This window comes from Oscillatoria sp. FACHB-1406, assembly GCF_014698145.1.
GTDB lineage: Bacteria > Cyanobacteriota > Cyanobacteriia > Cyanobacteriales > Spirulinaceae > FACHB-1406.
Genome location: NZ_JACJSM010000002.1, coordinates 173,015 through 230,685 on the forward strand (window position 1 = coordinate 173,015; position 57,671 = coordinate 230,685).

Annotated in this window: 44 protein-coding genes (2 of these 44 running past the window's edge); 31 read left to right on the forward strand and 13 right to left on the reverse strand. The window is 49.9% G+C overall.

The annotated features are described in order from the left end of the window. Nucleotides 1-886, forward strand: the 3' end of a protein-coding gene (locus tag H6G50_RS03400) for a tetratricopeptide repeat protein (protein ID WP_190713302.1). 947 nt of this gene lie to the left of the window's left edge; only the last 886 of its 1,833 coding nucleotides appear in the window; its start codon lies beyond the left edge, outside the window; the stop codon is at nucleotides 884-886. Here the strand turns inward: H6G50_RS03400 and H6G50_RS03405 are convergent. The 3 genes from H6G50_RS03405 to H6G50_RS03415 form a co-directional block, all read right to left on the reverse strand. Then, nucleotides 883-1,968, reverse strand: coding sequence for an alkene reductase (locus tag H6G50_RS03405; RefSeq protein WP_190713304.1), 1,086 nt, complete (start codon nucleotides 1,966-1,968; stop codon nucleotides 883-885). The genes H6G50_RS03400 and H6G50_RS03405 overlap by 4 nt on opposite strands. Nucleotides 1,969-2,073: 105 nt before the next feature. Continuing rightward, nucleotides 2,074-4,758, reverse strand: coding sequence for a glucosidase (locus H6G50_RS03410; RefSeq protein ID WP_347239862.1), 2,685 nt, complete (start codon nucleotides 4,756-4,758; stop codon nucleotides 2,074-2,076). A gap of 11 nt (nucleotides 4,759-4,769) precedes the next feature. After that, nucleotides 4,770-5,045, reverse strand: coding sequence for a hypothetical protein (locus tag H6G50_RS03415; protein ID WP_190713306.1), 276 nt, complete (start codon nucleotides 5,043-5,045; stop codon nucleotides 4,770-4,772). A 362-nt stretch (nucleotides 5,046-5,407) separates the two neighbouring features. Here H6G50_RS03415 and H6G50_RS03420 point away from each other — a divergent pair, with 362 nt between their 5' ends. The 4 genes from H6G50_RS03420 (at nucleotide 5,408) to H6G50_RS03435 (ending at nucleotide 9,570) form a co-directional block, all read left to right on the forward strand. Then, complete coding sequence (locus H6G50_RS03420; RefSeq protein WP_190713308.1) at nucleotides 5,408-6,178, forward strand: glucose 1-dehydrogenase; 771 nt, start codon at nucleotides 5,408-5,410, stop codon at nucleotides 6,176-6,178. A 63-nt stretch (nucleotides 6,179-6,241) separates the two neighbouring features. Next, nucleotides 6,242-7,147, forward strand: a complete 906-nt coding sequence (locus H6G50_RS03425; RefSeq protein ID WP_190713311.1) for a cytochrome c oxidase subunit II — start codon at nucleotides 6,242-6,244, stop codon at nucleotides 7,145-7,147. Nucleotides 7,148-7,200: 53 nt separating this feature from the next. After that, entirely contained in the window at nucleotides 7,201-8,874 is a 1,674-nt protein-coding gene (locus H6G50_RS03430; protein ID WP_190713313.1) for a cbb3-type cytochrome c oxidase subunit I, read from the forward strand. Between the two features lie 18 nt (nucleotides 8,875-8,892). Next, on the forward strand, nucleotides 8,893-9,570 hold the full coding sequence (locus H6G50_RS03435; RefSeq protein ID WP_190713315.1) for a heme-copper oxidase subunit III: 678 nt from the start codon (nucleotides 8,893-8,895) through the stop codon (nucleotides 9,568-9,570). A 119-nt stretch (nucleotides 9,571-9,689) separates the two neighbouring features. Here H6G50_RS03435 and H6G50_RS03440 read toward each other — a convergent pair whose 3' ends face one another. Genes H6G50_RS03440 through H6G50_RS03450 form a run of 3 tightly spaced genes read right to left on the reverse strand, consistent with a single transcriptional unit; the run spans nucleotide 9,690 to nucleotide 12,267 of the window. After that, a complete protein-coding gene (locus H6G50_RS03440; protein ID WP_190713317.1) occupies nucleotides 9,690-10,307 on the reverse strand; it encodes a DUF2231 domain-containing protein in 618 nt (205 codons plus the stop codon). Further along, nucleotides 10,304-10,798, reverse strand: coding sequence for a DUF2231 domain-containing protein (locus H6G50_RS03445; RefSeq protein WP_347239863.1), 495 nt, complete (start codon nucleotides 10,796-10,798; stop codon nucleotides 10,304-10,306). Before H6G50_RS03445 ends, H6G50_RS03440 begins: the two co-directional genes overlap by 4 nt. Before the next feature lie 14 nt (nucleotides 10,799-10,812). Further along, nucleotides 10,813-12,267 carry an NAD(P)/FAD-dependent oxidoreductase gene (locus tag H6G50_RS03450; protein ID WP_190713318.1) on the reverse strand — a complete coding sequence of 485 codons (1,455 nt, stop codon included), beginning with the start codon at nucleotides 12,265-12,267 and terminating at the stop codon, nucleotides 10,813-10,815. A gap of 262 nt (nucleotides 12,268-12,529) precedes the next feature. Here H6G50_RS03450 and H6G50_RS03455 point away from each other — a divergent pair, with 262 nt between their 5' ends. Together H6G50_RS03455 and H6G50_RS03460 are read left to right on the forward strand one after the other, a co-directional pair. Further along, nucleotides 12,530-13,891 carry an NAD(P)/FAD-dependent oxidoreductase gene (locus tag H6G50_RS03455; protein WP_190713320.1) on the forward strand — a complete coding sequence of 454 codons (1,362 nt, stop codon included), beginning with the start codon at nucleotides 12,530-12,532 and terminating at the stop codon, nucleotides 13,889-13,891. A gap of 322 nt (nucleotides 13,892-14,213) precedes the next feature. Continuing rightward, complete coding sequence (locus tag H6G50_RS03460; protein ID WP_190713322.1) at nucleotides 14,214-16,316, forward strand: TIGR00300 family protein; 2,103 nt, start codon at nucleotides 14,214-14,216, stop codon at nucleotides 16,314-16,316. A gap of 196 nt (nucleotides 16,317-16,512) precedes the next feature. Here H6G50_RS03460 and H6G50_RS03465 read toward each other — a convergent pair whose 3' ends face one another. Beyond that, on the reverse strand, nucleotides 16,513-17,007 hold the full coding sequence (locus tag H6G50_RS03465; protein ID WP_190713324.1) for a cytochrome: 495 nt from the start codon (nucleotides 17,005-17,007) through the stop codon (nucleotides 16,513-16,515). A gap of 269 nt (nucleotides 17,008-17,276) precedes the next feature. Here H6G50_RS03465 and H6G50_RS03470 point away from each other — a divergent pair, with 269 nt between their 5' ends. The 3 genes from H6G50_RS03470 to H6G50_RS03480 all read left to right on the forward strand — a co-directional run bounded on the left by H6G50_RS03470 (nucleotide 17,277) and on the right by H6G50_RS03480 (nucleotide 23,385). Beyond that, entirely contained in the window at nucleotides 17,277-21,104 is a 3,828-nt protein-coding gene (locus tag H6G50_RS03470) for a tetratricopeptide repeat protein (RefSeq protein WP_190713326.1), read from the forward strand. A 496-nt stretch (nucleotides 21,105-21,600) separates the two neighbouring features. After that, on the forward strand, nucleotides 21,601-21,951 hold the full coding sequence (locus H6G50_RS03475) for a hypothetical protein (protein WP_190713328.1): 351 nt from the start codon (nucleotides 21,601-21,603) through the stop codon (nucleotides 21,949-21,951). A gap of 81 nt (nucleotides 21,952-22,032) precedes the next feature. Continuing rightward, a complete protein-coding gene (locus H6G50_RS03480) occupies nucleotides 22,033-23,385 on the forward strand; it encodes a hypothetical protein (protein ID WP_190713330.1) in 1,353 nt (450 codons plus the stop codon). A 202-nt stretch (nucleotides 23,386-23,587) separates the two neighbouring features. Here the strand turns inward: H6G50_RS03480 and H6G50_RS03485 are convergent, their stop codons facing one another. Continuing rightward, a complete protein-coding gene (locus H6G50_RS03485; RefSeq protein ID WP_190713332.1) occupies nucleotides 23,588-23,827 on the reverse strand; it encodes a NifU family protein in 240 nt (79 codons plus the stop codon). 172 nt (nucleotides 23,828-23,999) lie between these two features. Here H6G50_RS03485 and H6G50_RS03490 point away from each other — a divergent pair, with 172 nt between their 5' ends. From H6G50_RS03490 to H6G50_RS03570, 17 genes are all read left to right on the forward strand, one after another. Next, nucleotides 24,000-24,905, forward strand: a complete 906-nt coding sequence (locus H6G50_RS03490) for a Sll0314/Alr1548 family TPR repeat-containing protein (RefSeq protein ID WP_242032697.1) — start codon at nucleotides 24,000-24,002, stop codon at nucleotides 24,903-24,905. 168 nt (nucleotides 24,906-25,073) lie between these two features. Further along, nucleotides 25,074-26,018, forward strand: coding sequence for an N-acetylmuramoyl-L-alanine amidase (locus H6G50_RS03495; RefSeq protein ID WP_190713334.1), 945 nt, complete (start codon nucleotides 25,074-25,076; stop codon nucleotides 26,016-26,018). A gap of 132 nt (nucleotides 26,019-26,150) precedes the next feature. Continuing rightward, nucleotides 26,151-27,137 carry an N-acetylmuramoyl-L-alanine amidase gene (locus H6G50_RS03500; RefSeq protein WP_190713336.1) on the forward strand — a complete coding sequence of 329 codons (987 nt, stop codon included), beginning with the start codon at nucleotides 26,151-26,153 and terminating at the stop codon, nucleotides 27,135-27,137. A 129-nt stretch (nucleotides 27,138-27,266) separates the two neighbouring features. Beyond that, the gene (locus tag H6G50_RS03505; protein WP_190713338.1) at nucleotides 27,267-28,910 is read left to right on the forward strand and encodes an N-acetylmuramoyl-L-alanine amidase; all 1,644 of its coding nucleotides are present in this window, start codon (nucleotides 27,267-27,269) and stop codon (nucleotides 28,908-28,910) included. Nucleotides 28,911-29,005: 95 nt separating this feature from the next. After that, a complete protein-coding gene (locus H6G50_RS03510) occupies nucleotides 29,006-29,371 on the forward strand; it encodes a four helix bundle protein (RefSeq protein WP_190713340.1) in 366 nt (121 codons plus the stop codon). A gap of 280 nt (nucleotides 29,372-29,651) precedes the next feature. Then, on the forward strand, nucleotides 29,652-30,704 hold the full coding sequence (gene cobW, locus H6G50_RS03515) for a cobalamin biosynthesis protein CobW (RefSeq protein ID WP_190713342.1): 1,053 nt from the start codon (nucleotides 29,652-29,654) through the stop codon (nucleotides 30,702-30,704). A 510-nt stretch (nucleotides 30,705-31,214) separates the two neighbouring features. After that, complete coding sequence (locus tag H6G50_RS03520; protein WP_190713344.1) at nucleotides 31,215-36,632, forward strand: CHAT domain-containing protein; 5,418 nt, start codon at nucleotides 31,215-31,217, stop codon at nucleotides 36,630-36,632. 79 nt (nucleotides 36,633-36,711) lie between these two features. After that, nucleotides 36,712-36,909, forward strand: a complete 198-nt coding sequence (locus tag H6G50_RS03525) for a hypothetical protein (protein WP_190713346.1) — start codon at nucleotides 36,712-36,714, stop codon at nucleotides 36,907-36,909. After that, a complete protein-coding gene (locus tag H6G50_RS03530) occupies nucleotides 36,906-37,961 on the forward strand; it encodes a DUF3326 domain-containing protein (RefSeq protein ID WP_190713348.1) in 1,056 nt (351 codons plus the stop codon). Before H6G50_RS03525 ends, H6G50_RS03530 begins: the two co-directional genes overlap by 4 nt. 65 nt (nucleotides 37,962-38,026) lie before the next feature. Next, entirely contained in the window at nucleotides 38,027-38,548 is a 522-nt protein-coding gene (locus H6G50_RS03535; protein WP_190713607.1) for a CPBP family intramembrane glutamic endopeptidase, read from the forward strand. 147 nt (nucleotides 38,549-38,695) lie between these two features. Further along, on the forward strand, nucleotides 38,696-39,067 hold the full coding sequence (locus H6G50_RS03540) for a gamma-glutamylcyclotransferase family protein (RefSeq protein WP_190713350.1): 372 nt from the start codon (nucleotides 38,696-38,698) through the stop codon (nucleotides 39,065-39,067). A 158-nt stretch (nucleotides 39,068-39,225) separates the two neighbouring features. Then, nucleotides 39,226-40,092: a hypothetical protein gene (locus H6G50_RS03545; protein ID WP_190713351.1), complete on the forward strand. Its 867-nt coding sequence runs from the start codon at nucleotides 39,226-39,228 to the stop codon at nucleotides 40,090-40,092. A 151-nt stretch (nucleotides 40,093-40,243) separates the two neighbouring features. Then, entirely contained in the window at nucleotides 40,244-41,608 is a 1,365-nt protein-coding gene (locus H6G50_RS03550) for an NAD-dependent succinate-semialdehyde dehydrogenase (RefSeq protein WP_190713353.1), read from the forward strand. A 230-nt stretch (nucleotides 41,609-41,838) separates the two neighbouring features. Continuing rightward, nucleotides 41,839-43,485 (forward strand): acetolactate synthase large subunit, encoded by a 1,647-nt coding sequence (locus tag H6G50_RS03555; protein WP_190713355.1) that lies wholly within the window; start codon nucleotides 41,839-41,841, stop codon nucleotides 43,483-43,485. A 13-nt stretch (nucleotides 43,486-43,498) separates the two neighbouring features. Then, the gene (locus tag H6G50_RS03560; RefSeq protein WP_190713357.1) at nucleotides 43,499-47,470 is read left to right on the forward strand and encodes an adenylate/guanylate cyclase domain-containing protein; all 3,972 of its coding nucleotides are present in this window, start codon (nucleotides 43,499-43,501) and stop codon (nucleotides 47,468-47,470) included. 113 nt (nucleotides 47,471-47,583) lie between these two features. Further along, nucleotides 47,584-48,444, forward strand: a complete 861-nt coding sequence (locus H6G50_RS03565; RefSeq protein ID WP_190713358.1) for an Npun_R2479 family HD domain-containing metalloprotein — start codon at nucleotides 47,584-47,586, stop codon at nucleotides 48,442-48,444. Between the two features lie 18 nt (nucleotides 48,445-48,462). Continuing rightward, nucleotides 48,463-49,275: a Uma2 family endonuclease gene (locus tag H6G50_RS03570; protein WP_190713360.1), complete on the forward strand. Its 813-nt coding sequence runs from the start codon at nucleotides 48,463-48,465 to the stop codon at nucleotides 49,273-49,275. A 264-nt stretch (nucleotides 49,276-49,539) separates the two neighbouring features. Here the strand turns inward: H6G50_RS03570 and H6G50_RS03575 are convergent, their stop codons facing one another. From H6G50_RS03575 to H6G50_RS03585, 3 genes are all read right to left on the reverse strand, one after another. Beyond that, nucleotides 49,540-52,020, reverse strand: a complete 2,481-nt coding sequence (locus tag H6G50_RS03575) for a U32 family peptidase (RefSeq protein WP_190713362.1) — start codon at nucleotides 52,018-52,020, stop codon at nucleotides 49,540-49,542. Between the two features lie 204 nt (nucleotides 52,021-52,224). After that, nucleotides 52,225-52,713 carry a DUF3368 domain-containing protein gene (locus H6G50_RS03580; RefSeq protein ID WP_190713364.1) on the reverse strand — a complete coding sequence of 163 codons (489 nt, stop codon included), beginning with the start codon at nucleotides 52,711-52,713 and terminating at the stop codon, nucleotides 52,225-52,227. Next, nucleotides 52,710-52,955 carry a UPF0175 family protein gene (locus tag H6G50_RS03585; RefSeq protein ID WP_190713365.1) on the reverse strand — a complete coding sequence of 82 codons (246 nt, stop codon included), beginning with the start codon at nucleotides 52,953-52,955 and terminating at the stop codon, nucleotides 52,710-52,712. Before H6G50_RS03585 ends, H6G50_RS03580 begins: the two co-directional genes overlap by 4 nt. 304 nt (nucleotides 52,956-53,259) lie before the next feature. Here H6G50_RS03585 and H6G50_RS03590 point away from each other — a divergent pair, with 304 nt between their 5' ends. Continuing rightward, nucleotides 53,260-53,907, forward strand: coding sequence for a Uma2 family endonuclease (locus H6G50_RS03590; RefSeq protein ID WP_190713367.1), 648 nt, complete (start codon nucleotides 53,260-53,262; stop codon nucleotides 53,905-53,907). 42 nt (nucleotides 53,908-53,949) lie between these two features. Here the strand turns inward: H6G50_RS03590 and H6G50_RS03595 are convergent, their stop codons facing one another. Both H6G50_RS03595 and zds read right to left on the reverse strand, forming a co-directional pair. Next, nucleotides 53,950-54,408 carry an SRPBCC family protein gene (locus tag H6G50_RS03595; protein ID WP_190713369.1) on the reverse strand — a complete coding sequence of 153 codons (459 nt, stop codon included), beginning with the start codon at nucleotides 54,406-54,408 and terminating at the stop codon, nucleotides 53,950-53,952. A gap of 151 nt (nucleotides 54,409-54,559) precedes the next feature. Further along, nucleotides 54,560-56,017 (reverse strand): 9,9'-di-cis-zeta-carotene desaturase, encoded by a 1,458-nt coding sequence (gene zds, locus H6G50_RS03600; protein ID WP_190713609.1) that lies wholly within the window; start codon nucleotides 56,015-56,017, stop codon nucleotides 54,560-54,562. Nucleotides 56,018-56,243: 226 nt separating this feature from the next. Between zds and H6G50_RS03605 the strand changes: the two genes are divergently transcribed. The 3 genes from H6G50_RS03605 to H6G50_RS03615 form a co-directional block, all read left to right on the forward strand. Then, nucleotides 56,244-56,531 (forward strand): hypothetical protein, encoded by a 288-nt coding sequence (locus H6G50_RS03605; protein WP_190713371.1) that lies wholly within the window; start codon nucleotides 56,244-56,246, stop codon nucleotides 56,529-56,531. Next, nucleotides 56,531-56,827: a type II toxin-antitoxin system RelE/ParE family toxin gene (locus H6G50_RS03610; RefSeq protein ID WP_190713373.1), complete on the forward strand. Its 297-nt coding sequence runs from the start codon at nucleotides 56,531-56,533 to the stop codon at nucleotides 56,825-56,827. The genes H6G50_RS03605 and H6G50_RS03610 overlap by 1 nt, the downstream gene beginning before the upstream one ends. 141 nt (nucleotides 56,828-56,968) lie before the next feature. Next, on the forward strand, nucleotides 56,969-57,671 hold the 5' portion of the coding sequence (locus H6G50_RS03615; RefSeq protein WP_190713375.1) for an MFS transporter. The gene runs 515 nt beyond the window's last position; the window shows 703 of its 1,218 coding nt (coding positions 1-703); it begins with the start codon at nucleotides 56,969-56,971; the stop codon falls past the right edge of the window.

Consider the following 57,671-nt stretch of genomic DNA (forward strand, 5'->3'; position numbering starts at 1 on the left):
CTACGGCGGCGTTTTTGCCTCCTTTGGCGGTAAAGCCCTCAACGACGCGCTCAACTACTTTGACGAACCCCTCGGACGCTTGGAAGCAACGCCCGAAAAAGCCAGAATTCTCACCCTGTTCGGTTACTCGCAACAAGCCCTCGGGCAATACGATGCTGCGACGAACTTTCACGAACAAGCGCTCGATATCGCCCGCAGCAGCAACGATAAAGCCTGCGAAGTCGCGAATTTAAACCATTTAAGCCGGATTTGCGTAGCGATTAAGAATTACGCCGAAGCAATCCGCCTCGGACAGCGCGCCCTAATACTGGCACGCACCGAAGGCGATCGCCCCGGAGAAGCCAACGCCTTGGTCAACTTAGGCTACGGCGAAGTTCTTTCGGCTAGACAGCGCGATCGCTTAGAAGCAGAAGCTTACGAAATGGCGATGAATTACCTCGAACAAGGGTTAAACTTAGCGCAGAAACTCGGCGATCGCCAAACCCAAGCCCTCGCCTACAATAGTTTAGGTATCGCTTGCGTCGTGCTAGAACGAGCAGAAGAAGCCCTGCAATTTTTAGCCCCAGGATTAGAAGCCGCGCAGATATCCGGCGATCGCTACCTCTATGCCTTAAACTACGCCTATATCGCCGAAGCTTACCGCCAAACCGGAGCCACCCCTAAAGCCATCGCCAGCGCTGCCTTGGGAATGTACCTGCTCGAACAGATGGGGGCGAACGAATGGCGACAACCGGCGGGATTATTGTTGGTATTGCAAGGAGAAGTCGGCAAAGAAAGCGTTAAAACAGCGCTGCAAGACTATCGTACTGCAATTATCGGCGCGATCGGAGTCGATGGGTACGATTATCTACCCGTATTGTTAGAGCGCTATCGACAAGATCATTAAACATTAGCCTCAGCCAAGTAAGGATAATCCGTATATCCCTCCGCTCCAGGTGAATAAAACTTGCTCGGAACTGGATCGTTGAGCGGCGCATTTTGAGCAAAGCGAGTCGGGAGATCGGGATTTGCTAAAAACAAGGTTCCAAAAGCGATCGCATCCAATTGACCGTTAGCGATCGCGTTTTCCGCCTCTTCTGCGGTATAGCCGGTATTGCCAATTAAGACACCATTATAGGCTTCGCGAATTGGAGTCAGCACGTCGCCTTGCTGTTCGCCCAGAAAATCAGCCCGCATCACGTGCAGATAGGCAAGATTGTAATCGTTGAGACGAGCAGCTAGCCAAGCGAACGTACCGATGGGATCGCTATCTTTCATACTATTGTAACTATTGAGCGGCGAGAGTCTTAAACCCACGCGATCGCTCCCCCAAACATCGATTGTCGCCTCCAATACTTCCAGCATCAAACGCGCGCGATTCTCTACCGAACCGCCATAAGCACCACTGCGTTGATTGCTACCGTCCCGCAGAAATTCATCGAGTAAATAACCGTTTGCGCCGTGAATTTCAATGCCATCGAATCCAGCAGTTTTTGCATTTTCTGCCGCCGATTTGAACCCAGCAATAATCGTCGGAATTTCATCATCCTCTAACGTGCGAGGAGTGACATAAGGAACTTTACCCTGCGGCCCGTGGAATTCGTCGTTTGTAATCGGAATTGCACTCGGAGCCACCGGAATTGCACCATCATTTAATAACGGGTGACAAGCTCGACCCCCATGCCATAGTTGAAGAACAATCCGACCTTCTTTAGCATGAACCGCATCGGTGACTTCCTTCCAGCCCGCAACCTGAGCATCATTATGAATTCCGGGATCGGCACCAAATGCAGAACAACCCGGCATAACCGCCGTCGCTTCTGCAATAATCGCTCCAGCACTAGCGCGTTGACTGTAATATTCTGCCATTAATGAAGTCGGAACATGGTCTCGATCGGCACGGCAGCGGGTGAGAGGAGCCATGAGGATTCGGTTAGGAAGCTTTAAAGCACCGACTTGCAGCGTGGAAAAGAGATGAGGTAGTGACATGAAACGACAACTAAAGTTGATAATGCGATTAGTCTAGCTTACTGTGTCAGTTAAGCAAGATTGGCTAATATTCTCATTGGGATCGCACCCTGCTAGGCGACGATCTCAGTTTTCAGTGAAAAAATTGCGATCGCTTAATGGGGGCATCAACATCGCCACTAGCCCCGTCCAACCCGTTTGGTGAGAAGCACCTAACCCAGCACCATTATCCCCGTGAAAGTATTCATAAAATAGGATTAAATCTCGCCAGTAGCGATCGCTTTGAAGCTGCGCGGTTCTCCCATAAACCGGTCGCTTTCCCGCAGAATCTTGCTGAAAAATTCTCCTTAAGCGATTCCCTAATTCGACAGCAACTTGTTTCAAGGTCATCATTTGCCCGGAACCCGTCGGACATTCCACTTTAAAATCGTCGCCTAGATAGCTATCAAATTTCTGCAAAGCTTCAATAATTAAGTAGTTAATCGGAAACCAAATCGGACCGCGCCAGTTGGAGTTTCCCCCAAATAAACCTGTTGTCGATTCGGCGGGTTCGTAGTCGAGGCAATAGTCTTGCCCATCGAAAGAAAGTGAAAAAGGATGTTCGGTATGGTAGCGAGATAAAGAACGAATTCCCCACGGACTGAGGAACTCATTTTCATCGAGCAACCTTTGTAGAATCCGCCTCAGTCGATCTAGCGGTAATAGGGATAAGATGCTGATCCCTTCTGTCCCCGTCGCTTCTAAATAAGCGATATTCATAGCTAAACCCGGACGATTTTCTAGAAACCAAGTCGCTCGCCGCTTAAACTCTGGTAAGCGATGTAATGTTTCGTGAGAAATTGTTGCGATCGCGAATAAAGCCACGATTCCCACTAAAGAATGAACCTTTAAGCGAATGGGTTCTCGCCCCGGTATATTGAGAACATCGTAATAAAATCCGTCGATATCATCCCACAACTCTGTTGAGGCACAACCCAAACTATTCATCGCATCGGCAATGTAAATAAAATGCTCGAAAAACTTGCTGGCAATATCTTCGTAAACTGGATTGTATTGAGTTAACTCTAAGGCAATTTCTAGCATATTTAAGGAATACATCGCCATCCAAGCTGTTCCGTCAGATTGTTGGATGTAACTGCCTCCTGGGAACGGTTTGCTGCGATCGAAAATACTGATATTATCTAAGCCTAAAAAACCGCCCTCAAATACATTTTTTCCTTTTAAATCTTGCCGATTTACCCACCAAGTAAAATTTAGTAAGAGTTTTTGAAAAACCCTCTCTAAAAACTTGATATCCGATCGCCCGTAAAGTTGTCGTTCGATTTGATAAACTTGCATTGCCGCCCAAGCATGAACGGGGGGATTAACATCATCAAACGACCATTCGTAGGCGGGCAACTGACCGTTAGGGTGCATATACCATTCGCGGGTCAATCGATGTAATTGGTGCTTGGCGTAATCGGGATCGATCGCCGCAAAAGGTAGGGTATGAAAGGCTAAATCCCAAGCCGCAAACCAGGGATATTCCCACTTATCGGGCATTGAAAGCACGTCATCGCTATAAAAATGCTGCCAGCGACTATTTCGTCCTTCTTGTCTTTGCGCTGGGGGCGGGGATTGTCCGGGAGCGCCCTCGAGCCATTCGGTAACAACGTAATGGTAGAATTGCTTGTTCCATAACATCCCAGCAAACGCTTGTCGTTGAATGTTGCGCTTGTCTGGGGAGAGTTCGGGGGAACAGAAGCGATCGTAAAAGTCATTGGCTTCTTGAATGCGACTGGCGAAGATTTGCTCGAATTCGCGACCAAACGGCTCGGTTAAATCTGCCTTATTGCTCAGTCGCAACTGAATGATTTGCGTCTGACCGGGAGGAATTAAAACTTGATAGCGAGCGGCAACTTTAGTGCCGATACCGACAGGATTTACTGCCTCTTTTTGACCGTTGACGACATAATTATTAATGCCATCTTTGACGTAGGGCGATGGATTGGGAACCCCAAAAAGTCGCTGGAGGTTGGTTTCATTTTCCACGAAAAGCAGTTCGGGATTCTTTGCACAGTAAAGCCAGCGCGAACCGAGATTCTGTTCTTTTGCTTCAATACATCGCCATTCCGCACCGTCCTGAAGGGCTTTAAGCGACGGCTTCTCAACATTTTTCCCCCAAGACCAAGTATTGCGAAACCATAAGGTCGGCAAAAGGTGTAAGACTTTCGCCTCGCTGCCGCGATTGCTAGCGGAAATCTGAATTAAAATATCTTCCGGCGATCGCTTGGCATACTCGATCGCTACGTCAAAATAACGATTTTCAGCAAATATCCCCGTATCGAGTAGTTCGTATTCCTGGTTTTGGCGATCGCGGCGGCGATTTTCAGCAACTAAATCGTCATAAGGAAAGGCAACATGAGGATATTTATACAAATATTTCATGTAGGAATGAGTTGGCGTATTGTCAAGATAGAAGTAATATTCCTTAACATCTTCCCCGTGGTTTCCTTGCGATCCCGTCAGACCGAACAATCGTTCCTTCAAAATCGCATCTGCACCGTTCCAGAGGGAGAGAGAAAAACAGAGGCGCTGATGGTTATCAGAAATCCCCGCGATCCCATCTTCTCCCCAACGATAAGCGCGCGATCGGGCGATATCGTGCGGAAAATAGTCCCAAGCCTCTCCATTGGGGCTGTAATCCTCCCTAACGGTTCCCCACTGGCGCTCGCTGAGGTAGGGACCCCAGCGCTTCCAGTATTCGACGCGATCGCGATCGCGCTTTAACCTTACCTCTTCTTCCGTCATAAGCCAATTTTCAAGTTTCACAGTTGCTTTTCTTAAAATAAAAAGCCGAAGGCCATAAAACCTAAGCTCAAGATTAAACTGAAAACGATCGCGTATTCCAGCTTGCGACTGAATAAACCGATCGCGAGAATGATTAAGATGACCAACACGCCGATGCCGATATACTGTTCTCTTTGCAAACTATTCGCGATCGGCGGATTGGTGGGATTCGCATCTTGTTGCTCGGTCGCGTTCAATTGCATTACCATCTTTGGGAGCATTTTCCCGAGTTCTGGTGAGTTAAGCGCAATACAAGGTTGAGCAAGCATAATTCCTTTCCATCTTTTTGGATAGATCTCGCTCCCAGACCTCTACCGACCTTAATTCTAGAATTGTATTGAATCACTCTCCGACCGAAAAAGACGGAGGCTCAATCGCATCGCTGCGCGTAACTTTCTCTTTCACTGAGTTTCCTAACGGATCAGACTACCACCCTGTTGAGGGATTGTCTCTCTAACTATAGATTGATGTTTGCCCCTGAATTTAGAGTTAGGAATGTTTTATAGAATACGAAAAAGCCTTTGTTTACATTGTCATTATGCTACTGCTGACGATCCTTGGGCAGGGTTCTTATTCCCTCAATGCCCTCTTGTTTCCCAATTTAACCTTTTAGGAGAACATCTTAAAGATTGTGAAAAAGTTAGAAAATAAAGTTGCAATTGTAACCGGCGGCAGCGGCGGAATCGGACAAAGTATTTGTCAGTTTCTAGCGCGAGAAGGAGCCAAAGTGGTCATTAATTATCACTCTGATGCCCAAGAAGCGCAAGAGACTCAAGAAAAGATCCAAGAAGTGGGTTCGGAAAGTCACATCGTTCAGACTAATCTCGCTAAAGTAGACCAGATTGAAAACTTAGTTCGAGAAAGCATCGAGCGCTTTGGCAAAGTCGATGTTCTGGTGAACAATGCGGGAATCGAAAAACGCGCTGATTTTTGGGATGTTACAGAAGAAGACTACGATTTAGTCTTAAATATCAATCTCAAAGCCGTCTTTTTTGCGACCCAAGCTGTAGTTAAGCATTTTAGAGCCACCAACAATCCCGGCAAAATCATCAATATCAGTTCCGTTCACGAAGAACTCCCTTTTCCTCACTTTACGTCTTACTGTGCCAGTAAAGGCGGACTCAAAATGATAACTCGCAATCTAGCTGTAGAATTAGGTTCGATGGGCATTACGATTAATAATGTCTCTCCCGGCGCGATCGCTACGCCCATTAATCAGAACTTACTCAACAATCCCGAACTGCTCCAAAAAGTCACGAAAAATATTCCCCTCGGACATTTGGGAGAACCCGAAGATGTTGCCGCACTCGTCGCGTTTTTAGCGTCCGATGAAGCGAAATATATCACGGGTTCGACTTTTTACGTCGATGGCGGTCTGTTGTGGAATTATCAAGAGCAGTAATTAAGATGGATACGATTTCTATCTCTACTTCTCTAAAAGTTGTTGTCACCAAATTCGAGAATTATGAGTAGAACTTTTGAATATATCGCGATCGCGCTTGGCGTAGTAGCGATCGTTGTAACGAGCTATGGGTTGGGAAAACTTTCCTATTCCTGGATGCCCCTAGAAGCCTCAACTGATGCCCGAGAAATCGACCATTTATTTAGCTTCCTCGTCACGATGGGGTCGGTCATTTTTTTGGTAGTGATGGGAATGCTAATCTATTCCCTAATTTTTAATCGAGCCGCTCCTGGCGACTACACCGAAGGACACGCTTTTAGACATAACTGGAAATTAGAAGTTGTTTGGTTGGTCGTCCCTACCTTACTGGTCTTGTGGATTGGCATTTATAGCTTTAATATTTATGTTCGTATGGATGTGGCAGGCCCCAAAGAACTATTAGCTTCTGCTAGCCAACCCAAGGATTTAGAAGTAGCGGCTACAAATACGAACCAAGCGTTAGTAACGATTGGCGTAGTTGCCAAACAATGGGCTTGGGATTTCCATTACCCCGATGGAAAGATCGATCGCGAGCTACATCTACCTGTCGATCGACGGGTTCGTTTGATGTTACAGTCAGAAGACGTACTGCACGGCTTTTACGTCCCCGAATTTCGGATCAAACAAGATATTATTCCCACTCGCGATATTGCCTTTCAATTTATTCCGAATCGCGTCGGAAAATACAAGCTACACGATTCCCAATTAAGCGGCACTTACTTCGCACTGATGGAAGCCGATGTCTATGTAGAGACACAAGAAGACTATCAACAATGGTTGGCACGAGAGAGCGATAACGCCGCTAGGAATTTGGCAGCTTTGGAATATACTAATCCGCACGAAAGAGTTTTTGATAGTCATTATCCCACTGTCGTTCCGGCTCGTTCTGAAGAAATTACTGCAAGCAATGACGCGATCGCGAAAAATTAGCCCAGAAACTTCCCAACCCAGCCTATATTAATTTTCAATTTTCTAGACCGAATATGCCCAATAATCTCGTACATGGTGTCACTCTACCTGAATCGGAATCGAAGCATACGCTTGCCGAATCGGAAAAAAACTGGCGACGCTATTTTACCTTCAATACCGACCATAAAGTTATCGGCGTTCAATATTTGGTGACGGCATTTACCTTCTTTTTAATCGGAGGTTTGCTGGCGATGATCGTCCGCGCCGAGCTAATCACGCCCGCTTCGGATTTGGTCGATCGCCCGTTCTACAATTCCTTATTTACCATTCACGGCACGGTCATGATTTTTTTATGGATTATACCCTCGATCGCGGGTTTATCCAATTATGTCGTTCCCCTGGCGATCGGAGCCAAGGATATGGCCTTTCCCAAACTGAACGCGATCGGTTTTTGGCTGGTTCCCGTCGGCGGTATCGTGCTAATCTCTAGTTTTTTTCTGCCCGGTGGCGCGGCGCAAGCAGGATGGTGGAATTACCCGCCGCTAAGCCTACAAAATCCTTCTGGAAACATTATTAATGGCGAATTATTTTGGATTCTCAGCATTGTTATTCTGGGGATTTCTTCAATTATGACCGCCGTTAACTTTGTGACAACAATCGTTTGGCTGCGCGCGCCGGGAATGACTTATTTTCGGCTACCGATTCTAGTTTGGGCGACTTTAACGGCTCAGCTAATGCAATTAATTTACTTACCCGCTTTAACCGGAGTAGCCCTCATGCTTCTAGCCGATCTGACCCTAGGGGCTAACTTTTTTAGACCGACTGCACAAGGCGATCCTGTTCTGTATCAACATCTATTTTGGTTTTACTCTCACCCTACAGTTTATGTGTGGGTATTGCCGATATTTGGGATTTTTTCGGAAATCATACCCGCCTTCACTCGCAACCCCTTATTTGGCTATCGTTCGGTGGCTTTGGCAACGATTAGTTTTGTCCCGATTACGGGTTTTGTTTGGGCGCATCATATGTTTGCGAGCGGTACTCCCGAATGGCTCAGAATCTTATTTATGTTTAGTACCGAACTCGTTGCCATTCCCACAGGAATTAAAGTTTTTGCTTGGACGGCGACAATTTGGAAAAGCAAACTTCATTTAGAAACGCCAATGTTGTTTGCTATGGGTGGGGTGATGATGTTTTTATTTGCAGGAATTACGGGAGTAATGCTAGGCGCGATGCCTTTCGATCTGCACGTTAACAATACTTATTTTATCGTCGGTCACTTCCACTATATCGTTTACAACACCATTACAATGGCTCTATTTGGAGGCATTTACTACTGGTTTCCCAAAATTTCAGGGAGGATGTACTTAGAAGGGTTGGGTAAGCTCCATTTTTGGCTAACTTTTATCGGCGCTAACCTTTGTTTTTTTCCGATGTTTCCTTTAGGTTTGCAGGGGATGGTTCGCCGTATCTCTTCTTACGATCCTCAATATGTAGATTGGAATATCTTAGCGAGTTTGGGGTCTTTTCTCCTGGGCGTTTCGATACTGCCTTTCATTGCTAACATTGCTTTTTCCTGGCTGCAAGGAAAAAAAGCAACAAAGAACCCTTGGTTGGCGACAGGACTAGAATGGACGACGAGTTCTCCGCCTCCTAAAGAAAATTTTGAAGAGATTCCGGTCGTTGACTTTCCTCCTTACGATTACGGTCGAGATAAATACTCGCATCCACACTTGGCGAATCGATAGGAGAAATTGATTACAGCTATGGAAAATTCGACTCCCGATATTCAAAGAATCAAAGATGAAAGCCCATTTAATCTTCCTAAACTGCGAAAGTATTTTCCCGCGTGGCTGCGCAACTTTTTGCCAATCGGTGGCGGACATCACCATCGCGAAGAAGAAAAAACGCTGTTCGGTTTTTTAGCTTTCTTAATTTCTGAAAGCTTTATTTTTGCTGTCTTTATTATTAGCTACATTGCTCTGCGCGCGACAGCCGAAACCTGGATTCCTCCTGGAGTTAAAGGGCCGGAAATGTCGGCGCAAACTCTTCTTAGCTCTATCATTTTGCTTTCTAGCAGTATCGTTATTTATTTTGCCGAACGCGCCCTCAAAAAAAGAAAAATAGCGCGGTTTCGCTTGCTGTGGTTGATGACGGTGCTGATGGGTGCGTTTTTTCTCTACGCCGAAGTGAAAGAATGGCTTGGGAATGATTTTAGTCCCTCTACGGGATTGTTAGGCTCGACTTACTATTTACTCACGGGCTTTCACGGATTGCACGTTGCGGTTGGTATTATTTTACTCACCGCGATGTTAATTCGTTCTTTTATTCCTCGTATTTATCAAAAGGGTCATTATGGGGTCACGGCAATTTCTCTGTTTTGGCATTTTGTAGATGTGCTGTGGATTGTGTTGTTTTCATTGATTTATCTTTGGAGAGGCTAATACCCGATTGATGTGAAGCTGTATAGAATGAAAAGTAGGGTGTGTTAGCGAAGCGTAACGCACCGTTATCCTGAAAATTTAGGAAAATTAATTCTATGCAAAGTCATCTTAGAATTAGTCTAATAAGGCTTTAAAACTTCTCCTGGGTTTTCTCCCAAATGAATTAACTGGGCGGCGGTATTGTGAACGCCGAATTCTGCTCCGAGGTGCGCTCCAAGGGTTCCATGAACGAACATAAACCCAAGCAAAAAAACGCCCGCGATTAAGTAACTCCACTGCACTTGTCGGGGGCTATTTTTTCGCCAATCGAAACGCTGATATCCCCGCCATACGGTCATGGCAACGATCGCGCCCAGCAAGACAACGCCTCCGACACCGTGTAATAGCAAGGTCGATCCCGCTCCCAATCCCCAACTTTTGACCTGGGAATCGGGTTGGGCTAAGAGAATCTCAAAAAATCCCGTTCCGACGGTGAAAAAAGAGATTGCTGCCCCGGCGACGGCGTTGTACCAACCAACATCAAATAAGTGAGTGCGACTGACGGGAAGGGCTAAAAACTTGAGGATCGGTCGTTCGAGGGGAAACAGCGTCCCGGCAAAATCAAACACGATCGCGATAATAAACAAACCTAACGTCAAATGGACGAAGTTGGGATGCAGGGGAAAACGGTAGGGCAAGCCATTCGCCCCAACTTCAATCCCGATTTGTTTTAACTGTTCGATGAGTTGTGGATTCATTTTAAAGTGCCTTCTCGGATTGCTTTGACGACAAAAGGCGAATGCAAGCCATAAACCCAAGCTAACAAGTCGCCGAGATACATTTGAAAGAAAACGAGAACGACCAAAAGGGTGGCAACACCGAGATAAACGACAGGAATTTTACCCGGATTTTGCCGCCGCAGAACGCCCCGCCAAGCCGTAATACCGACCAAAATAGCTGAAAGCGACCAGCCGGTAATTGTATGCCAATCTAAGGCGGTTTGGGCTGCGGTATAGGGTTCGGCTAACCCAGCTTCAAATTCTCCGAAGATAACAGCAAAAAAGATTGCAACCGAAGCCACGAGGAGATTCCACCAACTGACTTCTAACCAGGTGGGTTTGCGGCTGAGATATCCCACCAGATCGCAAAAATAGGCGAAAAAAACCATTGCGATGACAAAGTGAACGATAATCGGGTGTAGGGGGTCGGGGTAGGGTAGATTTTTGTCATTTAAGGTGAGTAGCAGCACGATGGTTTTTCCTTTTAAGGATCCGTTTGAGTGGGGGAGGTTGAGGGACGGGGGCTGAGTTTTTCGGAGGGGGGCGTTCGCAATGCGAGGTAGGCTGCCCCAAGGAGGGCAAGCGGCGCTAAGATTGCTAAAGCTTTAACCAGCGATCGCGCTTTTTCTTCTTTTGGGGTGAGAATGTGTCGTTTACCCGCGCGATCGGTATAAACTTCAGGTTGGTAATAGCGGTGGAAAACTTCTTCCTTAATCCATTCGCTCGTTGCTTTAAAGTTATGCCAAGGAGTCGGCAGGAGTTCTAAATAAGTCAAACTGCGGAGAATGTCGCCGCTTTTGCCGTCAATTTGAACCTTATCAAACAGATTGGCAATGCTATTGTTGAGGCCTAATTTTAACAAGGTTCCGCGTAAATTAACCTCGCTGGTTTGAAGCGGTTTCCCTTGACTGAGCGCGATGAGATTACTAGCAATTGTTTCTCCTTGTTGGTAAGCAACTTGAGCTAGCGGCGGTTCGGAATGCTCGGCAACAATTGCGCAATCTCCGGCAGCAAAGACATCGGGAAAATCGAGCAGTTGTAAGGTGGGATTAACGAGGGGAAGACCGTGTTTGTCTAAATGCTCTTTGGGAATTTGCGAACTCAGGCTTTTAATGAGGGGATTGAGGTCGGTTCCTGCCGTCCAAATCGTCGTTTGGGTTGCTAAAGTTTCGGTGCGATCGCTCTCGGCGGGTTGATACTCCACGCGATCGCGATAAACAGCCTTCACGCCCACGCCTAACAGCAATTCTACCGGCACAGTTCTCGCTTGCAAAGCTTTCAGCGCCGGTTCTTGGAGTGCTTCGTTCGCATCCCCCGAAAGAATTTCCTGACTGTGATTGGCTAAAACAATGCGAATCTTCCCAACCTTGCCGCCCATTTTTCCGTACCAACTGGGCAGCAAATCGGCGAGGGTGGCTGCCATTTCTATACCCGCCGGCCCCGCACCGACAACGGCAAAGGTTAGTCGCGATTGTCGCTGTTGGTCGTCCTCAGTCTGAAGGGACTGCTGCAAACAGTCTTGCAAGTGGGATTTCAACGCGATCGCATCTTCTCGCGTCCGGAACGCAAAAGCGTTTTCCTGCGCCCCTTCCGTTCCCAGATATCCCTGCACGCTGCCCGCCGTCAGTACCAAGCGGTGGTAGCAATATTGCGTACCAGACGCTAAAGTGACTTGCTTTTTCGCTAAATCTAACGACTTTACTTCATCCCGAACCCAATCGATTCCGCTTCCGTCTAGCAACTCGGCATAAGTCGGACAAACTGCGTTTTCCTCGAGTTCTCCGGTTAACATTTCGTAGAGCATGGGTTTGAAAACAAATCGCTCCTGCGGGTCGATCGCCACAACCGAACCCGGATAGTCGCGATCGCGCAAATGCAGAGCCGTAAAGAGTCCGGCAAAACCTGCCCCGATAATTACTGTTGGATTCGATCGATTCATACTACACGAGTTAGTGCCGATAAAATTCAATTAAAAAAAATAAAGGTTAAAAACTCGAAAAGATCGAAGAAAAATCTTTTCGGGTCTTTGAGTAACCGTTTCGCAATCGCTATGAGAGAGGAAGCATAAATTTTAAGTCCAACGAGTCATCTGTTTGATAGAAGTTAAGTTACTTTTGCTTTGCAATCGTTGGGTTTCTGGCGATGCCTGCCAAAATCGAGTATAACGATTTGTAACCTTCTTCCCCTTGGAATCAATTCCCATGCTCGAGCAAAACTCCTCTCAGCGACATCGCGTAGTTATCGTCGGTGGCGGTTTCGGCGGACTCTACGCAGCCCAAGCCTTTCGGAATGCTCCCGTTGAAGTAACGCTCATCGATAAGCGCAACTTTCACCTCTTTCAACCCTTACTGTATCAAGTTGCAACCGGAAGCATTTCCCCTGCCGATATTTCCTCGCCGTTACGCCTCGTGCTGCGGAATCATCGTAACGTCCGCGTCGTTCTCGATAAAGTCGTCGATATCGATCCGGTTCAAAAACTCGTCATTCTCCCCGACGGAACCCTGCCTTACGATACGCTCGTGGTTGCCACCGGAGTCAGCCACCACTACTTTGGTAACGACGAATGGAAAACGCACGCTCCCGGCTTAAAAACGATTGAAGATGCCTTAGAAATGCGCCGTCGCATCTATACCGCTTTTGAGGAAGCTGAGAAGGAAGCCGATCCCGAGCAACGCCGCGCTTGGCTGACCTTTGCCATTGTCGGCGGCGGGCCAACGGGGGTAGAATTGGCTGGCGCGATCGCGGAAATCGCTCACGGCGCGCTCAAGCACGATTTCCACCATATCGATCCCGGCACGACAAAAATTTTATTAATCGAAGGGTTGGATCGCGTTCTGCCGCCCTACCCGCCCGAACTCTCAGCCAAAGCCGCCGAAGACTTAAACCGCCTGGGCGTAACCGTTTGCACGCAAACGATGGTCACGAATATCGCCGATGGCGCGATCGCGGTTCGTGCGGGCGAGAGTGAAGAAACCATCGCCGCTAAAACCATCCTTTGGGCGGCGGGCGTAAAAGCTTCCGCAATGGGCAAAGTGCTGCACGATCGCACCGAAGTCGAACTCGATCGCGCCGGACGAGTCATCGTCGCCCCCGATCTCAGCATTCCTAACTATCCCGATATCTTCGTTATCGGCGACCTCGCCAACTACCCCCACCAAGGCGATCGCCCGCTTCCCGGGGTTGCCCCCGTCGCCATGCAAGAAGGGCAGTACGTCGCCAAACTCGTTAAAAAACGCCTAGCTGGGGAAGTTTTACCGCCGTTTCGTTACTCCGATTACGGCAGTCTCGCCGTCATCGGACAAAACTCCGCCGTTGTCGATCTCGGTTTCGTTAAACTTTCCGGCATCATCGCCTGGTTTATTTGGGTATTCGCCCACATTTACTACTTAATTGAATTCGATAATAAAGCGATCGTCATGATGCAGTGGGCTTGGAACTACTTCACTCGCGGACGCGGCGCGCGCCTAATTACTGGGGAAGGTTCCCCCAAAGGATTGCGAGCCGAAGTCCCCGCCGCAGATGTCCAAAAGCAAGACGTGCCAACCACTCAAGCCGTTAGCTAAAACCCGAACGCCAGGGATTAACAATCGCGATCGCGCCTTAACCCCTTTCAACGGGTAGGGACATTCGAGCAAACGTCCCTACCCCCTTAGCCCCTAAATATCGATCGCGAACGGCAGCCTTAGTGTTAAGATATCCAACTGGCTTTAAAGAGTTAAGTCTCTCGCTCTTCTAAAATCAACATTCGTTGACAATCGCTGAAATACTCGTTATCTATTGCTTTCAATGCTTGTAATCTAGTAGTTTCGCGCGGGAAGAGCGAGGCTAAAATCGCATTTCTATGCTTACAACTCTAGTAAATTTCGTGCCTTACATCATCAAATTATGACAGAATCCATCCGCTTTTTAATGTGCGCTCCCGACCACTACGATGTCGATTATGTAATTAATCCTTGGATGGAAGGGAACATACACAAATCCTCGCAAGAACGGGCCACCGAGCAATGGCACCAACTACACCACGCCCTTAAAGATCGCGCGATCGTCGATTTGGTCGAACCCGCCAAAGGTTGGCCCGATATGGTCTTCACCGCTAACGCCGGACTCGTTCTCGGCAAAACCGCCATCCTCAGCCGCTTCCTTCACAAAGAACGCCAAGGCGAAGAACCCTACTTCAAACAATGGTTTGAAAACCACGGCTTCACCGTCTGCGAACTCCCCAAAGACCTCCCCTTTGAAGGCGCGGGCGACGCACTGTTCGATCGCGAAGGCCGTTGGTTGTGGGCGGGTTACGGCTTCCGTTCCGAACTCGACGCGCACCCCTACCTCGCCAAATGGCTCGATATCGAAGTCCTCTCCCTGCGCCTGATTGACGAGCGCTTCTATCACCTCGATACCTGCTTCTGTCCCCTGACGGGCGGCTACCTCCTGTACTATCCTCCCGCCTTCGACTCCTACTCCAACCGCCTGATTGAAATGCGCGTTCCCGCCGAAAAGCGCATTGCGATTGAAGAAGCCGATGCCGTTAACTTCGCCTGCAACGCCGTCAATATCGATCGCGTTGTCGTCATGAATAAAATTAGCGAATCGCTCGAACAACGCCTCAGCGATTGCGGGTTTGAAGTCGTACAAACGCCCCTCTCCGAATTTTTAAAAGCGGGCGGTGCGGCGAAATGTTTAACCCTGCGCGTCACCGAACCGATCCTCGAAGATGTCCACGCCAACGAACCGGTAGAAAGCCGCACCGTGCGCCTCGAAGGTCACTTGTTAGATGCCGGAATTATGAACCGCGCCCTCGATACGATCGCCGAACAGGGCGGCAGTTTCAAAGTTCTCAACTTTAACCTCGGAATCGAACGGCAAAGCACCTCCGCAGCCGAAGTTCGCGTTTCTGCACCTTCTCATGGTGTCATGGAAGATATCATGACCCAACTGATCGATTTAGGCGCATTTGCACCGCAGAAAGCCGGAGATGCGTTACTGGAAACCGTCGAACAAGATGGCGTAGCACCGGGCGATTTCTACGTGACGACGATTTATCCCACAGAAGTCTGCGTTGGTGGCGAGTGGGTGCGAGTGCAAAAGCAACGCATGGATGCAGCCATTGTCGTGGAAATGGGGAAAGCTGGCACGGTGGCGCGTTGTGCGTTATTGCGCGACCTCAAGGCAAACGAACGAATTATCGTCGGCGTAGAAGGAATTCGCACCGTCCGCGATCCCGAATCGCGGGAACAGCGCAACAAACAAGAGTTTAGCTTTATGGGTGCAGGCGTTTCCAGCGAACGCCGCGTCGAATTAGTCGTCGAACAGATTGCTTGGGAATTGCGACAAATCCGCGATCGCGGCGGTAAAGTGGTCGTTACCGCAGGCCCGGTTGCCATCCACACCGGCGGCGCGCAACACCTCTCCCGCTTGATTCGCGATGGCTACGTGCAAGCGCTACTGGGCGGCAACGCGATCGCGGTTCACGACATCGAACAAGCGACAATGGGAACCTCCCTCGGAGTCGATATGCAGCGCGGCGTTCCCGTGCGCGGCGGACATCGCCACCACCTCAAAGTCATCAACACCGTTCGACACTACGGCAGCATCGCTAAAGCCGTCGAAGCCGGTTTCTTGACAAAAGGCATCATGTATGAATGCGTCAAAAATAATGTTCCCTTCTGCCTCGCCGGTTCCATCCGCGACGACGGCCCGCTGCCCGATACCGAGATGGACTTAATCGAAGCCCAACGCGAGTATTCGCGCCTGCTTGAAGGAACGGACATGATTCTGATGCTGTCTACCATGCTGCATTCGATTGGCGTGGGCAACATGACCCCTGCTGGCGTAAAAATGGTATGCGTGGATATCAACCCCGCCGTCGTCACCAAATTAAGCGATCGCGGTTCGGTAGAATCCGTCGGCGTTGTCACCGATGTTGGCTTATTCCTAAGCTTGTTAGTGCAACAACTCGACAAATTAACCCATCCCTATTCCGTCGCCTAACCCTTTCCTTTCCAATAGAATCTCGGGGCGTTATTTGCAACGCCCCGACACGAGTAAACGTAGGGTGCGTTAGCGAAGCGTAACGCACCATTAAAACATTGGATAGAAAGTAGGGTGTGTTAGCGAAGCGTAACGCACCATTATTGTTAAAACTCATCTTCTCGTTGAGCTTGTATAGCGCTACGCAACAACGTTATCAATTATCAATTATCATCGATCGCAGCATCGCGATCGCATCCTCAACATCTCGAGCAACCTTCACCCGTTCCCCCGCTAAACCCTGCCAAAACGCCACGCTTTGAGCCTCATTTCCCAACAAAATCGCAACTTTGCCATTTTTCAGCGCCAAGGCAACTTCTGAAGCCGTCCCCAGCCCCATCCCGCAAGCAACCACAACATCGGAAGATAGCACATTAATATTATTGCGGCCATTGCCCGTATCCGTCGCGATCGCGATATCCACCGCCTCAGAAATACCCCACTGATCCGCCCCCGGCAGAATGCCCACCGTTAAACCCCCAGCCGCTTTTGCGCCGCGACTCGCAGCATCCATAACGCCCGCCTTGCGCCCCCCCGTCAGCACCACCCAACCCAACTGCGCGATCGCATTTCCGAGGCGATAAGCAAGGTCTAACTCGCTCGCAGTCGCCTTTTCACCCGGCCCCATAATCCCGATAATAACTTTTCTCATCCGCCGAAACCCCCCAACCATTACCCCATCCCCTCTAGCTTGACACGCGATCGCTCAATATTACCTCCGATCCCAATTCCAGAGCGCAATGCCCTAAATTATTCGCGGTAGGGGCATAACACTGTTATGCCCTCTTGGGACTGTTATGCTCTCTTAAGGAATCGTGCAACATCAATGAGAATTGGCATGAATCTGGATGGGTTCGCGATCGAGATAGAACAAGGCTAAACTAAAAAAAAGAAACCCCGTAACTCCCTCCAGGAAAGCTGATGAGTTGGAAGTTTTGGCCACGGCAGCGCAAAGATACCCCGGAACCGACTCCCGCACCCCAAAGGCAAAATTTTGGGCGGGCATTGCACTCGGTGTCTTATTGGGTGGCGCAGGGACACGAAGCACATACGGTTTGGCGAGATTTGCCCCGGTGGGGGGTGACGGAAGCGGAATTGCTCGACGGGTTGCGGGCGGGGAAGGGGCGCGAAGTGTTGAGTTTGGCGCGGTGGCAGCAGTTAGCGGCGGCGGGGTTGGGGGATTTGAGCGCGGTAGCGGGGGCGATTGTGGGGGAGTTGGGGGGAGAAGTTGAAGAGGTTGCTCGGGTTGAGCTTGGGGAGCAAGATCCCACACCTCAACCGTCTCAATCCTCAAGCAGTGGCTCGTCTTATCAGCCCGATTTGTCCAATATCGAGCCGGAAGCAAAAGAACTTTGGAGTCGAGGCGTTGAACGGTATGAAGCAGGGGATTTAATGGGGGCAATTGACCTCTGGAGCCAAGCGATAGACCTCGACCCCAACTATGCCTATGCCTACAACAGTCGTGGCTCATTGTATTGCGATTGCTTAAAAGATTACCAAAAAGCGGTCAATGATTTCACTGAAGCCATTAGGATTCAAAAAGATGAAAGCATTTTTTGGGCAAATCGCGGTAATGCCTACTCTGGTCTGAAACAGTACGAAGAAGCACTCTCTGACTACACCGAAGCCATCCGTCTCAACCCCAACTATGCGTCGGCATACAACGGTCGTGGTAATGTCTACAATAATCTGAAATATTACCAAGATGCTCTCGCTGACTGCACTGAAGCTCTTCACATTCACCCTAACTTTAACCTTGCTTATAACAATCGCGGCAATGCCTACTCTGGTCTGAAACAGTACCAAGAGGCTCTCTCTGACTACAACCGCGCCATTGAACTCGACCCTCGCTTTCCCCTTGCCTACAACAATCGCGGCATTGCCTACTATGCCCTAAAACAGTATCAAGATGCCATTCGCGATTACACCGAAGCGATACGCCTCGACCCCAACTATGCCAATGCCTACAACGGTCGCGGCAATGCCTACAAAAACCTAAAACAGTATCAAGATGCCATTCGCGATTATGACCGCGCCATCGAACTCGACTCTGAATATGACTCGGCTTACAACGGTCGTGGCAATGCCTACTATGACCTAAAACAGTATCAAGATGCCATTCGCGATTATGACCGCGCCATTGAACTCTACCCCAACTATGCCTATGCCTACAACGGTCGTGGCAATGCCTACTATGACCTAAAACAGTATCAAGATGCGCTCGCCGATTACAACCGCGCCATCGAACTCGACTCTGAATGTGCCTCTGCTTACACCGGTCGCGGCAACGTCTCCTATGACCTAAAGCAGTACCAAGATGCCATTCGCGATTATGACCGCGCCATTGAACTCTACCCCAACTATGCCTATGCCTACAACGGTCGCGGCAATGCCTACAAAAACCTAAAGCAGTACCAAGATGCCATTCGTGATTATAACCGCGCCATTGAACTCTACCCCAACTATGCCATTGCTTACACCAATCGCGGCAATACCTATAAGGAGATCAAACGGTATCAAGACGCTATTGCCAATTACAACGAAGCAATTCGGCACGATCCCAGCTATGTCTCTGCTTACAACGGTCGCGGTAATGCTTACTATGACCTAAAACAGCACCAAGATGCCATTCGCGATTACACCGAAGCGATATGCCTCGACCCCAACTATGTCTATGCCTACAACAATCGTGGCATTACCTACAAAGACCTGAAACAGTACCAAAATGCGCTCGCCGATTACAGCCAAGCGATACGCCTCGACCTCAACTATGCTATGGCATACAACAATCGCGGCGTTGCCTACAAAGATATAAAACAGTACCAAGATGCGATTCGCGATTACGACAAAGCCATCGAACTCGATCCTAAAAGCTATCGCCCGTGGTGGAATCGAGGTTTGGCGCTCTACGACACATCGGGCTATCAAGCTGCCCTGGAAAACTGGGATCTAGCTCTCAGGGAACACATCCACCCAGATATTGAGCCGTTGGGCTGCGCCATTTTGCACTACCAGAAAGGACTTGCTCATTCTTACCAAGCCAAGCGGAATTTCTCACGCAGCCTCAACTTCTGGGCAAAAGCAACGAATTGCTACAACGCAGCCTATAATCTCATTGAAACCAACCCCCTCTACACTACCGATACCCTAAAAATCCTCCGAAATTGGATTGTTGCCCTCCGAGCCGCTGGAGCCACCGAGGACGCAAACCTTGCCACCCTCAACGCCATCCAACGCCTCGACAATGCCCTCAAAATTGCCACCCCCGAATACCGCAAAATCCTGCGCGTAGAATTCGACGACTTCTACTATTTAAACGTCGATCGCCTCCTCAGCGAAAATCAACCTTGGAAAGCCCTCGCCGCCGCCGAAGCGTGGAAAACCCTCGCCTTGGACTGGCTGAGCGAACCCAACGCCGAACCCCAAACCCTCACCCCCGCAAGCCTGCAAGCCAAAATCGATCGCGCCCCCGCCGACACTGCCTTCCTTTACTGGCATCTCAGCCCCGCCCAAATTACCACTTTCCTGCTCCGTCCCCACCAAGAACCGCACGTTTTCGCCGTTCCCAGCGACCCGCCCTACGACACCGCCCCCAAAACCCAAACCAACTTCACCGAATGGCTGAAACGGTATAAAAAACTGTACGAAGCCAACCGCAAAAAAGAAGAAATCGAACCGATCTTTAGCCGCGAAGGGCGAAGGTCATTCGCCCCTACCGACTCGCCAACGAATGGGCAAGAATTCCCCGATAACATCACCTGGACAGAAGCACTGCCCCAACTCCTCGCCCACCTCGCCCAAATCCTGCAAATCGACGACATCCTGCCCCACCTCAAAGGCGTTGACTCTCTCGTTCTCATCCCCCACCGCGACTTGCACCTGCTGCCCCTCCACGCGCTGTTCCAGTCCCCGTCTCCAACTCCCTCCTTTCCAGTCCCCACCTTAGCAAGGGGGGTTAGGGGGGATCGTTCGGACTCAAACAGTAAGCACAAAATCGCCATTTCCTACCGCCCCAACCTCACCTTCTCCACCGCAACGCCACCCACAACCCCCGAACCCGCGCTCCTCGCCATCCAAAACCCCAAAAGTAGCATTGCTACCGGCTCCTTACCCTGGGCAGAAACAGAAGTAGACTGCCTCGCCACCTTTTACGCCAGCACCCCCATTAATCGCGACAAAGCCACCCTCGAAACTATCTCCCGCGAAATCGTCCAACCGCGAGCCTTCTTTCACTTCGCCGGACACGGTAGCAGCGATGCTAGCCATCCTCGCCAATCCTGCCTTTACCTCAACGGCGAAGAAGTCCTCAGCGTTGGCGATTTGCTCGAACTGAAGCTGTCGCCCTACGAATTAGTCAGTCTTGCCGCTTGCGAAACCGCACTCAGCGGTACGAGCGAGTTCATCGACGAATATGTCGGCTTACCGAGCGCATTCCTGAAAAGCGGCGTGCAACAGGTTCTCAGCAGTCAGTGGGAAGTCGAATCGTTTGCGACTTTGCTAACGATGCTGGAATTTCACCGTCGCTATCGTCAAGGAATCCCCGCCCAGCGCGCGCTCCTTGAAGTGCAGGCGTGGCTGCGAAATTTAACCAAGGAAAGGTTGATTCAATGGCTGCTACAGGCACAAAACCTATGGCGTAATGAACCACTCTGGGGCGACAAACTCATCGAAGTCCGAGCTTGGCCGCCGGGACATCAACCCTATTGCAATCCAGTATATTGGGCGGCTTTCGTCCTCACAACCCGATAGCCAGACGTAGGGTGCGTTAGCGACAGCGTAACGCACCGTCATCCACCCAACATTTGTAGGGACGTTATATATAACGTCCCTACGCAGGGTTAGGAATTTGGTGGAGCGAATGAATAGCCGGTAGGGTGTGTTAGCGAAGCGTAACGCACCGTCAACTCTCATGCACCCAACCGAATATTTGTAGGGACGTTGTATACAACGTCCCTACGCAGGGTTAGGAATTTAGTGGAGCGAATGAATAGCCGGTAGGGTGTGTTAGCGAAGCGTAACGCACCGTCACCTCTCATGCACTTGATAATGTCCCCAAGCGGTGCGTTACGGCGTGCCGAAAAACCTATTCTTTAGCCCGAAATCTAGCCGCCTAACGCACCCTACAGACATTCGGTAGGGACGTTATATATAACGTCCCTACGCAGGGCGAGGAATTTGGTGGAGCGATATAGCATTTGCCCCTGTACTACAATAAAAATAGCGTTCCTCAGTATTCAGACCCTCTATGTTAGACGATCGCGCTTTACTTACGCTCAAAGCCTTTCTTGCTGCCTACACAGCCCAAAATTCGCCGCCCCTTCCCGAACTTTCAGCGATTGATGCCGATCTCGATAACCGAGTCAACGAACTCGATTCTGTTGCCCGCAACAATCCCCAACTCAGCGAAAATTATCAACAAGCCAGAACGTTACTATCGTCAGCAGCGAGTAAACGTAAAGCGGGACTTTATGCAACGCCTAAGCCGCCGGAACCGAGGCGGGATGATAGTAAAGATGTTGAGAATATTATCCGAATTGTAGACCAGATGACGGAAGAGGAACTCCGAGCGCGGCTGCGGCAATCTGATAATCGATAACCCATCTCGGCGCGAGTCTTTGTCCCTCATTTATTGATTTGAAAAACCTCGATATTCATTCTTCACTCTCCACGATTCACTGTGAACGATCTGCCCAAAATCGGCTATCTTAATCTCGATATTTTCTGCTACGATTACCGCGAGGGATTGGGACAGCGCCCTGAAGAGTTGGAAGCCAATCGATCGCATTTTTTAAATCGTTTAGCGGATGCACCCCTCACGTCGCAGCAAACACAAGAGTTGAGGGAGCGCGAGCAAAGTAATAACAGGTTTATGCCGTTGTTGACTGCGCCTTACGTTCAGCCGTTGCGGGAACCAATCGATGGTTATTTTTATCCGGTAAAATTGGGCGATAGCTATGGGTTACAAATCAATTGTGCGGGTTATCGAAACTGGCAAAATAGGGCTTGCACGCCGGAAGATTTAAAGGAAATTTATCGGCTGCTTGCAGAACGCCACAGAACGCCGGGACAGTTGGGAGAAACTTGGTTGGTTTGGGGAAAGTTGGCGGAAGAATGTCGAGAGGAGGATTTATCTAAGTTAGCGATCGAGCTAATGAGAAGTCTCGGTCGAACGGTCGATTCGAGTTGGAATAAGGAGGGGGAAAATCAATGTTTTTGGCAGGGCGCGACGCTGTTTGAATTTTCAGAGTTGCCGGGACAAGCGCATTCAATCCATCAACAAAAGCCTCAAGTTTTAATCTGTTTATTTCCGCATAATGTCCCCGATGAAACTGTAGTGCAGTTGGTGACGACCGAGCTTTATCCAAACTTGATGGAACTTTGTTATTACCGCAGCAAAATCCTCTGGATTTATGGGGAAACTCGTAAAATAAAGCAAAGTTTGAAGGCACAAGCGCCGGAAGTTCGCAGCATTGTTACGGCAACGCAATCGAGTTCTCTTACCCTCGCGAATACCCTCGATCGCTTACAAGAAAATCTTGAAGGCGGCTTGACAACTTACCAAAAATATGCACAGTGGATAAGTTATTTAGAAGAATATCGCTATGCTTTACAGGTCAATTGCGATAACTACGAAAAGCGATTTTTGCGGTTATTAAAGAGCGATGCGCCGCAGGGGGGAAGTTTTTTCTTGGACTTTCACGATTACATTACCGAGCAGTTTATTCCCCAAGTGACAAACGATTATAATACGCTATTTGCGAGCTTAAAATTAATCGACAATCAGCTTAAAACAACGGAAGGTCAAATCCGCTTAGAACAAACGCGGGTGGAGTCAGTCCAAGGAGAGCGCGATCGCAACATCGAAAACCTCATCGGCGCGGCGAGTGTGGGTTTGGGCGTATCTTCAACGGCGGCGAGCGCTTGGGCGGGGCAAATCCCAAAACCGCTTTATGTATTTGGATTTAGTCTGGGATTGGGGATTATATCGGCGATTTTAACTTACGCGATCGCGCGTTGGATTCGGCGGTGAAGAAAAGCTTGTAATTCGTAATTCATTGCTGACTTGAAATTTAAGACAATCGCTACGGATTAGTGGGTAGGGTGCGTTAGGCGCGGGCTAAGATCGGGTGAAAAAAGAGCAGATTTTGTTTGCGCCGTAACGCACCAATAATGTTCGTTCGGTGCGTTACGCTTCGCGCTCCGCACCCTACGGGTTGACGGATTTGTAAGCTTTAGAAGGCTTGCTCGACTTCAGAAATTTCGGGGATGAGTTCCCGCAAGCGGCGTTCGATGCCCATTTTGAGCGTCATTGTGGAACTGGGGCAGGAACCGCACGCGCCTTGCAAGCGCAATTTTACGATCGGTCCGTCAATTTCGACTAATTCGACGTTACCGCCATCGGCCATTAGGTAAGGGCGCAGTTCATCTAAAACTTGTTCGACGTTATCGGGAGTGAGGGTTAAAGTTGCCATTTTTTTTTGCTCTGTGCTGACATTTAAGTCTCTTTACTCTATCGAAAAACTGGGGACAGAAAACTCATCCGGTGGAACCTCGCGATCGCCGATCGCGTCATCGGCGATGATTCTACTTACGGTTTGGCTATCTTCGTTTGCCATCCGTTAGAGCGCAGAACCTATATTTTTAATGATGAAAAACAAGTTATACCAACCTCAATCGGCAGCGATCGCGTTTAGTTCGGCGATCGCGCTATTCTGGAGCTTAGCGGGCAACCCCGCTTTTGCTGGCGATTTCTTCCGCACCCAAAACCAACGCGATATCGGCCCTCAAACCGAAGCGGCGTTTGAAGCGGTATTCGTTGAAGGAAACTACCCCAAAGCCGAAGGCTACCTCAAACAAGCCCTCGCTACCGAAAAAGACGATCCCTTAGTCTATGCAATGCAGGCTTCCTTAGCCTACGGCAACCAAGACTCGAGCGCGATCGCGCCCGCCGCCGCCAACACCCTCGCCGCCGCCCAGCGCTTACTCCCCAGCGATCCTTTGCGCGGCAACCTCTACCTCGCGATCGGTCATTTTATCGAAGGGGCGAGTCTGATTCAAACTCAAGGACCGATCGGCGCGCTGCCTAAGTTACAGGAAGTGTTGAAGTATCTCGATGAAGCCGAAAAAATCGATGCTAACGATCCCGAATTAAACCTGTTTAAAGGATTCATGGAACTGATGCTGGCGGTGAACTTACCCCTCGCCAGTCCCGAAGTTGCGATCGCGAACTTCCAACGCAACGCCGCCCCCGAATACCTCGTCAACCGAGGCATTGCCGTTGCTTACCGCGACCAGAAAAAATACGATAAAGGCCTTGAATTTGTCAACAAAGCGCTGCAAGAAACCCCCGATAACCCCGAACTGAAATACCTCAAAGCGCAACTCCTCTACCAACAAGGCAAAAAACTTAACGATCGCGCCATTGTCCAGGAAGCGATCGCACTTTTTGATGCCGCGATCGCGCAGCAAAATCAACTCCCCGCCTACCTCCGCTCCCCCCTACAATTCGAGCGCACCGTCGCCCAAAATTGGCTCGACGGCAAGCGCTAAGCGAAGCTTTTGCCTGAGTAGGGCAGTTTCAGCGCGTCCTGCCCTACTTAATTTCTTAACTCGCGATCGCGGCTCCATATCGAACATCGAAACCCTCCTCATCCCCCTCCCGCAAGCAGAGTATGGCAAGATTGATTGAGCAGTAGATTTTAAATAAGGTTTTTTAATATGGGAAAATTTGGAATCGATATGGGACACAACGCTCCCCCCGATACCGGAGCGGTTGGCATTGCCAAAGAAGATAACCTCACCCTTGCCGTTGGCACTCGCGTTATCGCTAAACTCACAACTCTCGGTCATATCCCCATCAACTGTACCCCGAAGTGGGCGAGTAGCGTGGTCGGTTCTCTCAACACGCGCTGCCAAATCGCTAACGCCAATAACGTCGATTACTACGTCTCCATTCACTTCAATTCTTTCAACAGTAGCGCTAACGGCACGGAAGTCTACGCAATTAGTTCCGGAGCGAGAAGAATCGCTCAACCCGTCCTCGACAATATCGTGCGTTTGGGCTTTTACAATCGCGGCGTAAAAGATGGTTCGCACCTCTACGTGCTTAAAAACACCAATATGTCCGCCATCTTAATCGAATGCTGTTTTATCGACTCGCGGCGAGATATGAATCTCTTCGATGCCGAAAAAATGGCGAATGCGATCGTCCGGGGCTTAACCGGACAGAATCCCACCACACCCCCGGATTCGAGCCAAAATCCCCCGCCCACCGCAGATCCGCAAGTTCTCAAGCTGCAAAAATCGCTCAATCGCCTCAATATCCGAGACAGCAACGGTAATGTTTTAGACGAAGACGGTTTAATCGGTTCGGCGACGGAATCCGCAACCCGCAAGTTTCATTCTGCGATGGGGATTAGCTTGCCGGGACGAGCGGGGGCCGAAACTTGGAAAGCGATCGACGAAATTATCGCTAAACCGATTTTACGCCCCAACCACGCCACGGGTAAAGCCGTTCGCTACGTGCAATACCGCCTTGGTGCATTCATCGATGGCGTTTACGGTCCGATAACCGCCCGGATTGTCTCTCAATTCCAAGACCGTTACAATTTGACAGTCGATGGCATCATTGGCTCTCAAAGCTGGTCAAAACTCATCGGATAGAACAGTCGGGAGGGGAAAAATTCCGCTCGACTCGTCCTTGCCGTTTGAGGGTTGAGAATCCCGCTCTCTTTCAGGATCGGAGTATGCCAAAATTGACCCAGCAACCCTAAATTTCACTTAATATTTTGACCTATGGGAAAATTTGGAATCGATATGGGACACAACGCTCCCCCCGATACCGGAGCGGTTGGCATTGCTAAAGAAGATAACTTAACGCTTGCCGTTGGCACTCGCGTCATCGCCAAACTCACCAGCCTGGGTCACATTGCGATTAACTGTACCCCGAAGTGGGCGAGCAGCGTTGTCGATTCCCTCGACAAACGCTGTCAAGTTGCCAATGCTAATCGCGTTGATTACTACGTCTCTATTCACTTTAACTCCTTCAACCGGAGCGCTAACGGTACAGAAGTCTTTGCAATTAGTTCCGGAGCGAGAAGAATCGCTCAACCCGTCCTCGACAATATCGTGCGTCTGGGCTTTTACAATCGCGGCGTAAAGGATGGTTCCCACCTCTACGTGCTTAAAAACAGCAATATGCCCGCCATCTTAATCGAATGCTGCTTCATCGACTCGCAGCGAGATATGGCGCTCTTCGATGCCGAAAAAATGGCGAATGCGATCGTTCGGGGATTAACCGGACAAGACCCGACTGCAAGTTCTGGTTCGTCAGGCGGAACGAGTTCCGGTAATGTTACGCCTCCCCCCCCTCCTGCGCCTCCCGCTCCCAAGGCAGATCCGCAAGTCCTCAAGCTGCAAAAAGCGCTTAACCGCCTTCAAGTCAAGGATAGCAACGGCAAAGCCCTGGTTGAAGATGGCACGATAGATGCAGCAACGGAATCGGCAACCAGCAAATTTCATTCTGCAATGGCGATTAGTCTACCAGGACGAGCGGGAGCCGAAACTTGGAAAGCGATCGATGAAATCTTTTTAAAGCCGATTTTACGCCCCAATCACGCCACCGGAAAAGCCGTTCGCTACGTGCAATTTCGTCTGGGAACTTCGATTGACGGCGTTTACGGAGATATGACCGCTCGCGCCGTGTCTCAATTCCAGAGTCGCTATAACTTGACCGCAGATGGCATCATCGGCTCTCAAAGTTGGTCAAAATTAATTGGATAATGGGAGTTGGACGGAGCCTAAAATCTGCTGCTTTCGCAAGTTGAAAGCCTTACTCTTTCGTTGCAAAGCTCAAAACTGAGGTTTTGTCATCGGACTCACATGGGATAGAAATCATTAGGAGTGAATCGCATGAAATTTGGCATTGACATGGGACATAATGCTCCGCCCGATACCGGAGCATCTTCTAAGTTTGGTAAAGAAGACGACCTGACTAAGCAAGTCGGTACGCTAGTGAGCAGTCAATTACAAGCCCTCGGTCATGAAGTTGTTAACTGCAACCCTACCAGTGCCAGTAGTGTCATGGATTCACTTCGACAGCGAGTCCAAAAAGCGAATTCTGCCCGCGTCGATCTCTATGTTTCCATTCACTTTAACGCCTATAACAATTCGGCGAATGGTACGGAAGTTTATGCAGTCAGCGATGCCGGTCGCCGCATCGCCCAACCTGTTTTAGAGAACATTATTGCCCTTGGATTTACCAATCGCGGCGTGAAAGATGGTTCCCATTTGTACGTCGTTAAAAATACATCGATGGCTGGGATTTTAATTGAATGTTGCTTCATTGATTCAGAGAAAGATATGAAGCTATTCAATACAACGGCGATGGCGAATGCGATTGTCAAGGGATTGACCGGAAAACTGCCAACGGAAGAAAAGCCAAAGGAAGATAATTTGGTCTTGGAATTGCAGCAAGCTTTGAATCGCTTGCAGATTCGCGATGCGCAAAGTAAAGCGCTGGTTGAAGATGGTAAAATAAGCCCCGCAACCGAAGCAGCAACCCTCAAATTTCATGAAATTATGGGGGTTAATTTAGGCAACCGAGCAACGGCACTAACCTGGAATTTATTAGACGAAATTTTAGCGCTTCCTACCTTGCGCCCCAACCACGCTCAGGGAGCGGCAGTTCGCTACGTTCAATTTCGCTTCAGCACTACAATTGACGGCGATTACGGTGCGAAAACGGCAGAAGCGGCGAAAGTTTATCAGCGCCAGCAAAATTTGGACGTAGATGGCTTAGTCGGGCAGACAACTTGGGGGCGTTTGACGGGTGCATCGCAAAGCAATTTAGTGCTGAAAGTGCTTAAAGATACGATCCTAAAACAACAACCGCTCCCCAGTGACGATATTAAGGACGATAATCTCAAACAGCCGATTCCGGCGGGTTCTGAATTGACGCTGTACAGTTGGGAGGAGCAAGGAAATCATATTAAAGTTTCGTTGCGCGATCGCACCTTTAAGGGGTTTAATATTTGGTATGTTTTCACCGAACATATTGCAATTTGGCAAGATGGTAAGCCCTTAGAAATTGAAGCAGACGACGAGAAACCTCAAGTTAACGATCGCGCTAACGCCTTCAACCTGCCCGGATTTGCCAGCATCTTTTATCTCAATAATCCTATCGTTCCTAACGGACATTTCTACTGGCGCGATGCTCTCCAAAATGGCGAACGCATCCCTAAAACTAAGGCTGAAGTCGATAGTATTATCGCGCTAGCTACCCGTCTCGAGCAAGTCCGCGATCGCTTGGGCGGGTTTCCGCTTGTCGTCACGAGTTGGTATCGCCCGGAACCCTGGAATTCTCAAGCGGGTGGCGCGCCTAATTCTCGCCACAAAGTCGGGCAAGCCGTGGATATTTTGCGATCGGGAATGAGCGGAAAACAAATGGCAGCCGTTCTAGAAGATTGGCCGGGAGGAATGGGAATTTACGAACATTATCCCAATCTTTTACACCTCGATATTCGACCTTTTCGCGCGCGCTGGGGTGGTGCGTAATTGATAATGGATAATTGATAATGGATAACGAAGCGGGAATAATGGACAATGGATAATGAATGGGGCGAACTATAGGGAGGAGTGAGAGCTAGGGAATGGGGAAAAGTGTTGTAAAAGAGAAGTCTTTTGCCTTTGCGATGAGAAGTGTTAAGCTTTACCAGTATTTAACTGAAGAAAAGAAGGAGTACGTTTTAAGCAAACAAGTTCTTAAAAGCGGCACGGCTATCGGTGCTTTGGTGCGAGAAGCCGAACAAGCCGAAAGTAAAGCGGACTTTATTCACAAGTTTGCGATCGCTCTGAAAGAAGCTCATGAAACTGAGTATTGGTTAGAACTTCTCCATCAATCGAGTTACATGAACGATCGAAGCTTTCAATCCATTTCCTCTGACCTTACTGAACTGCTCAAACTGATAACATCGATTGTCAAAAAAGCTAAAGAAAATAGGGCTATGGAGTCTTAGAACATTCCATAGGAACCATAATCAACTTCGTTATCCATTGTCAATGACACTAAAAATTCCAGCAAATTCGACATCAATTATCTATTGTCATATGGCACTGAATTAAAGCTGGTGGGCGCTGCCCACCCTACTGGGCTGGCTGAATTAAAGCTGGTGGGCGCTGCCCACCCTACGATAGAGCTAAGCTTCTTCGCGATCGATTAATTCCCTTTTCGTTGTCCATTGTCCATTATCAATTACCCCCTCTTCGTTATCAATTATCCCTTGTCCATTATCTATTATGTTCAAAATTCCTGTTACTGTTATTACCGGCTTTCTCGGTGCTGGTAAAACAACTCTCATTCGCCATCTTTTACAAAACAATCGCGGCAGAAAAGTTGCCGTTCTCGTCAATGAATTTGGCGAAGTTGGAATCGATGGCGATTTGTTACGGTCTTGTCAGGTGTGCGACGAGGAAGACAGTCCGACGAGTAATATTGTCGAACTCACTAATGGTTGTTTGTGCTGCACGGTTCAAGAAGAGTTTTTTCCGACGATGCAAACGCTGTTGGAGCGCCGCGATAAACTCGATTGTATTGTTATTGAAACTTCGGGTTTGGCACTGCCCAAGCCTTTAGTACAGGCGTTTCGCTGGCCGGAAATTCGCAATGGGGCAACGGTAGATGGCGTGGTGACGGTGGTGGATGCTTGCGCGCTTGCGGAGGGGACGTTTACAAGCGATGTGGCGGCGTTGGAGGCGCAACGTCAAGCTGATGAGAGTTTGGAACACGAAACGCCGTTGGAGGAGTTATTTGAGGATCAGTTGGCTTGTGCGGATTTGGTACTGTTGACGAAGATGGATTTGTTAGATGAGGAGGCGATCGCGCGGGTTAAACTCAAATTACAACAAGAGTTGCGCCCGGGAGTGAAAGTTGTAACCTGCAAGGACGGCGAAATTAATCCCGAAGTTCTCCTCGGTTTTAATGCAGCGGTGGAAGATAATCTCGACAGTCGCCCTTCTCATCACGATACCGAAGAGGAACACGACCACGACGACGGGATTAACTCCGTTCAGTTTAGCTGCGATCGCGCGATCGATCCTAAAACTTTAATCGCTACCCTCGAGCATCTCGTCCGAGACTGCGAAATCTATCGCATTAAAGGCTTTGTGAATGTTGCCAATAAGCCCATGCGCTTAGTGGTGCAAGGAGTCGGAACCCGGTTCGATTCATTTTACGATCGCTTGTGGGCAGAAGGCGAGCCGCGACAAACTCGGTTGGTATTGATTGGACGAGAACTCGACGCAGACAACATTGAAAACCGATTATTAGAGGGGACAAGCGTACTGCGTTAAGCGGGCAATTGAAACTTAGAGCGTTCGTCCCTCCGAGCGGCGCGCGATCGGGTCTAAACTTTTCTTAAAGGTCGTTGGTAAGAAAGTAAATCCGATCGAGCGAGTTAGGCAAAGCCTTAGCGAAAGATTGCTCGTGCTTAGGAGCGACGAACCGTGAAAACCACAGCACATTTAACCGAAAATACGGTTTATTAGGCTTTCCACGGATAATTCCTGTAGTCATTTTATTTTTTAAGTAGCAAATGATACTTATAGTTGCGCTCCTCGGAGGGCAAGACTTAAATATTTGGTTAAACTAACTCCATAACAAGCAGAAATTTAGCGATCGCTGACAGCGATTTATATAGGGGGCTTAGATAACTCTAAATTTCTGTCCGCAGGATTATTTCGTTGGGGGTAGTCTGCCAGCACTTAAGTATTGGGGAATAGCTAGGTAATCCCTCGGGCGGTGCGCGCTATTCCTACAAGACATGATTATTCTTAAATGACTACGGCTCACCTTTTCGACCCATGACATCCGCACAAGAAGGAAAAACGATTTCCCCACCCTCCACTTCTGCCTGCGGTGCTTCCCAGCCCGGAGTGCTAGTTGGGCTTGCGATCGCAACTTTTGCTCTAGGTTCCTCGACTTTACTGGCTCCTAGAGCGATCGCGCAATCCATTGTACCCGCTACGGATGGAGTGAATACCCAAGTTAATGTGAATGGCGATCGCATCGACATTAGCGGCGGTACGCTTTCCGGCGACGGCGCGAACCTCTTCCAAAGTTTCCAGAAATTCGGCTTAGATGCCAACCAAACCGCCAACTTCCTCTCCAACCCCCAAATCCAAAATATCTTAGGTCGCGTGGTGGGCGGCGACGCTTCTATTATTAACGGTTTAATTCAAGTCACCGGCGGTAATTCTAACCTCTACTTAATGAATCCCGCTGGCATTATCTTCGGCCAAGGTGCAAGCTTAAATGTTCCCGCTGACTTTTTCGCCACAACCGCATCGGGAATTGGCTTTGGTAACAACGCTTGGTTTAACGCCACCGGCAGCAACAACTATCAAACCCTCAACGGCAACCCCGGACAATTCGCCTTCGACTTAGCACAACCGGGCGCAATTGTCAACGCCGGTAACTTAGCCGTTGCCGACGGAAAAAACCTAACCTTATTAGGGGGAACCGCCGTCAATACCGGCACGATGACCGCACCGGGAGGAAGCATTACCCTAACCGCCGTTCCCGGCAGCAGCACCGTCAAACTCTCCCAAACCGGCAGCTTATTGAGCCTAGAAATTCAACCAGCGCGGGACAATAACGGCAATATTTTACCCTTCACTGCCCTCGATTTGCCGCAACTGCTCGCCGGAAGCAACGTTGAAACAGGTTTAGTTGTGGGGAATGACGGCAGCGTCAAATTACAAGCATCGGGAACCGATATTCCCACAACGGCGGGAACAACGGTTGTATCGGGGAATTTAAATGTCGCCTCTGCTGCGGGAACGGGCGGCACGATTAATGCCTTTGGCGATAAAGTTGGGGTAATTTCCGGCAACCTCAACGCCTCCGGACTCAACGGCGGTAACATTCGGATTGGCGGCGACTACCAAGGACGCGGAACCGTCCCGAATGCGTCGCGAACCCTCGTGAGTGCCGATTCAACTCTAACCGCGAATCCTGCGGTTGATGGCAACGGCGGGCGTATTATCGTCTGGGGGAACGAACTGACGGGATTTTATGGAACCCTGCAAGCCTTGGGAGGATTTGCGGAAATTTCCGGGAAAGATAGCTTGGTTTTCCAAGGGAATGCCGATGTCGGGACAACTGGGACGCTGCTGTTCGACCCGGAGAATATTTTAATTCAAGCTGGAGCCGGTGCTGACGACGTGCAACTCTCAGATCGGGAAATTTTAGCAGGAGATGGCTTACCGGGAAGTTTTACGATCGGTACATCAACGCTGACGAATATCAGTGGAAACATTCTTTTAGAAGCGCAGAATAATATTACCGTCGATTCAGGGGTATCGCTCAATTTCGCCTCTAGCAACCAAGTACGGAGGATTACCTTCACGGCGGATGCGGATAGTTCGGGCGCGGGCGATTTTTCGATGGATACCACCCAATCGATTACAGCCCCAGGCGACACTCTGATAATTAGCGGTGCGAATGTTACCGTCGGCAGTATTTATTTGGGAAATACTGGAAATAATCAGGATGGGGGAAGTCTCAGCTTAACGGCAGCGAACGGCAATATTTTAACCGGAGACATTTCGACGAATACTGTAGCAGCCCAGAATTCCGGCTCTGCGGGAACGGTAGACTTATCCGCAAGCGGTACAATAACGACGGGAAAAATAGCGACCAATGCTGGATATTTTAACAATAATAGTGGGGGCGCGACGGGGGGAGCAATTACGATCGCGGCAGGAGGCAATGTCAGCACTCAGTCCCTCAATTCGAGTACGGATTCTGCCAGTAACTCGGGTTCGGCGGGTGCAGTCTCAGTTTCAAGTGCGAACGGCTCGATCGCGACAGGAAATATTACCGCAACGGGAAGAGATAATGGCGGCAACGTCACATTAAACGGCGCGACAGTTATCTCCGGGAATACCACCATCGATACAACGGGAACAACGGGGAGTGGTGCAGTTGCATTTAACGGAACGATTAACGGAACTGCGGCGGGTGCAGATAGCCTTACCGTCAATGCGGGGAACGGCGACGTAACCTTAAGCGGTGCGGTGGGAAGCAATGCGGCTTTAAAAGCGATCGCAATTAACAGTACGGGAACGACGCAACTGGGGGGCGACGTTACCGCAAGCAGTCAAACGTATGGCGGGAATGTCGCCATTACCAATAGTTTAAAGTTAAGCGGCAACGCGATCGCGTTTGGAGGAACAGTATCCGGTTCCGGGCAAAATCTGACCTTTAGTTCGCTCTCGCCGGGAGGCGAAATCGGGCTAGGCACTTTTGTCACGGCAACGGGACTGAATTTATCAGCCAGTACGTTAGGGGCATTGAATGGTTTCAATCAGATCGCGATCGGAGACAGCAGCAACATAATCTGGCTGGCCGGTGATGTCAAGTTTTTAGATCCCGTATTGTTGCAAGGCAGCAGCATTAACACCATCCTAGGAACATTAACGGGTAGCGATAACGCAACGATAAAGCTGACGGGTTCCGATATTACGACGGGAAATATCACGAATGCCGGTCGGGATATTACGATGATTAGTAGCGGCGCGATCGACACGACAGGGGGCATTCTCGATACCCGTTCGAGCAGTAGCGGCGGCAACATCACCCTGCAAGCCGCAACAGATATTAGCACCAGCGACATTCAAACCAGCAGCGCCGCGGGACAAGGCGGCAAGATCGATGCTACCAGCACGGGAGGCAGCATTGCTACCGGAAATCTTACCGCAACAGGTCAAACCGGGGGCGGTGTAGTAACCTTAAATGCAGCCAGCAATATCCAGACGAGCAATGTGGATACCAGCAGCGCGGCAGGAAGCGGCGGAGACATTACGACGATCGCGGCGGGAAGCATTACCAGCAACGGTAACATAACTGCAACGGGGCAAACCGGAGGCGGTGCAGTCACCCTAAATGCAGCCAGCGACCTAAATACGGCGAATATTGATACCAGTAGTGCGGGCGGGAATGCGGGCAAGATTGAAGCCACGAGTACGGGAGGCACTGTTAATAGCAGCGACTTAACCGCAACAGGGCAAACCGGCGGCGGTGCAGTCACCCTCAATGCAGCCAGCGACCTGAATACGGGCAATGTTGATACCAGCAGTGCGGCGGGACAAGGGGGCAAGATTGAAGCCACGAGTACGGGAGGCACTGTTAATAGCAGCGACTTAACCGCAACAGGGCAAACCGGAGGCGGTGCAGTCGCCCTAAATGCAGCCAGCGACATTAATACGGGCAATGTTGACACCAGCAGTGCAGCGGCAGATGGCGGCGCACTCTCATTAAAAAGTAGTAATGGAGCGATTAACGCGGGCAATTTGATCGGTACGGGCGGTAATAATGGAGGGGATGTTACGGTTCATGCTCGCACCAGTATTACGACCGGACAGATCGACAGCAGCGGGACGGCAGGAAAAGGCGGTAACGTCAGCTTGGATCCGCTCGGCGATATTCAGGTGAGTTGGATTAACGCTGCGGGCGGCACTAACGGCGGTACGGTGAGGATTGCGACGGAGAGTAACTTCCGCGCGACAGACAGCTTTACGGCGCGCGATGGTACAATCGCCAGCATTTCCACCTTTGGCGGTCAAGGTGACGGCGCGATCGCGCTTCGCCACGGCGGACAAGGGATAACTCCTTTTAAAGTTGGCGATGCAGGCGTTAATGGTACTGCGGGTGCGATCGGTAGCGTGAATAACCGCATTGACTCGGGACAAGAGTTTTTGTATACCCTCGAGCAGGGAAACATCGGCATTTTTAGCGTACCGGAACCTCCGCCTACGCCACCTACACCACCCACGCCACCTACACCACCCGATCCGGTAGGCACTCCTCAAGGAACACCGCTTCAAATGGTGGATAAGCCGACAAGCGACAGTCCGATCCAAGATGCTATCGTCCAAGACAAGCTCGACCCGAGTCCAGACACACCCGTCATCGACGAACCGGATAAACCGGCTGTTGAGGAAGCTACATTGGACGGGGCGAAACTCGTCGCGATCGACCCGCAAATCGCCGCGCAAGATAGTGTAGAAAAGATCGATCGCGCCTTGAGCGAGGAATACGTTAATTATCTCGGACTGAGCGAGGTTCCCAAAACGAACCTCAGACAGATACAAAGCGTTCTGCAACAAGCCAACACGACAACGGGATCCCATTCTTCTGTTATGTATGCGGTTTTTGTCCCCGCCGAAGACGGAACGCCAGATCGCAACAGCGATCGCTTAGAACTGTTACTGGTCAACGCTTCGGGGCAACCGTTCCGTTACAACGTTGGGGTAACGCGAGGGCAAGTTCTCGCCACCACGCGAGAGTTAAACCGTGCTATCACTAACCCTCAGCGCCGCACCGCTTATCTCGCGCCCGCCCAGCAACTCTTTCAATGGATTATTGCCCCCGTGCAGGAGAAGTTGCGCGCCAGCAACGCCGATAATATTGTCTTTATCGTCGATTCGGGTTTGCGATCGCTCCCGATTGCAGCCTTACACGACGGTCAACAGTTCCTCATCGAACGCTATAGCATTGCTTTGATGCCCAGTTTTGCCCTCACCGATACGCGCTATAACGATCCTAGAAGCTTATCGGTTGTCTCGATGGGAGCCTCGAAATTCCAGGATAAATCAGCGCTTCCTGCGGTTCCAGCCGAATTAAAAGCGATCGCGTCGAACTTTAACACGACTAAATCCTACCTCAACAGCGATTTTACCCTCAGCAACTTACAGACCGCGCGCCAGAACTCGCCCTCCGGCATTATGCACCTCGCAACTCACGGCGAGTTTAAATCCGGTCGAGCGAAGGATTCTTATATTCAGTTGTGGGATACCAAACTCAGCCTCGATCGCTTGCGAACCTTGGGATGGAACGATCCGCCCGTCGATTTATTGGTCTTAAGTGCCTGTCGAACCGCCTTGGGCGACTCATCTGCGGAATTAGGTTTTGCCGGTCTTGCCGTCGCTGCGGGGGTAAAATCCGCCCTGGGCAGTCTGTGGTCGGTCAGCGATCTCGGAACCCTCGGTTTAATGACGGCTTTCTACGAGCAATTAAGGGTCGTACCGACGAAAGCCGAAGCCTTGCGACAAGCCCAACTCGCGATGCTGCGGGGCGAAGTCCGCTTGGAGGGCGGGCAACTCGTCACGCCGAAAGAAACATTATCGCTCGCACCCGAGCTAGCCGGTCAAAATGTCCCCGATTTGCGCCATCCCTATTACTGGAGCGCATTTACCGCGATCGGCAGTCCGTGGTAATCTGCATTAAGAAGGCGACAAAAACGACAAAGAGTCAGAGAAAACCGCCAACCCCAGTTCGGATCCCCTACTAATTGTTATGACAACGCACTTTATTACCGCTGAAATCGACCTGCAAGAAAATCCCCTCGCCCTGCAACAAGAAATAGAAGCTGAATTGCAAAAGCGCGGCGAACCCTTGCGTTGGGCTGTTACGAATGTTGACAGCGACGCTCAAAAAGTACGAGTTGAAGCTATCGTGACAAAAGAAGATTCTCCATCAACTCTGCCCGCGTGAATTCGCGTCCGTTTACTGCCCTTTTAATCGTGCCGACGGGGATTGGTGCTGCCCTTGGCGGTTATGCTGGCGATGCCATCCCGATCGCGCGCGCGATCGCGTCGGTGTGCGATCGCCTCATTACCCATCCCAACGTTCTCAACGGCGCGCAACTGTATTGGAATGCGCCTAACTTGTATTACGTGGAAGGCTACGGCATCGATCGCTTCGCCGCCGGAACTTGGGGACTGCAACCCGTCCATCAAAATCGAGTGGGACTGATTTTAGACCGCGCGATCGAACCCGAATTGCGCCAACGCCACCTCCAAGCCGCAGATGCCGCCAGAGCCACGTTAGGAATCCATTTGACCGATTTTGTCCTAACCGACGCTCCCCTAGGCGTAGAGTTGCGAAATTCGCCCTCTGGTGCAAGCTGGGGAACCCTATCCAACCCCGACAGTTTGCTGCGCGCCGCCGAAACCTTAATCGAGAAAGCCGGGGCCAACGCGATCGCCGTTGTCGCGCGATTCCCCGACGAAGACGTAGATAGTCCCGCCCTGCAAAACTACCGCCACGGTTCGGGTGTCGATCCGATCGCGGGCGCAGAAGCCGTCATCTCTCACCTCATCGTTCGCGAATTTCGCGTTCCCTGCGCCCACGCCCCCGCCCTCGCGCCCCTCCCCCTCGATCCCCAACTTTCCCCCCGTGCTGCCGCCGAAGAACTCGGCTACACCTTCTTGCCCTGCGTCCTCGTGGGGCTTTCGCGCGCGCCGCAATTCCTTGCCGACAAAAACGCGCGATCGCCCGACAGCATTTGGGCAGAAAGCGTCGATGCTGTTATCGTTCCCGCCGAAGCCTGCGGCAGTAGTGCCGTTCTCAGCCTCAGCCGCAGCCGCATTATCGCCGTTGAAGAAAATGTTACGCGAATGCAGGTTCCCCCCGAACCCCTCGCTATCAAAGCCACTCGCGTTCGATCCTACCTCGAAGCGATCGGCGTTTTAGTCGCCCAGCGCGCCGGAATTCAACCCGAAATCCTGCGCCCTGACATCTACCCCTTGCATTGTTTATCTTAAAAACCGTGGAAAACTCCGATCGCCCCGATATCGAACCGCTAACGCGCCCCCAAGTTTTGATTGCAATGGCAGCAACAGCCTTATTGCTATTAACGGTGGCGAAAGTGTGGCAATATCTCGGCTCGATTTCAATCTTATCGCTGCAATTTTCCCCGAAAGCTTTTTTAATCGGTGTCGGACTCGCCCTCGCCATTACGATCTCGAGCGGTTTGCTTTATCAGTTTTGGGCGGACTACCGCCGCAGCGCTAATTATTATTTAGAATTAGTCCTCAAACCGCTGGTTTTACCCGATTATATTTGGCTGGGATTGTTACCGGGAATGAGCGAAGAACTATTATTTCGCGGCGTGATGCTGCCAGCACTAGGTGCGAATACAGTAGCCGTGGTTCTTTCTAGTGTTTTATTCGGTATCCTGCACCTGAGTGGGACGAAACAATGGCCCTATGCAGTTTGGGCAACCGCGATCGGTTTAACTTTAGGGTTTAGCGCTATCCTGACCGGCAATTTACTCGTTCCGATTATCGCTCACGTTCTCACTAACTTTCTCTCGGGTTGTTTGTGGAAATTGAATAACAAAGCAGCCTAGAAAAAAGTAAATCCCAAATTACAAACCCCGAGGTTCTAATTACGAATTACGAATTACGAATTACGAATTACGAATTACGAACTACGAATTACGAATTACGAACTACGCATTACGAATTACGAATTACGAATTACGAATTATTAAATCATGCAAGGTGAAGCCGGAGAGAGCGAAACAATCGATATTTTCGTCTACGGGACGCTCCTGCCGGGAGAATGCAATCATTTTTATTTAGCCCGTTCTAGCTTAATTGCCGACGATGCGATCGATAATGCAGAACTGTTTAATTGCGGAGCATATCCGATGTTGCGTCCCGGTAGCGGTAAGGTGTACGGGAAATGCTATCGAGTTCCGCTGACTGATTTGGGCGCGATTGATGAATTAGAAGAACATCCCAACTTTTATTATCGCCAGTGGGTACAGTTAGCGAGCGGGCGAGAAACCTGGACTTACTTTGGGCCGGAAAAAGAAGCCCAACAATACCCAAAAATTCCAAGCGGTTCTTGGCAAGATCGTTAGAGGAACTTAGCCTTAAGCCAGAGAGTCTTAATTAAAATTGGAGTCGCCCCGTCTCGAAATTAAACGCCGCCCCGTAGGGGCGAATGGGATTCGCCCGCTGGGTATACCTCATCCAATTGAAAATTGCTATATCCCAATTAAAGATTGAGAAAAGCACGATGAAAAAAAACGGAAATTATTTTTTGACTAATGCTCGTCTGGTCAACAGGGTGAGTGCGATCTTAGGTTTAATTTTACTCGGATGTGCGCCGAGCGTGCAGTCAATAACCCCAGAAAAGTCGGAGCTAAATCGTGAAACTGCTGGGGGAGTTGAAGAGGTCAGTCAAGTGCAAGCACCCCGCCGAAATTCCGAGCCAGAAAGTTCTTCTTCGCGGCAAATTGCTGAAGGTTTATATTGGATTGGCACGACGGGACTGGGCTTAGAAGTTTCGAGAGATCGCTTCCGCTATTACGATGAAGAAGGTTATAAGGAATGGCGGGATGTCAGGGGGTTAACTTCGATTAAAGAAGGCGTAATCTTTGATGGAGAAAATTATTGGTGTTGGTCGCAATTAGTCCCGCAAGGTAGGGTTGGAAGTTGTACGGCGCAAGGGTGGAAAATTGCGACGGTTAAGGCTGAGGAAGAAGCTAAAGAGATAGGGATTGAGGAATTATCGCTAGGCGGTATTCGGTTGGGGGACAATGAAGCAACCATTCGCCGCAAACTTGGCGCGCCCGATCGCATTTCTGAAGATCCTTACGATGGCCCTCGGTTTGAATATTCCGGTTTGGAATTCAATATGGGGAAAGTGGGGGCATTTAATATCAAGAGTACGAGCGATCGCTATTGCACTCCCGCCGGTGTTTGTCCGGGGATGGCGTTGTCTGAGGTTCGTCAAATTTACGGGGCTTCGGAAATTTTCGATCGCGGCGAAGAGGGACGTTTTATTGAATATTACGGCCCTCGGGGGGAAACGTGCTGGCTGAAAATAGCTTTAGGTGCAGCCGATAGAGTCGAGTCCGTTGCGGTTGCTTGCCAGCCTTAAAATTCATCGGCCTTTTTCGGGCGAAACTTTCCCCGCGTCCGACCGACTTCCTGTATTAAACTTAAAGATAGAGAGAAGCGAGTCGCTACAGACAGAAATTGAAGCTCGCTTTCAAATTGCATTCCGCTTAGCGAAGAGGGAGAGCTAAGGTATGGCGATCGCCACCATCAATCCGGCAACGGGGGAAACGATTAAAACTTTTGAGGCATTAACTGAGGCAGAAGTCAAGGAAAAAATTGCCTTAGCGCAAGCGACTTTTGAGAACTATCGCAAAATTCCTTTAGCGCAGCGCAGCGAATGGTTGCGAACCGCCGCCGAGATTTTGGAACGCGATCGCCGTCAATATGCCGAACTGATGGTACTGGAGATGGGCAAACCGATAAAAGGCGCGATCGCAGAAGTCGAAAAATGCGCCCTCGTTTGCCGCTACTACGCCGACAACGCCGCCGAATTCCTCGCCGATACGCCCGTTCCCAGCGACGGAAACAGTTTTATCCGCTACCAACCCTTGGGCATTATCCTCGCGGTTATGCCCTGGAACTTTCCCTTCTGGCAAGTGTGTCGCTTTGCCGCGCCCGCGCTGATGGCGGGGAACGTCGGTTTGTTGAAACACGCTTCTAATGTTCCTCAATGCGCGATCGCCTTAGAAACGATCTTCAAAGAAGCCGGTTTCCCAGAAGGGGCCTTTCAAACCCTATTAGTCGGCGGCGATCGCGTTGAAGCGATCGTTAACGACGATCGCGTTATGGCCGCCACCCTCACCGGAAGCGAACCCGCAGGTGCTAGTTTAGCCGCCGCCGCCGGAAAACAAATCAAAAAAACCGTCCTCGAATTGGGCGGTAGCGATCCCTTCATCGTCTTAGAAAGCGCCGATCTCGAAAAGGCAGCCACCACCGCCACCGCCGCCCGAATGCTCAATAACGGTCAATCTTGCATCGCCGCCAAACGCTTCATCGTTGTCGAAAGTATTGCCGATGCGTTTGAAGCCAAAATTATTGAAAAATTCAACGCCTTAAAAATCGGCGATCCGATGGCAGAAGACACCGATATCGGGCCGCTAGCCACGCCTTCAATTTTGCAGGAAATTGACGAAAATGTGCAAAAAAGCGTGGCAATGGGTGCAAAAGTGCTAACTGGGGGCGAACGACTGCAAGATCGTCCCGGTAACTACTACCCGCCTACGATTCTGGCTGAAATTCCCGAAGGTTCCCCAGCGGAAAAAGAAGAATTTTTCGGCCCGGTTGCTTCGGTGTTTCGGGTGAAAAATCTTGCGGAGGCGATCGCGCGGGCGAATGCCATTCCTTTTGGCTTGGGGGCGAGCGTGTGGACGAACGTTGCCGAAGAACGCGATCGCGCGATCGAAGAAATTGAAGCCGGAGCCGTCTTTGTCAACGGTATGGTTAAATCCGATCCCCGATTGCCCTTTGGCGGCATCAAACGTTCCGGTTACGGACGAGAACTCGGTCAACCAGGGATTCGCGAATTTGTTAACATTAAAACTATCTGGATCGCTTAATCGATTCTCCTGGCTTAAGCCACCAATTCTTGCTGTTCTATGTCATTATTTCTTGACAGAGAGCGAGATCGATCGAGTTAAGATTTAAGGAATTACCGAATTTAAAGCATCAGGAAAATCGAAATTTATCTTGCTCTCGGATTGCATTTCAAGGCTTATTGAATTGCGAGCAGATAATTCTTTTCAGAGATTTCAAGGCATAATTGTGTATTTCAGGTTCTCTAAACAATATGGGTGAATTTAATACAGCCGAGTTACTCGTTCAATGCTTAGAAAATGAAGGTGTTGAATATGTTTTTGGACTTCCCGGAGAAGAAAATCTCCACGTTCTCGAAGCCCTAAAAGAATCTTCCATCCAATTCATCACCACCCGTCACGAACAAGGGGCGGCTTTTATGGCTGATGTTTACGGACGCTTAACGGGCAAAGCGGGGGTTTGTTTGTCCACCCTCGGCCCCGGCGCGACTAACTTAATGACTGGGGTAGCTGATGCGAATTTAGACGGCGCGCCCTTAGTGGCGATTACCGGGCAGGTTGGAACCGACCGAATGCACATTGAATCCCACCAATATTTAGATTTAGTGGCGATGTTCGCTCCCGTCACCAAATGGAACGCGCAAATCGTCCGTCCCAGCAATACGCCCGAAATCGTGCGAAAAGCCTTTAAACTCGCTCAAGCCGAAAAACCCGGGGCCGTGCATATCGATTTGCCCGAGAATATTGCGGCGATGCCAGTAATTGGGAAAAGTTTGCTCAAAAATCCCCGCGAAAAAAGCTATGCTTCATTTCGCAGTTGCAATGCGGCTGCCGAACTGATCTCTAAAGCCAAAAATCCCATTATTTTAGTCGGGAATGGGGCGATTCGAGCCGAAGCGAGCGAAGCGTTGACTGAATTTGCAACGACCTTGCACCTGCCCGTTGTCAATACATTTATGGGGAAAGGGGTAATTCCGTACACGCATCCGCTGTCGTTGTGGACGGTGGGGTTACAGCAGCGAGATCTCGTAACTTGTGCGTTTGAGGAAGCCGATCTCGTTATCGCAGTCGGCTACGATTTAATTGAATATTCCCCGAAAAAATGGAATCCCGGGGGTCAAATTCAGATCGTGCATATTGGGGTCACTCCAGCAGAGATTGACAGCAGTTACATTCCAGCGGTGGAAGTCATCGGCGACATTGCCGACTCCCTGGATGAAATTTTAAGGCGGAGCGATCGCCAGGGCAAACCGAGTCCTCACGCCGTCGAACTGCGTGCCGAAATTCGTGAAGAATACGAACGGTACGCCAACGACCCAGAATTTCCGATTAAACCGCAGAAAATTATTTACGACTTGCGGCAAGTGATGGGGCCGGAGGATATTGTCATTTCCGATGTCGGCGCGCATAAAATGTGGATGGCGCGTCACTATCACTGCGATCGCCCCAATACCTGTATTATTTCTAACGGGTTTGCGGCGATGGGTATTGCCATTCCCGGCGCGCTAGCGGCAAAATTGGTGAATCGCGATCGCAAAGTCGTCGCTGTAACGGGCGATGGTGGATTTATGATGAATGCCCAGGAATTAGAAACAGCGTTGCGCGTCGGTACGCCCTTTGTAACGCTAATTTTTAACGATAATGCCTATGGATTGATCGAATGGAAACAAATCAATCAATTCGGCAAAACTTCGTTCTGCGGCTTCAGCAATCCCGACTTTGTAAAATTTGCCGAAAGCATGGGGTTAAAAGGCTACCGCGTCGAGTCGGCAGCAGATTTAATCCCCGTCTTGAAAGAAGCGTTAGCTCAAGAAGTTCCAGCGGTCATCGACTGTCCCGTCGATTATCGCGAAAACTTGCGCTTCTCCCAAAAGGCAGGAGAATTGAGTTGCCGGATCTAAGTGCAGCCCGATAATGAAGCAAGATCGAGTGGACGAACCGAGAGTAGATATTATCGCAGTTGACGATAACCCCGTCAATCTGCGCGTTTTAGATGGAATGCTCGTCCAGCGCGGTTATAAAGTTCGCAGCGTCACCAACGGCGCGATCGCGATTCAAGCAGCCAAAGCCAAACCGCCGGACTTGATCTTGCTCGACATTATGATGCCAGAGCTAGATGGCTACGAAGTTTGCAAGCAACTGCAAGCCGACGAACGCACCCGCGAAATCCCGGTGATTTTCATCAGCGCCCTCAATGATGCGGTCGATAAAGTCAAAGCCTTTCAAGTGGGAGGGGCCGACTATATTTCCAAACCCTTCCAGATGGAAGAAGTCATCGCCCGCATCGACAACCAACTCAAGTTGCGATCGCTCTCCAAACAACTAAGCGAACAAAACGCCCAACTCCAGCAGGAAATCCAAGAACGCCAGCGCGCCGAAGAAGAGACTCAGCTTTTATTAACCGTTACCCAAGAAATTAGCAGCACGCCCGACTTCGAGAGCGCTCTAGCCGTCGCTCTAGAGCGAGTCTGTCAGGTAAGCGGCTGGAGTTACGGCGAAGCCTGGATCCCCAGTCTTGATGGCACTGCCCTTGAATGCAGTCCAGCTTGGTACTGCAATGCTACAGAACTCGAAGGAGAAATGCAGCAAGCGCTCGCGCGCTTCCGCTACCGCCGCCAGAAACAAGTCCGCAAACCCCACGAAGGCATCATCGGGCGAGTTTGGGCGGGCGGCGAACCCGAGTATGTTGAAAACATTGCCCGAGAAGGTAAAAACCACTACCTGCGCGCTCGCGAAGCGCAACTGTGCGGGATTAAATCCGCCCTCGCCGTCCCCATTGTCGTCCCCCCCATCGTCACTCAGAAATATTACGAACCCGGGCGGGTTCTCGCGGTTCTCGTGTTTTTTTTGCTGGAGTCCTCCGCTCGTTTCTCGATTCAAGAAAACGAACGCTTGGCTGAATTAATTTCCTCAGTGGCGACGCAATTGGGCAAAGTCATGCAGCAAAAGCAGACCGAAGCCGAACTGCGCGGGTTGTTTTCAGCAATGGACGACTCGATTCGAGTCTACGATAAAAACGGTAGATGCTTAAAAACCGTTACTAGCGGTCGCAACGCTGCCAAGAGCAACAACCCAGAAGCGTTAGCCAGCAGCGAGTTAGAACATCTTTCTCCCGAAACGGCGGCGATGGAACTCGAAGCGATCGCGCGATCGCTCGCCACCCAAACGACTCAAACCATTGAATATAGCATCCTCGTCAACAACCGCCCGACCTGGTTCTCCGCGAAAATTTCCCCCCTCTCCGACAAAACCGCTATCTTCGTCGCCCGCGATATCACCGCCCGCAAGCAAGCCGAAGATGAAGTGCGCCTACTGCTCGATATCGGCCGCGCCATTAGCGCCGCCCCCGACTTCGACAGCGCTCTGGCCGTTACCCTCAGCCAAGTCTGTCAGACCACCGGCTGGGTCTACGGCGAAGCCTGGGTTCCCGCCGCCGACGGAACCGCGATCGAGTGCAGTTCCAGTTGGTATCGTCCGCCCGTCGGCATCGATCCGACCTTAGCCAGCAACCTCGATCGCTTCCGCAACTACAGCGAAGTCCTGACTTTCGTGCGCCATCAAGGACTGCCGGGGCAAATCTGGATTGCGGGAACCCCCCAATGGATGACCGATTTCAGCACGGCGGACGATGCCTTTTTGCGGCTGGAACTCGCTAGGGAGTGCGGGTTGCAATCGGCTTTCGGCGTGCCGATCTCAGTCAGCAGCGATTGGCAGTTGGAGTCTAAAAGTTCCCAAGATGAGAATCTCGCAGCTAATGCGCAGAAGGAAGCGCTGTTTGCCTCCCTATCCTCGCGCGGTTCGAGCGCTTTAGTGCTGGCCGTGCTGATCTTTTTTACCGTCGAATCGCGTCCCCAAGACGAGCGTATGAGTCAGTTGGTCGCTGCGATCGCCGCGCAACTGGGAACGGTGCTGCAACAGAAAAAAGCCGAAGCCGAATTGCGGGCGCTGTTTGCAGCGATGACTGATGTCGTATTGGTGCGAGACGCTTCGGGCTGTTGTCTTAAGGTTGCGCCGACTAATTCGCCGAATTGGTACAAAAAGCCGGAAGCCCTACTGGGACGAATGCTACATGAAGACTTGCCCTTGGAGCAAGCCGATTTGATTTTGAGCAGCATTAAGAGTAGTCTCTCGACTCGCAAAACGCTGAATATCGAATACAGTTTGCCCATTGGGGGGCAAGAGGTTTGGCTAGCAGAGACAATTTCCCCCATGACCGACGATACGGCAATCTTGGTGGCGCGAGATATTACCAATCGCAAGCAAACGGAAGAAGCTTTGCGCTTGGGAGAGGAACGCTTGCAACTTGCCCTTGAAGGCAGCGCCTTGGGGATTTGGGACTGGCACGTCGCCAACAATCAGATTTATTTAAGTCCGGAATGGAAGGCGATTCTCGGCTACGAGGTTGATGAGATTGATGACAGCATCTCGTTTTGGGAACAACTCGTTCATCCCGATGATTTTCCGGCGGTTTGGGAAGCCTTGGGCAGTCACTTGGATGCTGAAATCCCGATATTTCAAGAAGAATTCCGCATGAAGGCGAAATCGGGAGAGTGGCGCTGGATTTTGTCCCACGGGAAGGTGTTCGAGCGCGATCGCGCCGGGAAACCCCTGCGGATGACGGGAACCCACAAGGATGTGACCGAACGCAAGCAAGTCGAACAGGCGATTCAGGAACGGGCGCAGAGCGATCGCCTTTTGGGGCAGATTTCGCGGACGTTTATCGATCGCGATGTTAATGCTGCCATTCAATTCGCCTTGGCTGCCCTCGGAGGTCATACTGATGCCGATCGCAGCTATGTGATGCGCTACTCCGACGATCGCACGGTACTGACCAATACTCACGAATGGTGTCGGGCGGGGGTGCGATCGCTCAAAGCCGAACTGCAAAACGTACCCCTCGCCCCCTGTCAGGGGTTGTATGCACCTCTGTTGAATGGCGAAGTCGTACAAATCCCCTCGATCGCCGATCTACCCCCAGAAGCGGCGGCTGAATGCCAAATCCTCCACCGGAACGCCGTCCAATCGTTGATTAACGTGCCGATGGTGTATTTGGGGAAAGTGGTCGGCTGTATCGGTTTGGAGAGCGCACGATCGCACCGCGTTTGGACAAAAGAAGAAATTCGCCTGCTGACGCTGGTGAGCGAAACGATCGCGATCGGTTTTGCCCAAGCCGAAGCCGAGAGCAAGCGCCAACAAGCTGAAGCTGCCATGCGCCTCGCTAAACAACAGTCCGAGCGCCTACTGCTCAACATTTTACCGCGCAGCATTGCCGACCAGTTGAAGCAAGCAACCGGCGCGATCGCCCAACAATTCGATGATGTCGCCATCCTCTTTGCCGATATTGTCGGTTTTACCCCCCTTTCGGCGCAAATGTCCCCCATCCAGTTAGTAAATTTGCTTAACGGTGTATTCTCCGCCTTCGATAAGTTAGCCGACCGCTACGGCTTAGAGAAAATTAAGACCATTGGCGATGCTTACATGGTTGTTAGTGGCTTGCCGCGACCTCAAGAGAAGGCAGCAGAAGCCAACCCTCGCCGGATTGCGGAAATGGCCCTCGCCATGCAAGAAGTGATGCAAGACTTCCATACCGAAAGCGGCGAATTGCTTCAGTTGCGAATCGGGATTAACCTCGGTTCGGTTGTTGCAGGCGTGATTGGCATTAAAAAATTTAGTTACGATCTCTGGGGTGATGCCGTTAACGTCGCCTCGAGAATGGAATCTCAGGGAAAACCCGGAAGAATTCAAGTTACGGCGGAACTTTACGAACGTTTAAAGGATCGATTTATCTTTATCAAACGCGGCGAGATTGAAGTCAAAGGGCGCGGCGAAATGACCACCTATTGGCTGACCGGAAAACGCGAACCGCCCGATCCCTCTCAAAGGTGATAGCAAAAGTTAAAGCAGAAAGCTTAAAATTGAATCTTCACCGCAAACTGCAACAATGACTTGACTGCCCGGAAACGGATTCTTCCAAACATCTTCTCGAACACGAAGCGGCTATGTTTCTTTCGACCAACCTACTAATCGAGCGCGTTATCCAACAACTAACCGACGGTTATCGACGAACCTACGGAGGTTTGAAGTCCGAGTATTCAGAAATTATTGCTTGGGCTGCGGGCATGGCCTTGGAAAATATTGCGAATAGCGATGCCCTGTATCACAACGTCGAACATACAATTTTCGTTACCCTCGTCGGGCAGGAAATTTTGCGCGGACGGCACATTCAAGAAGGCGGCGTAAGTTGCGAAGATTGGCTCCATTTCCAAATCTCCCTCCTCTGCCACGATATCGGTTACGTGCGAGGCGTGTGTCGTGCCGATCGCCCCGATGATAACCTCTATGCTACCGGAGTTGGGCTAGAAATGATGTCTCCGCCCCCAGGAGCTAGCGATGCTTGCATGGCAGCCTATCACGTCGATCGCGGCAAACTTTTTGCCCAAGAACGCTTCGGCGGTCACAAATTGATTGATGCCGAAATCTTAAAAGAAAATATCGAGCTAACTCGTTTTCCCGTTCCCAGCGACGCAGATCATAAAGTAACCGATAATTACGCCGGTTTAGTTCGTGCCGCAGATTTAATCGGACAACTCAGCGATCCCCGTTATTTACAGAAAATTCCGGCACTGTTCTACGAGTTTGAAGAAATGGGAACCAATAAAGTTTTAAAATATCAAACGCCGGGAGATTTGCGCGCCAAATACCCGAGTTTTTATTGGAATGCCGTTTATCCCTACCTCCCCACCGGCCTGAAATATTTAAACCTGACTCAATCGGGCAAACAGATTCTTGCTAATCTCTATGCCACGGTTTTCCGCGTCGAACACGAAGAAGCAGAATTGACGATTTCTTCGGTTGCTTAATTGAGGTGTTAAGGCTCTATGACTCTTTCTGTCGATCGCGAAATTATCTATCCCGACAGCGACGGACAACCGATGGCTGAAAATACCCTACAGTATCGCTGGATTGTCTTAATTAAAGAAAATCTTGAATTGCTGTTCGCGGACAATCCCGAAGTTTTTGTTGCGGGCGACTTACTCTGGTATGCAGTGGAAGGTTCCCCCCAAATACGCTTCGCGCCCGATGTTATGGTTGCCTTCGGACGACCGAAAGGCGATCGCGGTTCTTATCAACAGTGGAAAGAAAATAACATCGCCCCGCAAGTTGTTTTTGAAATCCTTTCTCCCGGAAATCGCCTCAAAGAAATGGTGAAAAAGCTGCAATTCTACGATCGCTATGGCGTAGAAGAATACTACATTTACGACCCCGATTCTAATGAATTAGACGGGTTACTTCGCCAGGAAGGAAACTTGAATGTTATCGAAGAAATGAACGGGTTCGCGAGTCCGAGATTGGGAATCCGATTCGTTTGGACTGCGGAAACCTTGGAAATTTATCGTCCTGACGGGCGAAAGTTTTTGACAACGCTCGAACTCGAGCAACGCGCCGAACAAGCTGCCCAACGCGCCGAACAGGAAGCCCAACGCGCCGAACAAGCCGCCCAACTTGCCGCGCAAGAAGCCCAACGCGCCGAACAAGCCACTCAACTTGCCGAACAAGAAGCCCAACGCGCCGAACAAGCCACTCAACGCGCCGAACAAGCTACTCAACTTGCCGAACAAGCCACTCAACGCGCCGAACGTTTAGCCGCTCAACTCAGAGCATTGGGGATTGTTCCCGATAGTGAGGGTTGATATAGCGTTTTTCAAATGGATGAGGTTCAAAAATTGAAATCGGATTGGTAGGGGCGAATGGCATTCGCCCGCGCGGTGTACCTCACGTAAACGAAAAATGCTATGTATTGAATTTAGGACATTTTGTAGGGTGGGCAGCGCCCACCAGCTAAGATTTTGGTGCGTTTATAAACGTACCTTCACGTTTCAAGTAGCGCTGTACCTCACGCCAACGAAAAATGCTATGTATTGAATTTAGCAAACTGCCCGTTAGCGCGATCGCGTCTATTTCCCCAACGTTCCCCGCGTTACCCCCAACTGATTTTGTAACTTCAACTCCCGCCACAGTTGAGAACCGCTAATTTCCCCCTCTAAAAGCTGACGATATAATTGTACGGTTTGCAAAACGCGCGATCGCGTTTCGTTAACAAATTCAATCCGGAAATAACCCACCCCCAAACTAACCAAACGTTGCCAATATTCTGCCCCCGTTTGTGCCTTCCCATTAAACACCGTATTGCGACATCCCGCATCCGCTTTCAGGATATGCTCGCTCCCATTCTTACTGTTATAATCCCTCAGTTTGACCTCATATTTCTCGCAAGGTCGCCCGCAATTCGTATAATCCGTTCCCTCCGATAAAAAAGCACAAAACACGCAATGTTCCATGTGAAACATCGGCATATGTTGATGAATTGTCACCTCGTACCACTGCGGCGGCGAGGCTTGTAATAACCCTTCCAACTGGTCGATATTTAAGTCGTAGGACGCGGTTAACCGTTCCAGATTAAAAGATTGTTTGAAATAATCGGCGGTGAGAGAATTGGCAACGTTAAGGGAAAAATCGCCAATGCAACGTTCTCCTGCAAAGAACTGCAAATGGTCGTAATTGCGAATTAGGTAGCCATCTGCATTGCAAGAACGTACCTGTTGCAACAGGTAATTTTCCCCCGATTTAGTAATGCGCGGCGGCGCAACCCAAATCTCTGTACCGCTATACTTGCGAGCGATTTGCACCGCCTCGCGATAGTGGCGCGGGTCTTCAAAATCGCAATAAACGCTTGTAATCCCGGCTTCCAGAACCGCTTGCAGTTGTTCCCGCGATCGCACTAAAACCACCAGTTGCGCGGCTTTCCGTTCCCCCAACTTCGGAACGACGGGTAATAACTGCGTGATGCTTGCATCCTGCCGTAAACTCCAGCGCGGGGGCTGAGATCGCAAGTTTTCTAACTGAGTGACGATTTCGCGACGCATTCGGTTCAATTCGCTCGTCGGCAGCATCACTGCATCTTCGAGTTTATTTGTCAAGTCCTTCAAATAAAAACCTGTATTTCCCAACCGTCCCAACTGCTGCTGCAAGCGTTCTGCCGTCAGGGGTTGAGTGCGGGCGGCGGCGAGAGGAATTTCCGATTCGAGGGCAACGCAATGTCCCAACTCATCCCGCGCCACCACCGTTAACATTTCCCCCACCGTACCATAAACTTCCAACCCGAGCGGGCGCTGAAACTGCGGCGAATCGCCTGCAAAACTTTGTCGCAAGCGCTTATCCAACTCCGGGTCGCTAGTTTTCCAAAGCTTATCGCCAACTCGCACCCGTCGCCAGTCGATGTCGCGCCGCCCGAACGCAACCACCGCATCCTTCCCTTCCCGATGCACCGCATAGACTCGTCCGCCTTCCTCTCTCCCCGCTGGATTGCCGCCGTCAAACACCACGCCATCGCCCGGTTTGAGAGGGGTTTCTAGGCGCACGCTGACGCTATCTTTGCCGACGCGCCGCACTTCCCCTAAATATGCGCCGCGCTTCTTCCCAAAGCGGGCGGGAACCAGCTTTTGATTGTCAATCCCCTCGAACCATCCCGTATACAGTCCGCGCGAGAATGCCATCTCCAGGTTGTAGCGCCGTTCTGCATCATTTTCTAGTTGAGTTGCGCCCTCCCCAATTTGGTTTAACGCTTCCCGGTAAACGCGCGTGACGCTAGCGACGTATTCCGGCGCTTTCAAACGTCCTTCAATTTTCAAGGAACTCACGCCCGCTTTTACTAACTCCGGTAGCACGTCCAATCCTGCTAAATCTTGCGGACTCAAAAGATATTTGCGATCCTTTAAATCTAAAACTTTCCCATCTACGACCAACTCATAGGGCATTCTACAGGCTTGCGCGCATTCGCCGCGATTAGCAGAGCGCCCGCCCAGCGCCTCACTCGTCAAACATTGTCCCGAATAGGCTACGCACAGCGCGCCATGCACGAAGACTTCTAAAGGTAGTGCAATTTTTCGCTCTTGCAACTGCTGCTGAATCTTATTAATTTCCTTGAGGGAACATTCCCGCGCCAGCACCACAACTTCGCAACCCAGCGCCTGCGCGAACTCCACTCCCGCCGCACTCGTTACTGTCATCTGCGTCGAAGCATGGATGGGAAAATCCGGGGAAAGATGGCGAATGAGGCGACAAAGACCGATATCCTGAACGATGGCAGCATCTACACCCGCAGCAATCACGCTGCGTAAATATCGTTCTGCCTCCTTCAATTCTGCCGGAAAAATCAGCGTATTGAGGGTGATGTAACCCTTGACACCGCGCCCGTGCAGAAATGCCATTAAATCCGACAAATCCGCTTCGGTAAAGTTATCGGCACGCATCCGAGCGTTGAAGCGTTCTAAGCCAAAATAGATGGCATCCGCGCCATTTTCCACCGCTGCTTTGGCGCAATCCCAGTTACCGGCGGGCGCGAGAAGTTCGGGAAGGATGGGGGAAGATGCGTTCATGAGCGGGAGGGGAAATTTGTCCGAATTCTATCTTAGCGGCTGGGGGGTTTGGGAAGGGAAAGCGCGCTTCTCAGAGCGCACCGCTAGATGAAAGCTCTCGATGAACTCGTGTCTCAAGCTCAAGCGTTGAATATGGGTTATGACTAAAAGGATGGGAACCCACTTATCCACTTTATTAGCTCGAATCGTCAGAGTTGGTCTGAGTTAGAGTTCGTTAACAAGTCTTAAGACGTTATTATAGAGAGGTTCTGCAACCCAGAATCCTGCCTCATTAATCAACGCATCTAATAGAGGTTTAACCTCAGCGATTAAGCCTTTATCTTTGGCTTCAACCAGTATTCCTAAAATCCCCGTATATTGGAGATTGAGTCGGCGTGCTACTAACCGACCTCGACGTTCGTCAATTAAGATTCGCTCCGCCTGACTCTCGACGGTTAAAGCGATTGCCTCAGCTTCCCCCAAGTCAAGTTCGTTCCTCAATGCTTCGACAAGGGTGCGATCGCGTACAGACTGAGTTTGAATCCATTCAAATGTTTGTACTTCGGTGGCACCAGCAACAGGAAAATCTGGGTCGGTCAATTCTCGATACACAGCTTCAGGAATGAGAACGATTCCATAGAGTAAATGAAGAAGATGAAGCTGTTGAATCGCAGCAAGATTGTTGAGGGGTGATGTATCGCTGACAATAATCAAAGTCTGCCCATCTCCCGCAAATTTTGAATATCTTGTTCAAAATCTTCTACGTCATAATGTACGGAGATACGACGACTTGCGAGGAGGTGTTGAAAGGCAACTTGGTGCATTCCGGCAAATCGACTGGCTTGAGCGAGAGTAAGCTTTTCGCGCTGAAAGAGCATCACGGCAATTTCCTGAAGCATTTCAGCCTCACTCATACGAGTTATCGTTAAGATTTCGTTGGGGACAACAACACTCATGGTCAAACTCCTAGCTAACTCCCTTATTTTAATCTAAACCTTACTCGCGATTCGTGAAACCGATAAGGAACATCCTTGTTTGATTTTGGAACATTATTTCGTTTATTTCGATTGTTTAGTTTATTGCGTTGTTAAGATTGGGTAGTGCAAGTCTTATGGGCGACTGGTTTGTCAACTATCAAGTCAAATGGAATTCCCAAGAAGAAGTCGCGAACCGAGTTGAAAGAATATCTTCTGGGAACTGCTATGTATCTCCTCCTCAATGCGGATGGATTAGTGTTTATGATGAAAGGAATGAGCGACCATGTTAGTCGAACTCAATCGGTTTATCGTACTGCCAGGACAAAAAGTTTTTTTACAAGATGTAACTTGGCAGGAGTTTGAACAAATCTTAGTCGATTTAGGCGAACACCGAGCTTCGCGAATTGCTTACGCAAACGGATTTCTAGAAATAATGGTTCCCTTGCCATCTCACGAATCCAATAAAGTTATTATTGGCGACTTTATTAAGGCTTTGCTCGAAGAACTCGATCTGGAATTTTATCCATTAGGTTCGACGACTTTCAAAAATGAGTTAATGCAGCAGGGAATCGAACCAGACGATTGTTTCTATATCGAGCATGAAGCTGAAGTTCGCGGGAAGGAACGTTTAGATTTAGCGATCGATCCTCCTCCCGATTTAGCCTTAGAAATTGATGTAACCTCCCGTACTCACCCTACTATTTACCAAGCCTTGGGCGTTCCTGAGTTATGGCGCTTTGAACGGGGAAAGCTACAGATTAATGTCTTACAAAATGGTACTTATGCAGAAGTTCCGTTTAGTCCAACTTTTCCAAATTTTTCCCTCGTTGAGGCAATTCCTGAATATTTAGAACGGGTGAAAAGGGAGGGCAGAAACAAAACAATGAAAGCCTTTAGAAACTGGGTACGAGAGCAAATCGAGCGCCCTTAAAGGCTAATATTGCAATTCTGCAATAATAAAACAGAATTGAGTCTAAATCCCATCCGATGCTTGCCGTTGAATGTTCGTCACGTAATCGCGAAAGCGCTCCATATCGGCTTGAATGGTAGATTCAACGACGCGCCCGAGGAATAAATTATCCATAATTTTTCCCAACAGGCTGGGGATGGAATAGGCGACGGTGAGTTTAACGATGCTGCTGGTTTTGCGATCGTAAAAACGTACCGCTCCGCGATTAGGCAAACCATCAACAGATTCCCATTGAATGATTTGATGGGGAACTAATTTAAGGATGCGCGACAGCCAGCTAAATTCAATATTTCCCGATGCTAATTTCCACCGAGAAAGTTCGGGATTGTCATCGAGGATATGAACGGAATCAATCCATTTCATCCAGCGCGGCATTTGTTCTAAATCCGACCACAATCCCCAAACCAATTCGATGGGGGCATCAACTTCAACTTGTACGCTATGTTCGAGCCAGGAAGACATTGTAGTGAATAGTGAATAATGAATAGTTTGTTATTTTGTAGGGGCGAATGGTATTCGCCCTTCTTGAGTTTAACTCTACGTCAATCCAATTCCTCCGCGTCTCCTTTCTACAATTGCAGATCGGTATATTGTTCTAACAAGAGTTGTAACCTCAAACCACAGCCACTTCTTTCAACTTTGCTGCATTTTCCAAGATTGCTTTCGCAGCACGACGACCGGAAATTGTCGCTCCTTCCATACTATCAATATAATCCTGTTTCGTGTAACTTCCGGCGAGGAAGAAGTTAGGAATTGGCGTGATTTGATTGGGACGGAAGGCATCCATTCCGGGCGCTTCGCGATATAAAGATTGAGCGAGTTTTACGACGCTATACCAAGTCATGTTTAAGTCGCGAGCGGAGGGGAAAAGTTCGCGAACTTGGGCGAGGACGTGGTTAGCGATTTCTTCATTACTCTTCTTAATAAAAGGATCGCCGGGAGTGAGGACTAATTGCAATAAAGATCCTTGCCCTTCGCGGTAGTAATCGCCGGGACTGGTGAGGGCGAGGTCTGCGAAGCAGGAGAAGTCGGCATCGGCTGTATATAATAAGTTATCGATCCCGACGGCTTTTTGCAGTTGTTGGCGCTGCTGTGCGTCGTTGAGTTCTGTCACCCAGCCGTCGAAGCGCAGTTGGACGGTAGCGACGGGAACGGCTTCGAGTTGATAAATATTGTCGAATTCTTCCCATTTCCGCCATTCTTGGGGCAAGATGCGCTGAATTCCGGGGACATCGCAGGCGAAAAGATAGGCATCGGCGGTTATGGTTTCTTCGCTGTCGCCGTTGGCAACGAGAATGCTAGTGACGCGGGTTTCGTCACCTTCGCTGTAGCGGATTTCGCGCACTCTACGCCGGGTGTGGATTTTTGTGCCGCGCGGTTCGAGGTAGTCGAGGATGGGTTTGTGGAGGTATTCGTAGGGGGAACCTTCCAGCATTCGCAGGACAGAGGCTTCGGTGCGGGTGGCGAAGAAAAGGAAGATGGTCAGCATACACCGGGCGGAGATGTTTTCGGTGTCGATGAAACCGAGGGCGTAGGCGATGGGATTCCACATCCGCTTGAGGCTGCTGTTATTGCCGCCGTGCTTGCGGAACCAGTCGGCGAAGCTGATAGAATCGAGGTCGCGAATGGTTTTGAGTGCGCCGTCGAAGTCGAGGAGTCCGCGCACGATGGGGCTGGTACCGAGGGCGAGGGAGTTGGCGATTTTGTCGATCGCGCCGAGTTGGGATGTGGTAAAAAAGGCTTTGAGTCCGTTAAAAGGCGCGCCGGTCAGGAAGCGAAAGTCGAGTTCGCCGACTTTACCGCCTTCGTTGATAAAGATGTGGGTGTGTTCTTTGAGTCGCAGGTTATCGATCGCGCCGACTTTCCGCATCAACTCAAACAGATTGTAGTAGCAGCCGAAGAATACGTGCAATCCCATCTCTAAGTGATTGCCGTCGGCATCGACCCAACTGCCCACTTTCCCGCCGACAAACGGACGCGATTCAAAGATTTCTACCTCGCAACCCGCATCGACAAGATCGATTGCGGCTGTCATCCCTGCTAATCCTGCACCAACGATCGCTACGCGCATTTCACCTTTATCCTTAACACTTGCTTTACGAATTGTAACAGAAGCGCGGGAGGATGCGAGGGGGCGGCACGAGTAAAAATCGACCATTGCTGGGAGAGGTTGTTGCGATTGGGTTGTTTGGAGTGCTTTGACTTACCAGCGATCTAGCTCTAGTAAGTCCGTTAGCTAGGTCTAAAATATTAGATATATTGAGAAGTAGTCTTAAAATTTAGGTCTAAGTTCCGAAGTGCAAATTATTTTAAGTCAAGAGCAAACCCACATCCTTCAATCATTAGTCGAACGCGGAGAGTATCCTTCTTTAGAAGATGCGCTCGATATGGCATTGTTCTTGTTGGTTGAGACAGCATCAAGTTCCAAGCAAAACCAAATTTCAGAATACAATGCTTGGATTGAAGAAACGCGGCAGAAGATTGAAACTGCGAGATCGCAAGCGAATAGCGGCGAAGTTTTAGAATTAGAGGCTGTTTTAACTCAACTTCGAGCTAAAGTTAAAAGTGCTAAGGAAACTGCTTAATGAAACGTTTGCTCGTTACACTTGACGCAAGTCGAGACTTGTCAGAAATTTCAGATTACTTTTTAGAACAGAGCGTTGAAGCTGGCGAACATTTCGTTGAAGGGTTTGAAAAAAAATGTAAATATCTAGCACAGTTCCCTTATTTTGGACGCTCTTACTTCGATATTTCTCCAGATTTACGCGGTATAACTTGGATGAATTACATTATTTTCTATCAAATTTTTGACGATCGCATTGAAATATTGCGAGTAATTAGCGGTTATCGCGATTTAGAAGAGATTTTTAACCGACAATAATCATTATTTCACAACTTGTTTGCACACTTGTTGTTAATGCTCTCGCCCGCGCTAACTTCACGAATTGTAATCGAGTTGAGGGGTCGCGATTGCGCTCCGAGCAAGTTAAGCTAGCAGCAATGGATGGTTGGGAGGAAAATCATGCAACCTAGCGAAACAACCCCGCAGCCAAAGCAAGAACTCGTCGCTTGGGGCAAAACCTGCGGTTTAGCAGGCGTTCAAGGCGCAATTACCCTCTCTTGGGTGGTTTACAATCTCTATCTACCCCAATTGCTACAAAATCTCGGTTTAGACAAGAGTCTCGCGCTTTCGCTGCTCGTTGTCGAAAGTTTTCTCGCCGCAGGAATTGAACCCGTTATCGGTTTCCTCTCCGATCGCGACCCGCAAAGCGGATCCTTGCAGGATCGCGCCCATTTTACCACCAAACTCCCCCTCATCGTTGCTACAACGAGCGCAGCAGCCCTCCTTTTCGCCCTTCTGCCCCACGCCAGCAGCCAATCCCTACTCCTCGGACTTTCTATCGCTTGGGCGGTGGCAATGGCAGCCTTTCGTCCGCCTGTCATGTCCTTTTTAGGGGAATTTGCGTTTAAAGCCGGACTGCCGCAAGCCGTCAGTGTTTTAACCCTCGCCGGAGGTATTGCCGGTTCTTTGCGGTTTTCTGCCCAAACTTCAATCTTGAAGTTAGGTGCAACAACCGCTTTTCTTCTCTCCTCCGTTATTCTTTTAGCTGCTATTTTTTTGCTGCGATTTTTAGTCTTGCGCGAACCTTCTTCGCCTTCTAAAACTTACTCCGCTCGCCTTCCCATCGGGAGAATTCTGTTTTTATTCGGCTTTGGATTAATGA

What these genes read in the sequence shown, in the direction of transcription:
- cobW (WP_190713342.1), top strand. Translation starts at nt 29,652, where the DNA reads ATGTTCAAAATTCCTGTTACTGTTATTACCGGCTTTCTCGGTGCTGGT.
- H6G50_RS03425 (WP_190713311.1), top strand. Translation starts at nt 6,242, where the DNA reads ATGAGTAGAACTTTTGAATATATCGCGATCGCGCTTGGCGTAGTAGCG.
- H6G50_RS03430 (WP_190713313.1), top strand. Translation starts at nt 7,201, where the DNA reads ATGCCCAATAATCTCGTACATGGTGTCACTCTACCTGAATCGGAATCG.
- H6G50_RS03495 (WP_190713334.1), top strand. Translation starts at nt 25,074, where the DNA reads ATGGGAAAATTTGGAATCGATATGGGACACAACGCTCCCCCCGATACC.
- H6G50_RS03540 (WP_190713350.1), top strand. Translation starts at nt 38,696, where the DNA reads ATGCAAGGTGAAGCCGGAGAGAGCGAAACAATCGATATTTTCGTCTAC.
- H6G50_RS03505 (WP_190713338.1), top strand. Translation starts at nt 27,267, where the DNA reads ATGAAATTTGGCATTGACATGGGACATAATGCTCCGCCCGATACCGGA.
- H6G50_RS03440 (WP_190713317.1), bottom strand. Translation starts at nt 10,307, where the DNA reads ATGAATCCACAACTCATCGAACAGTTAAAACAAATCGGGATTGAAGTT.
- H6G50_RS03525 (WP_190713346.1), top strand. Translation starts at nt 36,712, where the DNA reads ATGACAACGCACTTTATTACCGCTGAAATCGACCTGCAAGAAAATCCC.
- H6G50_RS03490 (WP_242032697.1), top strand. Translation starts at nt 24,000, where the DNA reads ATGATGAAAAACAAGTTATACCAACCTCAATCGGCAGCGATCGCGTTT.
- H6G50_RS03555 (WP_190713355.1), top strand. Translation starts at nt 41,839, where the DNA reads ATGGGTGAATTTAATACAGCCGAGTTACTCGTTCAATGCTTAGAAAAT.
- H6G50_RS03510 (WP_190713340.1), top strand. Translation starts at nt 29,006, where the DNA reads ATGGGGAAAAGTGTTGTAAAAGAGAAGTCTTTTGCCTTTGCGATGAGA.
- H6G50_RS03470 (WP_190713326.1), top strand. Translation starts at nt 17,277, where the DNA reads ATGAGTTGGAAGTTTTGGCCACGGCAGCGCAAAGATACCCCGGAACCG.
- H6G50_RS03610 (WP_190713373.1), top strand. Translation starts at nt 56,531, where the DNA reads ATGAAACGTTTGCTCGTTACACTTGACGCAAGTCGAGACTTGTCAGAA.
- H6G50_RS03465 (WP_190713324.1), bottom strand. Translation starts at nt 17,007, where the DNA reads ATGAGAAAAGTTATTATCGGGATTATGGGGCCGGGTGAAAAGGCGACT.
- H6G50_RS03450 (WP_190713318.1), bottom strand. Translation starts at nt 12,267, where the DNA reads ATGAATCGATCGAATCCAACAGTAATTATCGGGGCAGGTTTTGCCGGA.
- H6G50_RS03455 (WP_190713320.1), top strand. Translation starts at nt 12,530, where the DNA reads ATGCTCGAGCAAAACTCCTCTCAGCGACATCGCGTAGTTATCGTCGGT.
- H6G50_RS03575 (WP_190713362.1), bottom strand. Translation starts at nt 52,020, where the DNA reads ATGAACGCATCTTCCCCCATCCTTCCCGAACTTCTCGCGCCCGCCGGT.
- H6G50_RS03570 (WP_190713360.1), top strand. Translation starts at nt 48,463, where the DNA reads ATGACTCTTTCTGTCGATCGCGAAATTATCTATCCCGACAGCGACGGA.
- H6G50_RS03500 (WP_190713336.1), top strand. Translation starts at nt 26,151, where the DNA reads ATGGGAAAATTTGGAATCGATATGGGACACAACGCTCCCCCCGATACC.
- H6G50_RS03565 (WP_190713358.1), top strand. Translation starts at nt 47,584, where the DNA reads ATGTTTCTTTCGACCAACCTACTAATCGAGCGCGTTATCCAACAACTA.
- H6G50_RS03560 (WP_190713357.1), top strand. Translation starts at nt 43,499, where the DNA reads ATGAAGCAAGATCGAGTGGACGAACCGAGAGTAGATATTATCGCAGTT.
- H6G50_RS03435 (WP_190713315.1), top strand. Translation starts at nt 8,893, where the DNA reads ATGGAAAATTCGACTCCCGATATTCAAAGAATCAAAGATGAAAGCCCA.
- H6G50_RS03550 (WP_190713353.1), top strand. Translation starts at nt 40,244, where the DNA reads ATGGCGATCGCCACCATCAATCCGGCAACGGGGGAAACGATTAAAACT.
- H6G50_RS03460 (WP_190713322.1), top strand. Translation starts at nt 14,214, where the DNA reads ATGACAGAATCCATCCGCTTTTTAATGTGCGCTCCCGACCACTACGAT.
- H6G50_RS03535 (WP_190713607.1), top strand. Translation starts at nt 38,027, where the DNA reads ATGGCAGCAACAGCCTTATTGCTATTAACGGTGGCGAAAGTGTGGCAA.
- H6G50_RS03415 (WP_190713306.1), bottom strand. Translation starts at nt 5,045, where the DNA reads ATGCTTGCTCAACCTTGTATTGCGCTTAACTCACCAGAACTCGGGAAA.
- H6G50_RS03585 (WP_190713365.1), bottom strand. Translation starts at nt 52,955, where the DNA reads ATGAGTGTTGTTGTCCCCAACGAAATCTTAACGATAACTCGTATGAGT.
- H6G50_RS03590 (WP_190713367.1), top strand. Translation starts at nt 53,260, where the DNA reads ATGTTAGTCGAACTCAATCGGTTTATCGTACTGCCAGGACAAAAAGTT.
- H6G50_RS03520 (WP_190713344.1), top strand. Translation starts at nt 31,215, where the DNA reads ATGACATCCGCACAAGAAGGAAAAACGATTTCCCCACCCTCCACTTCT.
- H6G50_RS03545 (WP_190713351.1), top strand. Translation starts at nt 39,226, where the DNA reads ATGAAAAAAAACGGAAATTATTTTTTGACTAATGCTCGTCTGGTCAAC.
- H6G50_RS03485 (WP_190713332.1), bottom strand. Translation starts at nt 23,827, where the DNA reads ATGGCAACTTTAACCCTCACTCCCGATAACGTCGAACAAGTTTTAGAT.
- H6G50_RS03405 (WP_190713304.1), bottom strand. Translation starts at nt 1,968, where the DNA reads ATGTCACTACCTCATCTCTTTTCCACGCTGCAAGTCGGTGCTTTAAAG.
- zds (WP_190713609.1), bottom strand. Translation starts at nt 56,017, where the DNA reads ATGCGCGTAGCGATCGTTGGTGCAGGATTAGCAGGGATGACAGCCGCA.
- H6G50_RS03475 (WP_190713328.1), top strand. Translation starts at nt 21,601, where the DNA reads ATGTTAGACGATCGCGCTTTACTTACGCTCAAAGCCTTTCTTGCTGCC.
- H6G50_RS03595 (WP_190713369.1), bottom strand. Translation starts at nt 54,408, where the DNA reads ATGTCTTCCTGGCTCGAACATAGCGTACAAGTTGAAGTTGATGCCCCC.